Consider the following 56,827-nt stretch of genomic DNA (forward strand, 5'->3'; position numbering starts at 1 on the left):
TTTTTTTTTATTTTTCGCCCATACCCCCCGACCGCCCCCTTCAGTTTTTCCCACTTCCCCGCGTTTGGTGCGGCCCGCCCCACCCCCCCCCCCCCCACCACCGCCTTGTCCGCATACGTTCTTCCCGCTGCGAGCCGTCGGGTCAACGGCGGCTCCCCACACGGGAGATCGGGGGTGCGTTCATGCGCATCGGACTGCTGACGGAGGGTGGCTATCCGTTCGCGAGCGGCGACGCCAGGCTCTGGTGCGACCGGCTCGTGCGCGGGCTCGGGCAGCACGAGTTCGACCTCTACGCGCTCAGCCGCAGCGAGCGCCAGGAGGATGAGGGCTGGGTCCCGCTTCCCCCGCAGGTCAGCCGGGTACGTACGGCGCCTCTCTGGACGGCGGAGGTCGACGGCGTCACGCTCGGGCGGCGCGCGCGGCGCCGGTTCGAGGAGTGCTACGGCGAGTTGGCGGCCGTCCTGTGTGCCTCCGGGACCTCCCTGGGGACCTCGGCCACCGAGGCGGACCGTTTCGGCAACGCGCTGTACGGGCTCGCCGAACTCGCCCGCGAGGAGGGCGGACTGGTGGGGGCGCTCCGTTCGGAGGGTGCCGTACGCGCACTGGAGCGCGCCTGCCGTGCGCCTGGGGCCCTGCGAACGGCGCGCGAGGCGCGCGTACCGGACCTCCTCACCGTCGTCGCGCATCTGGAACGCGCACTGCGCCCCCTCTCGCTCGACTGGTACCAGGACGACGGGCTCGGCGCCGTCGACCTGTGCCACGCGACGTCGGGCGGTCCGGCGGCCCTTCCGGGACTGCTCGCCCACCACTTCTGGGGCGTGCCCCTGCTGCTCACCGAGTACGGGGTCCGGCTGCGCACGCACTACCTCGCCGCCACCGACGCCCCGCCCGCCGTACGGTCGCTGCTCGCCGCCTTCCACGGCAGGCTCGCCGCCGAGCTCTACGGCCGGGCCGCGCTCGTCACGCCCGGCAACACCCACGCCCGCCGCTGGCAGGAGCACTGCGGCGCCGACCGCGCGAAGCTGCGCACGGTGTACCCGGGCATGGACGCCTCGCCCTTCGCCGAGGTGGGCGAGGCGCCACAGAGCGCCGATCCCGACACGCTCGTCTGGGTCGGCCGCGTCGAACCGGCCAAGGACCTGGTCTCACTGCTGCACGCCTTCGCCGAGGTCCGCAAGGAGGCGCCGAAGACCCGGCTGCGGATCGTCGGCGCGCCGGCCTGCCCGGAGGGCGAGGCCTACCTGGGGCACTGCCGGGCGCTGGCCGCCCAGCTCTTCCCCGACGAGGCCGACGGGCTGCACACCGCCGGCGACAACCCCGTCTCCTTCGACGAGATCGGGGGACCGGACCTGCCGAGCCTCGCGGACGCGTACGCCGCGGGCGCGGTGACCGTGCTCTCCAGCGTCGTCGAGGGCTTCCCGATCAGCCTCGTCGAGGCCATGTTCTGCGCGCGGGCGACCGTGTCCACGGACGTCGGCGCGGTCGTGGAGGTCATCGGCGGCACGGGGCTCGTCGTACCGCCGCGCAACCCCCGGGCGCTCGCGGAGGCATGCGTCGCCCTGCTGCGCGACCCCGAGCGCCGCGAGCGCCTGGGCGCGGCAGCACGCGCGCGTGCGTTGGAACTGTTCACCGTGGAGCAGAACATCGCGGCGTTCCACGACATCTACCTGGAGATCGTCGCGCGCACCCCGGTACGCCGGGTCGTCCTCGACGACGCCGGGGAGCCGCGGCCCTTCGCCGCCCCCGCGGAGGCCCACGTCCCCGGCCGCTGGACCGGCGCCGCGACCCGCGTCGTTGCTCGCGGCGGGCCGGCCTGGGCGGCAGGCGCTCCCGTGCGGGCCACCACGCCCGCGCCTTCGGCGCCGGCCGTGGAGGGGGCGCGATGAGCGGGCTGGGAGAGCTGGACCGGCCCGGGGCGCCGGAAGGCGCGGGCGCCTGGGACGACAAGTCCCGCCGGTGGGCCGCGGGATCGGAGGAGGGGGCCGACCCCGGCGAGGGCGACGGGGAGACGGCCGTCGCGGACCGGCGCGGAACCGGCGTGAACGACCGCCCTGCCGCCGAGGTGCCCGCCTCCCGTCGGCCCGCAGCGCCCCGCCGCACCGCCGCCGACCCCGTGAAGGGGCTGATGCACCGTCACCGGGAGCTGTGCGAACGGGCCGTGGACCCCCTGGAGATCGCGGCGGGCCTCGAGGCACACGGCGTCACCGACCGCACCGCGACGCGTTTCCGGCACCGGGACGTCTTCTCGCTGGCGGAGGAGATGTTCGCCCGGGCCACCCGGGACGAGGAGCCGCCCGCTGGCCCGACCGCCCTCGACGTCCCCCCGGCGGGGACCGGCTGGATCCTGCTCACCCTGCTGCCCGGAGTCCTGGGCACGGCGACCGTGACCGCCCTGCGCCTGACCCACGGCCAGGCCCGCCCGGCGGTGGCCGTGGCCGGCGTGCTCGCCGTCGCCCTCGGCCTGCGCGCGGCCCTCGCCCGCGGCCCGCTCGCCACCACCGACCGCACGCCCCAGGGCGCCGGCGCGCACGCCGCCGGCGCCTGGACGTGCTGGCTGCTCGCCTACGCCCTCCTCGGCGACGGCCTCCTGGGCGCGGCCGTGACGGGCGGCCCCGACGGCCTCCCCACCGGCGGCGCCGACGGCCCCTGGCCGCTCGCGACGGCATCCGTCCTCGCCCTCGCCTGGTCCTGCGCCCCCGCCGCGTGGAGCGCCCGCCTCTTCGCCGTGCGGGCCCGCCGCAGACTCGCCGCCAGCCGCGGCCTGGAGGAGTTCGCCGCCTCCGTACGGCCGTTGCTGCTCGGGACCTTCGCCCTGCACCTGTGCGCCCTGTGGGCCCTGCTCGCCGTGTGCGGCGCTGCCCTCGACGAACCCGCGGCCTACGGCCAGGGGCTCACCCTCGGCGCGCTGCTGCTCCTCGCCCGCCTGCTCAGCGTCGCCGGCTTCCCGCACGCCCCCGCACTCGCCCTCACCGCCGCGGCCACGGCCGAGGCTGCCGCCCTGACCACGGTGTTCGTGGGCCGCCTCCCCGGCTGCGGCGTCCTCGCCACCCCCGTGGAGACCCTGGTCGACGCCTGGGGCGTCGGCAGCGTCCCCGCCCTCACCTGCGCCGCTGCCGCCCTGGCCCTGCTGCTCCGCGCGACCCGCACCCTCACCCGGGCCTCGGCCCACGCGCCCCGTGGCGAGCCGTGGTGACGGCCCCCGCCGCAGGCGCCCGGCCCCGGCACCGCGCGTCATCGCACCACCCCCTCTGAAGGAGAAGCCCAGATGATCACCTCCCGACCCGACGCCTCGGCCCCGGGAGCCGCCCGATGAGAGTCCTGCTGATCGGAGCCAACGGCTACCTCGGCCGCTTCGTCGCCGACCGTCTGCTCGCCGACCCGGCCGTCCAGCTCACCGCTCTCGGCCGCGGCGACGACGCCGACGTCCGCTTCGACCTCGCCGCAGGCAGCCCGGGTGCGCTCACCCGTTTCCTCGACGCGGTCCACCCGGGTGTCGTCATCAACTGCGCCGGTGCCACCCGCGGCGGCGCCCGCGAACTCACCCGGCACAACACCGTCGCCGTCGCCACCGTCTGCGAGGCCCTGCGCCGTAGCGGCTGCGGGGCGCGTCTGGTGCAGATCGGCTGCGGCGCCGAGTACGGCCCCAGCCAGCCCGGTTCCTCCACCGCGGAGGACGCCGTCCCGCGCCCCGGCGGCCCGTACGGCGTGAGCAAACTCGCCGCCACCGAACTCGTCCTCGGCTCCGGCCTGGACGCGGTGGTGCTGCGGGTCTTCTCACCGGCCGGCCCCGGCACACCCGCCGGGTCCCCGCTCGGCCGGCTCGCGGAAGCCATGCGCCGCGCCATGCAGTCCGGCGACGGTGAGCTCAAGCTCGGCGGTCTCGGCGCGCAACGCGACTTCGTCGACGTACGGGACGTGGCCCGGGCCGTGCACGCCGCCTCGCTGTCCGCCGCGCAGGGCGTCATCAACATCGGCTCCGGGCGCGCGGTCCGGCTGCGCGACGCCGCCGCCACCCTCGCCCGGGTGGCCGGGTACGGCGGCGCGCTACACGAACTCGACGGGCCGCCCGGAGCGCTGCGCGCCACGATCGGTCACCCGCGGGCCGACTCCGACCACGCGGCCCCGGTCGCGTACCCGTACCCGGACGGCTGCGGGAGCTGGCAGCAGGCCGATGTGCGCACCGCGCGCGACCGGCTCGGCTGGCGGCCCCGGATCAACCTCGAAGAGTCCCTCGCCGACATCTGGATGGAGGCGGCATGCCGTATCTGACCAGCAGCACAGCGAGCACCACCGGCACCGGGGTCCGAACCGGCCTGGCCGTCCCCGGCTACGCGCACCCGCTCCTCGCACCCACCGAGTGGGGCGAACTCACGCGTCCCGGGACTCCCCTGCACTGGGTCGTCCTCGACGTCGCCGACGGCCCCGGCAGCCGCCCGGACCCGCACTGCCTGGAGGCGGCCGGCCGGCTGCGCAACGTCGGCGTGCGCGTCCTGGGCCGCCTCGACGCGGCCCACGGGGCCCGTCCCTTCGACGCGACGGTCTCCGACGCGCGCAGCTACCTCGACTGGTACCGGGTCGACGGCTTCCTCCTGGACCGCTGCCCCGGCGACCCGGCCTCGCTCCCCGCCGTCCACCGCACCGTCACCGCGCTCCGGGCGATCCGGGACGACGCCCACATCGTCCTCGGCCACGGCACCCACCCGCACCCCGGCTACGCCGGGATCGCCGACCAACTCGTCACCTTCTCCGGCTCCTGGAGCGACTACCGCTGGTCGCAGGTGGCCGAGTGGACCGCCGACCACCCGCCGGAGCTGTTCTGCCACTTCGTCCACGGAGTGCCCGGACCGCATCTCGAGGAGGCGCTGCGCATCGCCCGCTGGCAGGGCGCGGCGACCATCTGGTTCACCGACCGCGTGGACCCCGGCGGCCACGGCGACCCCTGGGAGGGCATGCCCGGCTACTGGGACGAGATCGTCTCGCGGGTCGGGACGGGTGTCTCGGAATGAAGAAGGCCGTGGCAGTGTTACAGGGAGAACAACTGTAGTGATTGACCGATCAACGGAGTCCCCGTGTCGCTGCCACCCCTGGTCGAGCCAGCCTCTGAGCTCACCGTAGACGAGGTCCGCAGGTACTCCCGCCACCTGATCATCCCCGACGTCGGGATGGACGGGCAGAAGCGGCTGAAGAACGCCAAGGTGCTCTGTGTGGGCGCCGGCGGCCTGGGCTCGCCGGCGCTGATGTACCTGGCCGCGGCGGGCGTCGGCACGCTCGGCATCGTGGAGTTCGACGAGGTCGACGAGTCGAACCTGCAGCGCCAGATCATCCACAGCCAGGCCGACATCGGCCGCTCCAAGGCAGAGTCCGCGCGGGACTCCGTCCTCGGGATCAACCCCTACGTGAACGTGGTCCTGCACGAGGAGCGGCTCGAGGCCGACAACGTGATGGACATCTTCAGCCAGTACGACCTGATCGTCGACGGCACGGACAACTTCGCGACCCGCTACCTGGTCAACGACGCGTGCGTGCTGCTCAACAAGCCGTACGTGTGGGGTTCGATCTACCGTTTCGACGGCCAGGCCTCCGTCTTCTGGTCCGAGCACGGCCCCTGCTACCGCTGCCTGTACCCGGAGCCCCCGCCGCCGGGCATGGTCCCCTCCTGCGCCGAGGGCGGCGTGCTGGGCGTGCTGTGCGCGTCCATCGGCTCCATCCAGGTCACCGAGGCCATCAAGGTCCTCACCGGCACCGGCGAGCCCCTCGTCGGCCGGCTGATGATCTACGACGCCCTGGAGATGCAGTACCGCCAGGTCAAGGTCCGCAAGGACCCGAACTGCGCGGTCTGCGGCGAGAACCCGACCGTCACCGAGCTCATCGACTACGAGGCCTTCTGCGGCGTCGTCTCCGAGGAGGCCCAGGAGGCGGCGGCCGGCTCGACGATCACTCCCAAGCAGCTCAAGGAGTGGATCGACGACGGCGAGAACATCGAGATCATCGACGTCCGCGAGATCAACGAGTACGAGATCGTCAGCATCCCGGGCGCCAGGCTGATCCCGAAGAACGAGTTCCTCATGGGCACCGCCCTGGAGACCCTCCCGCAGGACAAGAAGATCGTCCTGCACTGCAAGACGGGTGTCCGCAGTGCGGAAGTCCTCGCGGTCCTGAAGTCCGCGGGCTTCGCGGACGCCGTGCACGTCGGCGGCGGTGTGATCGGCTGGGTCAACCAGATCGAGCCCCACAAGCCGGTCTACTGACCACCCGCTTCTCGGAGAGGGGCCCCCGCACCCAGCGTGCCGGGCCCCTCTCCGCTGCCCGCGCTACGAGGCGCAGACCTTGCCGTCCTTCGGCACCGTCCCGTCCAGCAGGTAGGCGTTCACCGTCGAGTCGACACAGTCGCTGCCGTTTCCGTACGCCCCGTGTCCCTCGCCCTTCCAGGTGAGCTCCACACCGACACCCCCGCCGAGCCCGTCGGCCATCTTCCGGGCGCCCTCGTACGGTGTCGCCGGGTCGCCGGTGTTGCCGACGACCAGGATCGGCGCCGCGCCGGGCGCGCTCACCTCCGGATGGTCGTACTGGCCCGCCACCGGCCAGTCGTGGCACCAGCCGGCCGTGTCCCACCCGAGGAAGTCCCCGAACACGGGCGAGATCCTCTCGAACGTCGGCAGCAGCCTCTTCGTCTGCGCGGCGGTCGGCCGCTGCCTGTCGTCCAGGCACGATATGACCCGTTGCGAGTGGGTCGTCGTGCCGTAGTGGCCCGAGGCGTCGCGTTCGTTGTAGCCGTCGGCGAGTTGCAGCAGTTCCGAGCCGTCGCCCCGCTGGGCGGCGTCCAGGGCGCTGGTCAGGGTGGGCCAGCCGGACTTGCTGTACAGCGGCAGGACGATGCCGGTGAGGGCGAGCGACTGGGTCAGCTTGCGTCCGGACGAGGTGGGCAGCGGGTGCGCGTCGAGTCGCTTCACCAGGTTCGCGATCTTCCGCGTGCCCTGCCGCGGGTCCTGGCCGGTCGACTTCAGGTAGTCGTCCAGTGCCCGCTGGAAGCCCCTGGTCTGGTTCTCCGCCTGGCCCACCGAGTCGGCCGTCGGGTCGACGACCGCGTCCAGAATGAGCCGCCCGACGTTCTTCGGGAACAGGTGGGCGTAGACGCCGCCCAGTTCGGTGCCGTAGGAGATGCCGAAGTAGTGCATCTTCGCGTCGCCCAGCACCTGGCGCATCAGGTCCATGTCGCGTGCGGTGTCGGTCGTGGACACGTGCGACAGGAGCTTCCCGGCGGCTTTCCGGCAGCCCTTGCCGAAGGCGGCCGCGTCCTGGAAGTAGGCCTGCTCCTCGGCCGGGGTGTCGGGTGTGGCGTCGATGTCCTCGGCGGCCTGGATCGCCTTGTCGCTGCGGCAGCGCACGCCCTCGCTGACGGCCACCCCACGGGGGTCCCAGCTCACCAGGTCGTAGCGCTCGCGCAGCTTGGACACCGTGGCCGCGTACTGCGGCATCGTCGAGACACCCGAGCCGCCCGGGCCGCCGAAGTTGAACAGGAGCGAGCCGATGCGCTCGCCCCCGTCGGCCTTGGCGCGGATCAGGGCGAGGCCGATCATCTCGCCCTGCGGCTTCGACCAGTCCAGTGGTGCCCTGAGCGTCGCGCACCGCCAGTCGTTGCCCGGGGCGGGTGCGTCGGCGGTGGCCTTGCAGCGCCCCCAGGAGAGCTTCTGCGCCGTCAGGGAGGCGGGCAGTGCGGCGGTCGTCGTACCGGGCGCTCCGGTCGACGGTGAGGCGGACGCGCTCGTCCTCCCGCCTGCGCTGCCGTTCTTGTCGCCGGACGACGAGCCGCCGCCACAGCCGGCCACCAGCAGCGCGGCGGCGGCGCCGAACGCCGTCCACCGTACGAATCGTGCCATCTGCTTCCCCCCTCACAGGCCGCCCGCACCGTGCGGCGGACGGCTGTCAGGCCATGGTATGCGGATCGCGCAAAGCCCGCCGAAGCCTGTGGATAACCTTCTGACCTGCGGGTTCAAGCGTGATCCGGTGACCCGTCAGGAGCAGACGGTGCCGGCCGCCGGTACCTTCCCGTCCAGCAGATAGCCGTTCACCACGCTCTGCACACACTTGTTCTTGCTGTCGTACGCGCCGTGCCCCTGCCCCTTGTAGGTCAGCTCGACGCCGACACCCTTGCCCAGCGCGTCGACCATCCTGCGGGCGCCCTCGTAGGGCGTGGCCGGGTCGCCGGTGTTGCCCACGACCAGGATCGGCGCGGCCCCGGGCGCGCTCACGTCGGGGTGGTCGGCGGCGCCGGGCACCGCCCAGTCGGTGCAGCTGATCATGCCCCAGGCCAGGAAGTCCCCGAACAGGGGCGAGGCGGCCCGGAACTCGGGCAGCTTCCCCTCCACGTACGCCGGGGTGTAGCGGGCCTTCTCGTCTGCGCAGTTGATGGCGATGTTGGCCGCGGTGATGTTGCTGTACTCGCCGTTCTCGCTGCGTCCGTTCATCGAGTCGGACAGCAGCATCAGGACCCTGCCGTCGCCCTGGTACGCCTGCTGGAGGCCCTCGGTGAGGTACTGCCAGAAGTCCTTCGAGTACAGCGCCTGCGCGATGCCGTTGGTCGCCGCGGTCTGCGTCAGGCGGCGCGGGAGGATTCCGGGGATCGGCTTGCTGTCCAGGTTCCTCAGCAGGGTGGCGATGCGGTTCTCGACGTCCTGCGCGTTGTCGCCGATCGGGCAGGCCGTGGTCTTGGACACGCAGTCCGCGGCGAAGTTGTCGAGCGCGAGCTGGAAGCCCCGGGCCTGGCCGAGCGAGCTCTGCTCGGGGTTCTGCGTGGGGTCGACGACCGCGTCGAAGACGGCCCGGCCCAGGTTCTTCGGGAACAGGTGGGCGTAGACGCCGCCGAGTTCGGTGCCGTAGGAGATGCCGAAGTAGTACAGCTTCTTGTCGCCGAGGACCTGCCGCATCAGGTCCATGTCACGGGCCGCGTCGGTGGTGCGGACATGCGGGAGCACCTTCTTGGAGTTCTTCTCACAGGCCGCGTTGAACTTCTTGGTGTTGTCCAGATAGCCGGTGCGCTCGGTGGCGTTGTCGGGGGTGGCGTCCTGCTGGAAGTAGGCGTCGAGCTGCTGGTCGTTCTCGCACTGCACGGGGGCGCTGCTGCCGACCCCCCGCGGGTCGAAACTGACCAGGTCGTAGCGGGTGCGCAGGGTCGTGTAGTCGCCGCCGAAGGCGGGCAGGGTGCTGACGCCCGAGCCGCCGGGGCCGCCGAAGTTGAACACGAGCGAGCCGATGCGCCTGCCCCCGTCGGCCTTGGCTCGGATCAGCGCGATGCCGATCGTGTCGCCCTTGGGGTTGTTCCAGTCCAGGGGCGCCTTCATGGTGGCGCACTGCCAGGTGCCGCCGTTCGGCAGGGGCGAGGGTGCGTCGCCGCCGCCCTCCGCCGCGGACGGGGCCGGGCAGTCCTTCCAGTCCAGCTTCTGGGTGGACAGGTCCCCGTCCTTCGAGCCGCTTCCGGTGCAGCCCGCCAGCACGGAGAAGAGCAGCACGGCGGCGGCGGTCAGGGCTGCGGCCCGCACGCGAGGAGGCTTCGGCATGCTTCCATCGTGCGGCGGCTCGAGGCGGGGCGCTCGGGACACGGGCCGTACGAGGTACGCGCGCGCAGCGCCGTCGTACCGCGCCCGGTCGTACCTCCCTAGAGCGCGCCCTTGCGGGAGAGCTGGTTGAAGAACAGCCAGCCCGGCAGCACCGGGAGCCACAGCGTCAGCAGCCGGAACAGGAGTACGGCCGGGGCGGCGACCTCCTTGGGGAGGCCCACCGCGATCAGACCGACCGTCAGGGTCGCCTCGACCGCGCCGACGCCACCGGGGGTCGGGGCCGCGGAGCCGAGGGCGTTGCCGGCGAGGAAGACGACGGCGACGCTGGCGATGCTGAGCGAGGTCCCGTGCGGGCCGAAGGCGCGGATCGAGGCGTCCAGGCACATCACGAAGCAGGCGGTCAGCAGCAGCATGCCGCCGATGCCGGTGACCAGCTTCTGGGGCCGCTGCAGCACGTCCAGCATGCGGGGCACGACACCCGCGAACAGCGAGCGCACGCGCGTGACGACGAACTTCCGCAGGAAGGGCACCGAGGTGACCACCAGGACCAGCACCGCCACGGTCAGCAGGCCCGCGATGACCGTACGGGACGGCGACAGCGACGGGGTCTTCTCGGTGCCGGTCAGATACCCGAAGGACAGAAGCATCAGAATGTGACAGCCCAGCCCGAACAACTGCGAGGCGCCCACACTCGCGACCGCGAGTCCGGGCCGCACCCCCGCCCGCTGCAGGAAGCGCGTGTTGAGTGCGACACCGCCCACCGCGGGCGGCGCGACGATCTTGACGAACGAGCCGGCGACCTGAGCCGACACGGTCCGCAGGAACGGCACCCGTTCCGGCACGAAACCGAGCAGCGCCATGGCCGCCGCGACGTAGCTCCCCGCCGAGAACACCACGGCCGCCAGCACCCAGCCCCACTGGGCGTTCGCCACCAGGGGCCCGAACTCGATGTGGGTGAGCTGGGTCAGCAGGTAGTACGCGCCGATGGCACCGGCGATGAAACTGATCAGCGTGCGCGGCCGCACCCGCTCCAGCCGGGCGGGCTCGACCGGCGCCTGCGGCCTGATCAACAGCATCTGGTGGCGGATCTGGGTGAGCAGGTCCTCCTCGCGCGCTTCCTCGATGGCCTCGTCGATGGCCCGCTTCTCGGCACGCTGCTCGGCCCGCACGGTCTTCTTCCCGGGCTTGTCGGCCACCGGCTCGGACTCGACCTCCGCGGCCTCGTGCAGACGGGCCTGCTTGGCCTGCCGGGACGCCTCCAGGACCGCCTCCCGCTCGCGCTGGGCCCGCTCCCGGCCCAGCCTGCGCAGCGTCGCGCGGGAGGTGCGGCTGAGCGCGATGGGCTGCAGCATCGGCAGACAGTCGGCGACGGCGTCCGGGCCGAGCACGCCCACCGCCGACCTGACCGCGCGCTCGGCGCCCACCCGCAGGCCCAGCGTCACCAGGAGCTGCGAGACGTCCATCCGCAGCAGCAGATCGCCGGCCGCGATCTCGCCGACGCGCAGATCGGTGAGGATGACGGTGCCGGAACGATCCACCAGGATCGCGTCGCCCACCAGCCGGCGGTGCGCGATGCGCCGGGACTGCAGCGCCCGTACCTGGTGCCAGGTGTCGTGCAGCAGTTCGTCCGTGATCTCGTCGTCCGTCAGGGAGTCGAGGGTGCGTCCGCCGGTGTGCTCGTAGACCAGCATCACGGCGTCCGGGCCGAGCTCGGAGGTCGCGATCAGCTTCGGCGCGTTGGCGCCGGCCGCGATCGCCGCGTACGCGAGGAGCGCCTCCTGCTCCAGGGCCTGGCGCAGCGACTGGAGGCTGCTGCGGGTGGCGAAGCCGCGCAGCGTCAGGTTGCGCCACGCACGGTAGAAGAAACCCTGCGCCTGCTGCTCCCGGTCCACCACCGTCACGTCCAGCGGCGGGCCGTCCTCCAGCGTGACGAAGTAGCGCCGGCCCCGGTCGCCGGTCTCCGGGTTGTCCGGCATCTCCTCGCGGGCCGCAGTCACCGGACGGAACCCCACGTGCCGCAGCCCCGCCATCAGCGTCCGGGCGGTGGGACGGACGTTGGGCGAGCCGACCGCGTAGAGCGTCCCGTAGGCGATGGTCCAGCCGATCAGCACCGTCAGGATGATCGAGAACGGCGTCGTGTAGCCGGTGACAAGCATCGAGAACGCGTCGAGGAGCAGCACCATCCACAGCACCGCGCGCCAGCGCGGACGCCGCGACATGCCGACCGCGGTCATGTACGCGATGACCGGGGCGAGGTAGCCGTGCACCGGGTCGGTCAGGGCGTGGATGTCACCGGGAGAGGGCTGGGTGAGAGCCTCCTGGATGGAGCCGGGGGCGGCCTTGGCGACCCACAGGTCGGTGGCCAGGGTCACGCCGTGCGCCAGGACCGCCGCGAGCACGCCGTCGGCGATGCGCAGCCCGTCGCGCTTGATCAGGCGTTCGATCGCGAAGGCGACCGGCACGAGCAGGATCGCGATGCTGGAGGCCAGACCGGCGATCTTGATGAGCAGGTCGGGCGCCTGGCCGGTGCCCTTGTTGATGTCCTGCTCGAGCCCCGAGGTGGTGCCGTGCGCGAACCCGGCGATCGCGAGCAGCAGGATGATCCCCAGGACGCCCACCAACAGGCGCATCAGATCGGACGGGCGGTGCACACGCGCGGGAAGGAGCGGTTCGTCACCCTCCAGTTCGTCGATGTGCACCTCTTCGACGAACTGGGCGTCGTCGCCGCCGGGGTCCTTACCGGCCGTGCTCCCGGCGTCCGCGTCGGTGGCCGGGCGCGGCGAAGCCCCGGACGCGCTCTGCGCGTCCTCCGGGTGAACACCCTGCTGCTTCATCGTCTCTTCTTGATCTCGTATCACCGGTCACCGCTCGCATGATGGTGGCATGTCCCACCGACACGCGGGGGCATCAGGGTGCGGACGCGGGGGCGCACAGTCTGCCGGAACTGCCGCGCGGGGGCGAGGGATACCCACAGTGGCGAGGGCGTCACACTGTCGGTGGGGTGGGGCAGGATGGGCCGGATGAGCGAGGAGAGCCTGCCCCCCGAGGACGGTCACGACGCGCTGCCGGAGTACGCCGAGCGCGTCCTGGAGGTCGCCGACCTGATCCCGCCCGGGCGTGTCATGACGTACGGGGACGTGGCCGAGTGGCTGGAGGAGGGCGGGCCACGCCAGGTCGGCCGGGTCATGGCGCTGTACGGGGGAGCCGTCGCATGGTGGCGGGTGGTCCGCTCGGACGGCGTCCTGCTCCCGGGGCACGAACTGCGGGCGCTCGGCCACTACCGCTCGGAGGGAACGCCCCTGAAGGAGGCGAACAGGGCCGCCCAGGGCCACCTGCCGCGCCTCGACATGAAGCGCGCGCGATGGGACGGCGGCGGACGCGCGGAGGGTCACACCTGACAGCTTCCGCCATCCGGCGAACTCGTGTGTGACCCGTGATCCGTACGGGGGAAACGGGGCACATCCGCGACATGACGTACGTTCGTGGATCGAGGGGCGCAGGTGTCGCGAGTGCCGGGAGGGAAAAAGAGGAAGCACCGCTTCCGAGACTTTCCCCGGCGTAGCGTCGGCTGCGCGTGCCTCCCTCATCCCCAGATCACCGCACAGCACCCGCGGTGGTCCGACCACCAGCACACCCACCAGGACCGGCGAACCACGTGAGCTCCTCTTCCTCCACCAGGCGTCCGTCGCACCCCCAGGGGCGACGGGGGAACCGTGGCGCTTACCGACTGGTGCGTACCCCGCCCGGCCGACCGGACCCCCCTCGTCTGGACGCAGCACAGCGCTCCGTGGTTGACCACGAGAGCGGCCCGCTGCTCGTCCTCGCAGGTCCGGGCACCGGCAAGACCACCACCCTGGTGGAGTCGGTGGCGGCGCGCACCGCCCGGGGAGGGGACCCCGCGCGCGTCCTGGTGCTGACGTTCAGCCGCAAGGCCGCCGTCGAACTGCGTGACCGCATGGCCCTGCGCATGGGGGCGGCCCGTGCGCCCCAGGCGACGACCGTCCACTCGTTCTGCTACGCCCTGGTCCGCGCCCACCAGGACAGTGACCTCTTCGTGGAGCCGCTGCGGCTGCTGTCCGGACCCGAGCAGGACGTGACGGTCCGCGAACTGCTCGCCGGCCAGCCCGACCTGGAGCGGCTCGGTCTCGCGCACGTGCGCTGGCCCGACGAACTGCGCGCGTGCCTGACCACCCGCGGTTTCGCCGACGAGGTGCGGGCCGTCCTCGCCCGCAGCCGCGAACTCGGCCTGGACCCCGGCGCCCTGGACGCCTTCGCCCGCCGTATCGGCCGCCCCGACTGGCGCGCGGCGGCCGCCTTCCTCGCCGAGTACCTCGACGTGCTCGACCTCCAGGGCGTGCTCGACTACGCGGAACTGGTGCACCGCGCGGTCCTGCTCGCCCGCCGCCCCGAGGTCGCCGAGCGGCTGGCCGCCCAGTACGACGCCGTGCTCGTGGACGAGTACCAGGACACGGACGCGGCCCAGGTACGGCTGCTGCACGCCCTCGCGGGCGGCGGCCGCACCCTGGTCGCCTTCGGCGACCCCGACCAGTCGATCTACGCCTTCCGGGGTGCCGACGTGAACGGCATCCTGGAGTTCCCGGCGGACTTCCCGCGGGCGGACGGCCGCCCGGCGCCCGTGGAGGTCCTGCGCACCTCCCGCCGTTCCGGCGCCGGGCTGCTCGCCGCGACCCGGCTGCTCACCCAGCGCATGCCCCTGACCAGGCTTCCCGCGGAGAAGGTGCGCGCGCACCGCGCGCTGACGCCGGTGCGCGACGGCGGCCGCGTCGAGGTGTACACGTACCCGACGCCCGGCACGGAACTGGACAACATCGCCGACATCCTCCGCCGCGCCCACCTGGAGGACGGCGTGCCATGGGGCGAGATGGCCGTCCTGGTGCGCGCGGGCTCCCGCACCATCCCCACGCTGCGCCGGGCCCTGACGGCCGCGGGCGTCCCCCTGGACGTCGACGGTGACGATCTCCCGCTCCGGCACGAGCCGGCGGTGGCGCCCCTGCTGACGGCACTGCGGGCGGTGGCCACGGCGGAGGCGGCCGTGCGGCCGGACGGCCCTGACGGCGAGGAGACCCCGTCGGGGGAGGAGGCACCCTGCTGGCTCGAGACCGAAACCGCCCTCACCCTCCTCGCCTCACCGCTCGCCGGCATGGACGCCGCCGATCTCCGGCGCCTGGGCCGTGCCCTGCGCGACGACGAGCGGGCGGCCGGCAACCCGCTGCCGCCGCCGTCGGACGAACTGCTCGCGCGGGCCCTGGCCGAGCCGGAACGCCTCGCCGTGCACGACCCCGCGTACGCGCGCGGCGCCCAGCGGCTCGGCGCGCTGCTGCGCAAGGCCCGGGAACGCCTCGCGGGCGGCGGCACGGCCGAGGAGGCGCTGTGGGACCTGTGGGAGGGCACGCCGTGGCCGGCCCGCCTGGAGCGGTCCGCGCGGCGCGGCGGCGCGGCCGGCCGCAACGCCGACCGTGACCTGGACGCCGTCTGCGCGCTGTTCGCGACCGCCGCGCGCGCGGAGGAGCGCACCGGAGGCCGGGGCGCCCTCAACTTCCTGGAGGAGGTCGAGGCCGAGGACATCGCCGCCGACACGCGCGCGGGGCGTGCCGTACGCCCCGAGGCCGTGCGCCTGATGACCGCGCACCGCTCCAAGGGGCTGGAGTGGCGTCTGGTGGTCGTCGCCGGGGTCCAGGAGGGGCTGTGGCCCGACCTGCGCCGCCGCGGCTCGCTCCTGGAGGCGGACCGCATCGGGCGCGACGGACTCGCCGAACCGCTCACCCCGGGCGCCCTGCTCGCGGAGGAGCGCCGCCTGTTCTACGTGGCAGCCACGCGCGCGCGTGAACGCCTCGTCGTCACCGCGGTGAAGGCACCCGCCGACGACGGCGACCAGCCCTCCCGCTTCCTGACCGAACTCGGCGTCGAGCCCAGGGACGTCACCGGCCGCCCCCGCCGCCCGCTGTCCGTCGCCGCCCTCGTCGCCGAACTGCGCGCCACGACGGTCGACCCACGCGTCTCCGACACCCTCCGGCAGGCCGCCGCCCACCGCCTGGCCCGCCTGGCCGCACTCGCCGACGAGGACGGCCGCCCCCTGGTCCCGGCGGCCCACCCCTACCGCTGGTGGGGCATGTACGAGCCCACCGAGAGCAAGGTGCCGCTGCGCAACCGCCACCAACCCGTGGTCCTCTCCGGCAGCGCCCTGGACCAACTCGCCAACACCTGCGCCCTGCAGTGGTTCTTGGGTCGCGAGGTGAAGGCCGACGCCCCGGCGACGGCCGCCCAGGGTTTCGGCAACGTGGTGCACGTCCTCGCCGACGAGGTCGCCTCCGGTCACACCCCCGCCGACCTCGCCGTCCTCATGGAGCGCCTCGACTCCGTCTGGAACGCCCTCGCCTTCGACGCGCCCTGGAAGTCGGCGCAGGAGAAGGAGAACGCGCGCGTCGCGCTCGAACGCTTCCTGAAGTGGCATGTCATGGACCGCGCCGGCCGCACCCCCGTGGCCAGCGAGCACGACTTCGACGTCACTCTCGAAGCCGGCGAGTACCAGGTGCGCATCCGCGGCCAGATGGACCGCGTGGAGGCGGACGGCGAAGGCCGCGCCTACGTGGTCGACTTCAAGACCGGTAAGCAGCCCCTCAGCAGGGCCGAGGTGGAGCGTCACCCCCAGCTCGCCGTCTACCAGCTCGCCGTCCGCGAGGGCGCCGTCGACGAGGCCTTCGACGGGGTGCGCCCCGAGCCCGCGGGTGCCGAACTGGTCCAGCTGCGGCAGGGCGCCGCCCAGCGCGACGGGGGTGAGACGCTGCCCAAGGTGCAGGCCCAGGAGGCCATCGCGGGCGCGGCGGGCGCCGAGGGCGCCGGGGGCGAGTGGGTCGGCGACCTGCTGGCCACGGCCGCCGGCAAGGTGCTCGACGAACGGTTCACGCCGAGCACCGGGCAACACTGTTCACACTGCGCGTTCCGGGCGTCCTGCAGTGCTCGGCCGGAGGGACGCCACATCGTCGAGTGACCCGGGTGATCCACGACACCACGCGAGCCGACCTGCGTTTTCTCCCTGCGCGGACGCCGATGCGACCTCCACTGTCAGTGGCCGCCGCTAGCCTCTCTGACGTGCCGCCCCGTATCACCGACCCCGACCAGCTCAAGGAGCTTCTCGGGATCCCGTTCACCCCGGAGCAGACGGCCTGCATCGTCGCGCCGCCCGCACCGCAGGTGATCGTTGCCGGAGCCGGGTCGGGCAAGACGACGGTGATGGCGGCCCGCGTGGTGTGGCTGGTCGGCACCGGCCAGGTCGCCCCCGAGCAGGTCCTCGGCCTCACCTTCACCAACAAGGCGGCCGGCGAACTCGCCGAGCGGGTCCGCAAGGCGCTGGTCAAGGCGGGCGTCACCGACCCCGACGTCATCGACCCGGACCATCCGCCGGGCGAGCCCGTGATCTCGACGTACCACGCCTTCGCGGGCCGCCTGCTGACCGACCACGGGCTGCGCATCGGTCTGGAGCCGACGTCCCGGCTGCTCGCCGACGCCACCCGCTTCCAGCTCGCCGCGCGGGTGCTGCGCGAGGCCCCGGGCCCCTACCCGGCCCTCACCCGCTCCTTCGCGGACCTCGTCAGCGACCTTTTGGCCCTCGACGCCGAACTCGCCGAGCACCTGGTGGGCCCCGAGGAGCTGCGCGCGTACGACGGCGGGCTGCTGCGCACCCTGGAGGGCGCCAGCCTCACCAACGCGGACCTGCGCAAGGTCCCGGAGGCGGCCGCCGCCCGCCGTGAACTCGCCGACCTCGTCGTGCGCTACCGCGCCGCCAAACGCGAGCGCGACCTGCTCGACTTCGGCGACCAGATCGCCCTGTCCGCGCAGCTCGCGCGGATCCCCGAGGTCGGCCGCGTCCTGCGGGACGAGTTCAGGGTGGTCCTGCTCGACGAGTACCAGGACACCTCGGTGGCCCAACGCATCCTGCTGGCGGGCCTGTTCGGCGACGGCACCGGTCATCCCGTGACCGCCGTGGGCGATCCCTGCCAGGCGATCTACGGCTGGCGCGGCGCCTCGGTGGCCAACCTGGACGACTTCCCGGAGCACTTCGCGCACCCCGACGGCCGCCCCGCCGCCCGCCAGGCGCTGAGCGAGAACCGCCGCAGCGGCGGCCGCCTGCTCGATCTGGCCAACGGCCTCGCCGAGCCGCTGCGCGCCATGCACGCGGGCGTGGAGGCCCTCCGCCCCGCGCCGGGAGCCGAGCGCGACGGGATGGTGCGCTGCGCGCTGCTGGCCACCCACGCCGAGGAGATCGAGTGGCTCGCCGACTCCATCGCCCATCTGGTGAACACCGGCAAGGCGCCCGGCGAGATCGCCGTCCTGTGCCGTACGGCGACCGACTTCGCCGAGATCCAGGGCGCGCTCGTCGCCCGGGACGTCCCCGTCGAGGTCGTCGGCCTGTCCGGGCTGCTGCACCTGCCGGAGATCGCCGACCTGGTCGCCGTCTGCGAGGTACTTCAGGATCCGGGCGCCAACGCCTCCCTGGTGCGTCTGCTGACCGGCCCGCGCTGGCGCATCGGCCCGCGCGACCTCGCCCTGCTGGGCCGCCGCGCCCGGCTCCTGGTCTCCCACGCGCACGTGGACGCCGGCGAGGACCGCGACCGCAGACTGGCCGAGGCCGTGGAGGGCGTCGATCCGTCCGAGGTGATATCGCTCGCGGACGCCCTGGACACCTTCCTGGAGCTGCCGCTGGACGCCGGGCAGGAGGACGACGGGCTGCCGTTCTCGCCGGACGCGCGCGTGCGGTTCGCCCGTCTCGCCACCGAACTGCGCGAGCTGCGCCGGTCGTTGTCCGACCCGTTGATGGACGTGCTGCACCGCGTGCTGGCCGTGACCGGCCTTGAGGTCGAACTGTCGGCGTCCCCGCACGCCCTGGCCGCGCGTCGCCGCGAGACCCTCTCCAACTTCCTCGACGTCGCCGCCTCGTTCGCCGCCGGCGACGGCGAGGCCACCCTCCTCGCCTTCCTCGCCTTCCTGCGCACCGCAGCCCAGTACGAGAAGGGCCTCGACAACGCCCTGCCCGGCGGGGAGAACACCGTGAAGGTGCTCACCGCGCACAAGTCCAAGGGCCTGGAGTGGGACGTCGTCGCCGTCCCCGGTCTCGTCAAGGACACCTTCCCCAGCACCAAGGGCCGGGAGAAGTGGACCGCCCAGGGCAGGGTGCTGCCGCACGGGCTGCGCGGTGACGCCGACACCCTGCCCGACGTCGAGGTCTGGGACTCGCGCGGCCTGAAGGCCTTCCAGGAGGCCATGAAGGAGCATCAGCACACCGAGGAACTCCGCCTCGGCTACGTCACGTTCACCCGCCCCCGCTCCCTGCTCCTCGGCTCCGGCCACTGGTGGGGCCCCACCCAGAAGAAGCCCCGCGGCCCCTCCGGCTTCCTGCAGGCCCTGTACGACCACTGCGAGGCCGGACACGGCGAGATCGAGGCGTGGGCGGACGAACCGGCCGAGGACGCGGAGAACCCGGCCCTGCACGGCGCGGGCACCGACCAGGCCTGGCCGCTGCCCCTGGACGAGGCGTCCTTCACCCGGCGCCGGGCCGCCGCCTCGACGGTCCTCGCCCACCTGGAGGAACTCGCCTCCCACGAGGACGGCCGCCCCGTGGCCGTACACGACCCGGACGGCCACGAGGACCCCGACTGGCCCCCGCCGCCGGACGACGAAGCCCTCGAGGACGACGCCCTCTACGACGACGCCCCCTTCGATGAGGACGCCCTCCCGGACGAGGAACCCGGCGACTGGGACGACTGGTCCACGGACCGCCCGACCGTCCCGCACCAGGCAGCCGCTCCCGAGGGCGGCGACGAGGGCCGGCACCGCCACGCTCGCCCCACCGCGGGCCACCCGCGGCTCACGCCGGAAGAAGCCCGCACCATCGCCTCCTGGGACCGCGACCTGGACGCCCTCACGGGCGAGCTTCTGCGCGCGCGTGGAGCCGTCACCGAGGTCCCCCTGCCCGCCTCGCTCACCGCCTCCCAGGTGCTGCGACTGGCAGCCGACCCGGACGGCTTCGCACGGGAGCTCGCGCGCCCCATGCCACGCCCCCCGCAGCCGGCCGCGCGCCGGGGCACCCGCTTCCACGCCTGGGTGGAGGCACGCTTCGAGGAGCTCACCCTGCCCGTGCTCGAACCGGAGGAGCTGCCCGGCAGCGAGGCCGAGATCGCCGACGAACGCGATCTCGAAGCGCTCAAGGAGGCCTTCGAGCGCACCGACTACGCCCACCGCACGCCCCACCGGGTCGAGGCGCCCTTCCAGCTCGCCATCGCAGGGCGTGTGGTCCGGGGCCGCATCGACGCCGTCTACAGGGAGGGCGACGGGGACGGGACGACGTACGAGATCGTCGACTGGAAGACCAGCCGCACCCGCACCGCCGACCCGCTCCAGCTCGCCCTGTACCGGCTCGCCTGGGCCGAGCAGCAGGGCGTCCCCCTCGATTCCGTCAACGCGGCGTTCCTCTACGTCCGAACCGGTGAAATTGTACGACCGGGGAACCTGCCGGACCGGGCGGCACTGGAGCGGCTGCTGCTGGAAGGGCCTGCCGCAGCAGCAAACTGTGAGGAACCGCCCAACCAGGATGTCGGTGCGGGCCGATAGGCTCGTGACCATGAGCCAGCCCGTTGACAGTGCCGTCAGCGCCGTCCGTTCGTACATCGAGCGGCACCGTGCCGCCTTCCTCGACGACCTCGCGGAGTGGCTGCGCATCCCGTCCGTGTCGGCGCAGCCCGACCACGCGCCCGATGTACGCCGCAGCGCCGACTGGCTCGCCGCCAAGCTCCAGGAGACCGGCTTCCTCACCGCCGAGGTCTGGGAGACCCCGGGCGCCCCCGCGGTCTTCGCCGAGTGGCCCGCCGCCGACCCGGCAGCGACCACGGTCCTCGTCTACGGCCATCACGACGTCCAGCCCGCCGCCCGCGAGGACGGCTGGGACAGTGAGCCCTTCGAGCCCGTCGTCCGCGGCAACCGCCTCCATGCGCGCGGGGCCGCCGACGACAAGGGCCAGGTGTTCTTCCACACACTCGGCGTCCGCGCCCACCTCGCCGCGACCGGCCGCACCGCGCCCGCGGTCAACCTGAAGCTGCTGATCGAGGGCGAGGAGGAGTCCGGCTCCCCGCACTTCCGCGCCTTGGTCGAGCAGCACGCGGACCGGCTCGCCGCCGACGCGGTGATCGTCTCCGACACCGGCATGTGGTCCGAGGACACCCCCACGGTGTGCACCGGCATGCGCGGCCTCGCCGAGTGCGAGATCCACTTCTTCGGCCCCGACCAGGACATCCACTCCGGCTCCTTCGGCGGCGCCGTGCCCAACCCCGCCACCGCCGCCGCCCGCCTGGTCGGCGCCCTGCACGACGAGCACGCACGCGTGGCGATCCCCGGCTTCTACGACGGCGTCGTCGAACCCACCGACCGCGAGCGTGAGCTCCTCGCGCGGCTGCCGTTCGACGAGGAGCAGTGGCTGCGCACCGCCAAATCCCACGCCGCCCACGGCGAGGCCGGTCACACCACCCTGGAGCGCGTCTGGGCCCGCCCCACCGCCGAGGTCAACGGCATCGGCGGCGGCTACCAGGGCCCCGGCAGCAAGACGATCATCCCCTCCTCGGCCATGGTGAAGCTGTCCTTCCGGATGGTCGCGGGCCAGGAACCCGGCCACATCGAGAAGGTCGTCCGCGCGTGGGCGGCCGAGCAGGTGCCCGCCGGGATCCGTCACGAGATCACGTTCGGCGCGGCCACGCGCCCGTGTCTGACCCCGCTGGACCACCCGGCCCTGCAGTCCGTCGTGCGCGCGATGGGCCGCGCCTTCGGCAAGCCGGTCCTCTTCACCCGCGAGGGCGGCTCGGGACCGGCCGCCGACCTCCAGGAGGTCCTCGGGGCGCCAGTGCTCTTCCTGGGCATCTCCGTCCCGTCCGACGGCTGGCACGCGCCGAACGAGAAGGTCGAGATCGACCTCCTCCTCAAGGGCGTCGAGACCACCGCGTACCTGTGGGGCGACCTCGCGGAGACCTGGCGCCATGCGCCCTGAATCTCCTGCTCCGCCCGGAGCCGCACCGCACGCGGGGCACACTGGGGAAGACGCCCCGCACCGCCCGGCCCCGGTCGCCCACCACCGTACGTCCCGCCGAACCGCCCGCCGAAGCAACCCGTTCCACAGGGGGAGTTGGAAGCACCCGTGACCACCTGGACCGACCACACCGCCGATCGCCCCATCTCGCTGACCGCCCCGAGCGGCATCGACCGCGCCGCCCACCACCGGCTCGACGAGGCCTGGCTCGCGGCGGCCTGGAGCCACCCCACGACCCGCTGCTTCGTGGTCTCCGGCGGCCAGGTCCTCATCGACGAGACGGCGGACGGCCGTACCGAACTCGTCATGACCCCCTCGTTCGAGGCCCCCCTGACCGAGGCGCACCGCTACTTCCTGGGCACCGACGAGGACGGCGTCAGCTACTTCGCGCTCCAGAAGGACGCGTTGCCCGGGCGCATCGACCAGTCCGCGCGGGCCGCGGGACTGCGCGAGGCAGGTCTGCTGCTGTCGCCCCGGGACGTGGGTCTGATGGTGCACGCGGTCGGCCTGGAGAACTGGCAGCGAACACACCGTTTCTGCTCCCGCTGCGGAGAGCGGACCGTCATCGCCGCGGCCGGACACATCCGTCGCTGCCCCGCCTGCGGCGCCGAGCACTATCCGCGCACCGACCCCGCCGTGATCATGGCGGTCACCGACGCGGAGGACCGCATCCTGCTCGGCCGGCAGGTGCACTGGCCCGAGGGCCGCTTCTCGACGCTCGCCGGATTCGTCGAGCCGGGTGAGTCCATCGAGCAGGCGGTGCGGCGCGAGGTCTTCGAGGAGGCCGGCGTCAGCATCGGCCAGGTCGAGTACGTCGCCAGCCAGCCCTGGCCGTTCCCGTCCAGCCTCATGCTCGGCTTCATGGCCCGCGCCACCTCCACCGAGATCGACGTCGACGGCGACGAGATCCACGAGGCCCGCTGGTTCTCCCGTGACGACCTGGGCGCCGCCTTCGACTCCGGCGAGGTGCTGCCGCCGTACGGCATCTCCATCGCGGCCCGCCTCATCGAGCTCTGGTACGGCAAGCCCCTGCCGACGCGGAGCGTGTGACCACACCGGCACCCAGTCGTACGCCGTGAAACACGGAAGGCGGTCCCGAGTCGCCTCAGGGACCGCCTTCCGGACGCACGCGGACGTTACGCGCCGATCTTCTGCTTCACCTGCGCCAGCGACGGGTTCGTCAGGGTCGAACCGTCCTCGAACAGGACGGTCGGGACCGTCTGGTTTCCGCCATTCGCCTTCTCGACGAACGCTGCGGACTCCGGGTCCTGCTCGATGTTGATCTCGTTGTACGTGATGCCCTCGCGGTCCAGCTGGCTCTTCAGCCGACGGCAGTAGCCGCACCACGTCGTGCTGTACATCGTCACAGTGCCCGGCATGTGTCTCGCGCTCCTTGACTTCGGTGGATCGGATCCGTGCTCGCAGTGGGGCAACGTACTTGAAAGCGTCACCATTCCCGCACGGGGTGCCCCGCCCACGTGACGCCTGCCGCATTAGTACGACTGCGGGCACCTGCCTGTGGACAACCGCCGCACCCGTCTCCGCCGACCTGGCAGCATGGCGGTGTGACAGCAGCAACGCACTCCACGCTCTTCCCGCAGGGCTCCGGCGGTTCCCCGTACTCGGTTCCGCCGAGCGGTGCCGACGCGGTGCTCGAAGGGCTCGACCCCGAGCAGCGCGAGGTGGCCACCGCCCTGCGCGGCCCGGTGTGCGTGCTCGCGGGCGCCGGCACGGGCAAGACCAGGGCGATCACCCACCGCATCGCCTACGGGGTGCGCGCCGGGATCCTCCAGCCGTCCAGCGTGCTGGCCGTCACCTTCACCAACCGTGCCGCGGGGGAGATGCGCGGCCGGCTCCGGCAGCTGGGCGCCGCCGGTGTGCAGGCCCGCACCTTCCACTCGGCCGCCCTGCGCCAGCTGCAGTACTTCTGGCCGAAAGCGATCGGTGGGGCCCTGCCCCGGCTCGTGGACCGCAAGATCCAGCTCGTCGCCGACGCGGCCGCCGCCTGCCGCATCCGCCTCGACCGCGGTGAGTTGCGGGACGTCACCGCCGAGATCGAGTGGTCCAAGGTCACCCAGACCGTCCCGGGCGACTACGCGGCAGCCGCTGCCAAGGCCGGCCGTGAGGCGCCCCGCGACCCTGCCGAGGTCGCCCAGCTCTACTCCGTCTACGAGGAGCTCAAGCGGGACCGCTCCGTCATCGACTTCGAGGACGTCCTGCTGCTGACCGTCGCCATCCTCCAGGACCGCCACGACATCGCCGAGCAGGTCCGCGCCCAGTACCAGCACTTCGTCGTCGACGAGTACCAGGACGTCAGCCCCCTCCAGCAGCGGCTGCTGGAGCTGTGGCTCGGCGAGCGGGACAACCTGTGCGTGGTCGGTGACGCCAGCCAGACGATCTACTCGTTCACCGGGGCGACCCCGGACCACCTGCTCGACTTCCGCGCCCGCCACCCCGCGGCCACCGTCGTCAAGCTCGTCCGCGACTACCGCTCCACGCCCCAGGTCGTCCATCTCGCCAACGGACTCCTGGCGCAGGCCCGCGGCCGTGCCGCCGACCACCGCCTGGAGCTGGTCTCCCAGCGGACGGCGGGCCCCGAGCCGGTCTACACCGAGTACACCGACGAACCCGCCGAGGCCGAGGGCGCCGCCCGCCGCATCCGCGAACTCGTCGACGCGGGCGTCCCCGCCAGCGAGATCGCCGTCCTGTTCCGCACCAACTCGCAGTCCGAGACCTATGAGCAGGCTCTCGCCGACGCCGGAGTGCCCTACCAACTGCGCGGTGCAGAGCGGTTCTTCGACCGGCCCGAGGTGCGCCGGGCCATCGTCAACCTGCGCGCCGCGGCCCGCTTCGGCGGCAACGACGCGGCGCTGGACGGCGCCGTCGACCTGCCCTCCCAGGTGCGGGCGGTGCTGTCGGGAGAGGGCTGGACGCCGCAGCCGCCCGCCGGCTCCGGCGCGGTCAGAGAGCGCTGGGAGTCCCTGGCCGCACTGGTCAACCTCGCCCAGGACTTCATCGCCGCCCGGCCCGACACCACCCTCGCGGACCTCGTCGCCGAACTGGACGAGCGGGCCGGCGCCCAGCACGCCCCGACCGTGCAGGGCGTCACCCTGGCCTCCCTGCACTCCGCCAAGGGCCTCGAGTGGGACGTCGTCTTCCTGGTCGGCGTCGCCGAGGGCATGATGCCCATCACCTACGCGAGGACGGACGAGCAGATCGAGGAGGAGCGCCGCCTCCTCTACGTCGGCGTCACCCGGGCCCGGGAACGCCTGCATGTCTCCTGGGCCCTGTCCCGCTCGCCGGGCAGCCGACCGAACCGGCGCCCCAGCCGCTTCCTGGACGGACTGCGCCCCGGCTCCACCTCGACGGCCGCCCGGACGTCCGGGGGCGGGCCGGGCGGAGTGGAGCGCGGTCACACCAGCAGGGCGGACGCGGCCCCACGGCGTACCCAGCGCGTCCCCGCCCGCTGCCGGGTGTGCGGGCGCACGCTCACCGACGCGGGGGAGATGAAGCTGATGCGCTGCGAGGAGTGCCCCTCCGACATGGACGAGGGGCTCTACGAGCGGCTGCGGGAATGGCGTGCGGGGCAGGCGCGGCGCAGCGGGCAGCCGGCCTTCTGCGTCTTCACCGACAAGACGCTGATGGCGATCGCCGAGTCCGTCCCCGACGACGAGGGTGAACTCGCACGCATCCCCGGGGTCGGAGTGCGCAAGTTCAACCGCTATGGAGCCGATGTCCTGGCCATCTGCGCAGGCCGGGAGGCGGGGGACGACGCCGACGACGGCTGAGAAGAACTCGTCGAAAAAATAGTTTGCGCATGCCCCGGCAATCCCCATAGGTTCTTGTCCACGGGGACGGAGGCCTTCTCGGAGGTCCCGATTCCGTGGTCTACTTGCATATCCGTCGGGCTGGTTCATCCCAGTCCCCGAAGCGCCGAGAGGAGGCGAGTCCAGTGATCAGCATCTACAGCAGCTCCATCAGCACCGTGAAAATGACCGATCGCTCGGTCGTCGCTTCCCTGTGCATGCTCGGCGCCTCGAACCAGGGCACCGGTCTGTCCGGCATTCGTGCCGTCCGGCCGGCGTCTGCCGTGTCCCTCGCGGAACTTCCCGTCCGTGAGCGCAATGAGCGACCGACCAAGGCACTGGGAGCAGTAGCGGCACAGGCGCAGGCCTATGCCTTTACGGCGGCCGGTGCCGGAAACCGGAAGCAGACGAAGCAGCACCACCTGATGTGGGCCTTCCGTGGGCCAGAACCCTGGAGTGATCCAGCCTGATCGGCGATCAGGCCGGCGCCTTCAGGGCCGCGGAACCCCATCCGGGATCCGCGGCCCTTCTGTTTTCCCCGAACGGGGACGACGGAGCGAAGGGGCCTCGGGACAACAGCAGAACCCGGTACCAGCCGCCACCCGGTCCAACAGGGCCGGAAACGACCAGACGAGGAAGACGAATCGTGCAACTCGAAGCGCACGCCCCGTCCGTACCGCCTTCCGAAACGATCCCCCCGCCCGGCCCCACGAAGGACTCCGCCTTGATCCCGCTCACCGCGCTCACCGCGCTCGACGACGCCATCGAGAACCTCGGCGTACCCGTCCCCTGCCGCTCCTACGACCCGGAGGTCTTCTTCGCCGAGTCGCCGGCCGACGTGGAGTACGCCAAGTCCCTCTGCCGCACCTGCCCGCTGATCGAGGCCTGCCTCGCCGGCGCCAAGGAGCGGCGTGAGCCCTGGGGCGTCTGGGGTGGCGAGCTGTTCGTCCAGGGTGTCGTCGTCGCCCGGAAGCGGCCGCGTGGCCGCCCGCGCAAGAACCCGGTCACGGCATGAACATCACAGGAACGATCGACCGCCCCCTCACGCACGACCCCAAGAAGCAGGCCCCGATGAAGCCGTCCACCAACGAGCCCGCCGGCTCCGCGATCGAAGAAGTCACCACGACCGGTACGACCGGTTCGCGTCAGAACAGGACCCGAGAGATGCAACTCATCCCAGAAGCCCTGGCTCGTGCGCATATGCACGACCGGCTGCACGAGTCGGAGCGGGAACGCCGGGCAGTGCGCCTGGTGACCGCCCGCCGGATGCAGCGGCGGGCCGAGCGCGCCTCGTTGCGCGCCCGGCGCGCGCTCGCCATGGCGGTCATGCAGTAGCCGACCACACCTGAAGCGGTCTCCTCCCGGCCCCGGGAGGAAGCAGCTCCCCGCGGGGGCCGGTCCGTTCGAACGGACCGGCCCCCGCGGTGCGTTGTGCCCAGTGTCGGGGGACGGCCGGCCTCGGCCCGCCGGTGCTCACGCCTGGGCGGCCGACTCCTCCTCGTCCGGTGCGTCCTCCACCACGAACCCCGGCAGCCACTCCTCCAGTTCCTCCCGCAGCCGCACCGTGGCGCCCAGTTGGCACAGGACGCCGATCGTGCTCAGCGTGACCCGGTGTATCAGGAGGTAGGCCGGCGGGAGGTTGAGCTGTTTGCCGAGCTGGTAGGCGGGGGAGCGGGGGTCGGCGATACGGGCCGCCTGGCTGCGCATCCAGCCGCGGGTGAAGGTGAACTCGTCGACCCGGGCCGGTTCGATGATCGGCAGGAGGTAGTCGAGGACGGCGGCCGGGTCCAGCTCTATCGACTCCTTGATGAAGCCTTCCTCGCTCAGGAGTTCGTGGACGGCCTCCGCCTCGCCGTCGAGGGTCATCCGCAGGGAGTCGCCGATGGGGGTCGGCAGACCGCCCGGGAGACGGTCGACCGTGCCGAAGTCGAGAACGCCCAGCCGCCAGTCGTCCTCCCCGGCCGGACCGCCGGGCAGCAGCCGGAAGTTGCCCGGATGCGGGTCGGCGTGCAGCAGCCCGGTGCGGGCCGGGCCGGAGAAGAGGAAGCGGGCCAGGAGTTGGCCGGCGCGGTCGCGCTGCTCCTGGGTGCCGTCCGAGATGATCTCCGAGAGGGGTACTCCGTCGATCCACTCGGTGATCAGCACCTGCTCGCACTGGTGGACCACGTCCGGCACCACGACGTCGGGGTCGTCCGTGAACTCCTCGGCGTGTGCCCGCTGGGCCTGGGCCTCCAGGCCGTAGTCCAGCTCCTCCGAGACACGGTCCTTGAGCTCCGCGATCAGGGGCTTGATGTCCATGCCGGGGATCAGCGGGCCCAGGAGACGGGCGAAACGGCTGAGTTGGTTCAGGTCGGACAGCAGGGCCTCGCCCGCGCCCGGGTACTGCACCTTGACGGCCACCTCGCGGCCGTCGTGCCACACCCCCCGGTGCACCTGGCCGATCGAGGCCGCGGCGGCCGGTTTGTCCTCGAACTCCAGGAACAGTTCCTGCCAGTCCTTGCCCAGCCGCTCGGCGAGCACCGTGTGCACGGTGCGCGTGGGCATCGGGGGCGCCGCCTCCTGCAGCTTCGTCAGCGCCGCGCGGTAGGGGCCGGCGACCTCCTCGGGCAGGGCCGACTCGAAGACGGACAGGGCCTGGCCGAACTTCATCGCGCCGCCCTTGAGCTCGCCGAGCACCTTGAACAGCTGCTCCGCCGTGCGCTGCTGCAACTCGCGGCCGACGATCTCCGCCGACTCGCCGACGATCCGCTTGCCCAGTCCCCAGGTAGCCCGCCCGGCGAAGCCGAGCGGAAGCGCGGCGAGCTTGGCGGTCCGGGTGACCGCCTTGCGGGGAAGATCAGACATGCGCCCTCCAGGTCCCTGCCGGCCGCGCCGCGTCTGCCCTGCGGAGCAAGTCCTTCGGCGACCGCTGCTCTTCCATTGTCTCGTGCCCCTCGTCGTCCTCGGCGGCCCGTGCCCCCTTCTTACTTTTCTCCGCTGCTCCGCAGGGGCATGCGGGGTGCGCCCGGACCGGTCGGGCATGCCAGGTCAGACCCGGCAGGGAGACCTCCCATCGGGCGCCGGCGCTCGTCGGGACCGAGCCGTCCAGGAAGGCGAGCGCATGCGCCGCGGCCAGTCCGGCGACCGTCGTCGCCAGCGCCAGGTCGCACGGCGGTACATGGCGCGGCCTGCCCAGACCCGACTGCCACTGGGCGACGAGCCGGGGCCAGGCGGGGTCACGGTCGGTGCGCTCCTGGTGCAGACAGCCCGCGCAGCCCGTCTCGCCGGGCAGGACGAGCGGGCCGACCACTCCGGTCGCCTCCACGACACCGGCGTACAGATGGGGCGTACCCGAAGTGACGAGGGGTTCGGCGGTGGTCGGTGCCGGTGCGTGGACGGCGACGTCGTCCCTCGGGGCGAGGATCACCAGGGAGAACCCGGGGTCCTCGGCCGACGGCGGCTGCGCGCGGCTGCGACGCCCCGGGCGGCCGGGGGCGCTGCGGCGTACGGCCTGCCGGGCGGCCTCGTCCCGGCGGGCACCGACGGACTGGGCGGGCACCCCGCCGGGCGTGACGTCCCAGGGCTCCACCTGGCCGACGTCCCGCACGTCGACCTCGCCGATGCCCGCGCCCGCGAGCAGCGAGGCCAGGACCGTGCCCACCCGCCCCGCGCCCCGCACCTGCACGCGCAGGGAGCGCCGGGCGGCCAGCCGGCCGATCGCGTCGCCCGGTTCACGGGTCAGCAGGGACAGCGACGCGAGGTCGGGGCGCAACCGGTCGAGGGCGTCCTCACGGCGGCGCAGACTGTCGGCGGCCGGCCCGCCGCCCTGCGCGTCGTCCAGCAGCCCCGCCCGGGACAGTCTTGCCACGAGCGCGTCGACATGCCCGTCCGGCAGGCCCATGCGGCGCCCTTCCTCGCGCAGCAGCGGCAGCCCGCGGGTGCCGTTGAGCAGGTCGAGGAAGCTGCCCGTCGCCGGGTCCATCGGACCCAGCGTCATCGCATGCGCGGGTGCCATCCCGAACTGAACGGTGTGCAGATCGCGCCAGCCGCGCCGCAGCGCGGGCTTCACCATCGGAGCGGCCGGAACCGTCGTCTCCATCGCTTGCATGTCAGGCCCCCGTAGCCCTCGTGGAAGTTCCCCGTCGGCCGGGCGGGACAGTTCTGCGACCGGCCGATGGCCGGCTCGGCGGTCGGTCGCGGATCACCCGGCGGGCACCAGCATGCCCGGACGTCACGCGGGTCGCCGAAAGTTGTCCACAGGCAGTGGGTATTCGTCGTAGAAATCAAACGCTCGGTGGGGGATCGGCACGAACCCGTCCCGGAGTCGGGACTTCACGCATGTGCAGCGGGTAACGTCGGGGCGTGCCCGCCGACCCACTGCACCGCGCCACAGCGCCACAGCGCAGCACGACGAGCCAGCCGCCGAGCGGCTCGGGGGCGAGCGCGATCGAGGTCCGCAGGAGCGCCCGGCGCCGCCGGACGGTCTCCGCGTACCGCGAGGGCGATCGCACCGTCGTACTCATCCCTGCCCGGATGTCCGAGGCGGAGGAGCAGCGCTGGGTGACCGTCATGCTCGACAAACTGGCCGCCCAGGAGAGCAAACGGCTCCTCGGGGACGAGGAACTGACGGAGCGGGCCGAGCGGCTGTCCGCGCAGTACTTCGACGGCCGGGCGCGGCCCACGTCGGTGCGCTGGGTCACCAACCAGAACACGCGCTGGGGCTCGTGCACCCCCGCCGAGGGCAGCATCCGCCTGTCGCACCGGCTGCAGGGCATGCCCGAGTACGTCGTCGACTACGTCATCCTGCACGAACTGGCCCATCTGCTGGTGCCCGGCCACGGGCCCCGCTTCTGGCGGCTCCTGGAGAGCTACCCGCGCACCGAGCGGGCCCGGGGATACCTCGAAGGGGTGGTCGCCGTCGAGCGGTTGCCGCACCTGCCGGGAGCCCGGGGCGAATGAGGGCCCGCCCGGGCTTGTGTACCGGGTCTGTACCGACTTCACCCGGTGTCGGCGTCAGCCGTTAGCCTGGCGCGACGCACTCGCATTCGGGATGGGGGACGGTCGTTACGCATGGCCAGGGAATTCCAACGCGGCCACAAGGCCAGGATCAGTGACCTCACCGCGGGCACCGATCTGTACGTAGGCGTGCAGATCAGCAGCCCCGGACTGACCTTCGACATCAGCTGCTTCGGTCTGGACGCCGACGAACGGCTCTCGGACGACCGCTACTTCGTGTTCTTCAACCAGCCCAAGTCCCCCGAGGAGTCCATCCAGCTCCTGGGGCCGCAGGCCGGCGACACGGAGTCCTTCCGGGTCACCCTCGACCGCATCCCGGGGCGGATCCAGAAGCTGTCCTTCACGGCGACCATCGACGGCGCCGGACAGATGTCGCAGATCGCCCCCGGATACCTGCGCGTCGTCGCGGGCGGCGAGGAGGTGGCGCGCTACTCCTTCACCGGCTCGGAGTTCTCCACCGAACGGGCCGTCATGCTGGGCGACTTCTACCTGAAGGACGTGTGGCGTTTCGCGGCCGTAGGCCAGGGCTTCGACGGCGGCCTCGAGGCGCTGCTGAAGAACTTCGGCGGCGAGGTCCTGGAGGAGGAGGCGCCCGCGGCGCCCGCCGCCCAGCCGTCGCAGACCGGCGCCGCCCCCGGCTTCGCCCCGCCCGCCCGGACCTTGCCGCCCGCGTTCGGCGCCCCGGCCGCTCCGGCGCCCGCCCCGGTCCCGCAGCCCGCGCAGGGCTTCGCGCCGCCCCCGCCGCCCGCGCCCGCACCGGACGTGCACGCCGCGCCCACCCTCGTCGCCCCCATGGCCCCGCCCGGTGTCGCCCCCGTCCCGCCCCCCGCACCGGCGCCCGCACCCTACGGTCAGCCGCCCCAGCAGCAGCCGTACGGTCAACCCCCGAGCCAGACCGCCCCGTTGCCGCCCGGCTACGGCCAGCAGCCCCCCTACGGCCAGGCCCCCGGGCAGCAGGCGTACGGCGTTCCGCAGGGCGTTCCCCAGGGCGGCGCCGGGGTCGGGGCCGCGCTCCAGAAGTTCAAGGAGACGCCCACCGGGCAGCGTTGGACCCTGCAGAACAGCAAGCTGATCCGCGTCGACCTCGGCATCGGCGGCCAACCCGTGCTCGCGCGGCAGGGCAGCATGGTGCTCTACCAGGGCAAGGTCGACTTCGCCTACAAGGGCGCCGGCATCATGGGCCGGGTCGTGGGCAACGCGACCGGTCAGGAGATGCAGCTGATGCGCTGCACCGGCCAGGGTCAGGTGTTCCTCGCCGAGAGGTCCACCCATCTGCACCCCGTCGAGCTCCAGGGCGACGCGATCTGCGTCTCCGCCGAGAACGTCCTCGCCTTCGACGAGAGCCTCCAGTACGAGGTCCGTCGCATCGAGGGACACGGCATCCCCGGGGGCGCGCTGTTCACGATGCAGTTCCAGGGCACCGGCACGATCGTCGTCAAGACGCACGGCACGCCCGTGGTGCTGCCGGTCACGCCCACGACCTTCGCCGACGCCAACGCCGTGGTCGCCTGGTCGGCCGCGGCCCAGGTGATCGTCTCCAGCCAGGTCAGGATGCGCCGCAACGCCTACCCGGGCGACACCGGGGAGAGTGTCAACCTGCAGTTCCGGGCAGCGCCCGGCAACTTCGTCGTCGTCCAGCCGTACGAGGTCTGAGGGAGCCCGTCATGTACCAGCCGCTCGCGGGCCACGCCCCCGCCCCCGTCACCGCCCGCATGGAGAACCACGGCGACCACATGCTGAAGGTCGCCCTGCAGACCGGGAACGACATCCTCGCGCGCGTGGGGTCGATGGTCGCCTATGAGGGCTTCATTCAATACGAGCCCAACCCGCCGGCCGTGCGCCAGATCGCCCGCGACTGGATCACCGGCGAGGGCGCACCCCTGATGAAGTGCTCCGGCGACGGACTGCTCTACCTCGCCGACTACGGCGCGAACGTCGTCGTCATCAATCTCAGCGGCGACGGGATCTCCGTCAACGCCACCAACCTGCTTGCCTTCGATGCGTCGCTCACCTGGGGTGTCGAACGGGTCAAGGGCCTGGCGAAGTTCGCCGGGCAGGGCCTGTGGAACACCAGGATCTCCGGACAGGGCTGGGTCGCGCTGACCTCCCGGGGCAAACCGATCGTCGTCGACTGCGGCGGCGGCGAGGACGAGACGTACGTCGACCCGGACGCGCTCGTCGCCTGGTCCCCGAACCTCAAGGTGAAGGGCAAGCGCAGTTTCAAGGCGCAGTCGCTGATCGGCCGCGGCAGCGGCGAGGCCTTCCAGATGGCCTTCTCCGGTCAGGGCATCGTCGTCGTCCAGCCCAGTGAGGACAGCACCGACCGCCTCCGGTTCCGGGGCTGAGGGGGAGCCAGAAAGCCATGCAGAGTCCGCTTTTCGCCTTCAACGACTCGCAGTCCCAGGAGCGTTACAGCCTGCAGAACAAGCAACTGCTGCGGGTCACCCTTCAGGGCCACGACGACATCCTGGCCCGCAAGGGCACGATGGTCGCCTACCAGGGGCTCGTCGAGTTCGACGCCGAGTACCAGAGCAGCCGGCAGGCGTACGCGCGCGCGGCCACCGGCGAGGGCCTCAGCCTGATGCGCTGTCACGGACAGGGCACGGTCTACTTCGCCAACCTCGCCCAGCACATCCACGTGGTGGACGTCGAGCAGGACGGCCTCACCGTCGACAGCGGATACGTCCTCGCCATGGACTCCTCGCTGCACCACGAGGTCATCGCCGTCGACAGCCTGTACGGCATCTCCGGGTCCGGGAAGTACCAGCTCAACATCACCGGCCGGGGCAAGGTCGCCCTGATGACCTCGGGCGCGCCGCTGATGATGCAGGTGACGCCCGACAAGTACGTCAACTGCGACGCCGACGCGATCGTCGCCTGGTCGACCGGGCTGCGGGTGCAGATGCAGGCACAGACGCACTCCTCCGGGGTGTGGCGGCGCCGCGGCAACACCGGCGAGGGCTGGGAGCTCAGCTTCATGGGCAGCGGCTTCGCGCTGGTCCAGCCGAGCGAGCTGCTGCCCCCGCAGAACGCCCAGATCGGCCAGGGCCTCGCCGCGCAGTTCGGCATGGGGCAGCACGGGGCGCGGGCGCAGAACCAGGGCAACGTCTGGAGCTGATCGTCCGGGCAGCAGACCTAAGGGGCGCTCGCCGTGGTGGGCGCCCCTCAACCGTTCACAGCCTCGCGCGCGCCGCTTCGAGCAGCCGTACGACGGACTCGTCGGCGACGTCCGCGACCTCGTCGTAGGGGAACCAGCGGACGTCCAGCGACTCGTCGCTGATCGCGTGGTCCGCTCCCGGGGGTGCCAGGGCCGCGTACTGCACGTCGAAGTGCCAGTGGCACGGCGCCGGGATGGGATGGCGGTCGAGGCGGACCGGGCCGCCCGGCAGCAGGGTCAGTCCCGCCACGCCGGACTCCTCCGTGGCCTCGCGCAGGGCCGCCTGAGCCACGGAGGTGTCCACCGGCTCACAGTGGCCGCCCATCTGCAGCCACATCCGTAGCTTGCGGTGCAGCGTCAGCAGCACCCGCTCGCGTGCGGGGTCGATCACCAGGGCGCTCGCCGTGACGTGGCCCGCGTGGCAGGCCTTCCACACACCGTCGGGGTGGGCCGCCAAGTGGTCCAGATAGACCTGGCGCAGCTCTTCCTGGTCCTCGTACCCCTTCAGGACGAGGACCGCGTCGTCGTACAGGCTCACTCGGAGTCGTCGTCCTCGTCCTTCTTGAGGTTCGGCTTCTCGGCGGAACCGCCGGCCGCCTCGCCGAGCATCTTGTCCAGCTCCGAGAAGTCCAGCTGCTCGCGGTGGACGAAGCCGTCCGGGTCGTCCAGGTCGGAGGCCGTCGGCAGCATGTCCGGGTGGGACCACAGGGCGTCGCGGCCGTCCACTCCGCGCGCGTCCGTGAGGGAGGCCCACAGGCGGGAGGCGTCCCGCAGCCGGCGCGGGCGCAGCTCCAGGCCGATCAGCGTGGCGAAGGTCTGCTCGGCCGGGCCACCGGTCGCACGGCGGCGGCGCAGGGTCTCGCGCAGCGCGTCCGCGGACGCGAGGCGCGGCTTCGCGGCCGCGTGCACCACCGCGTCCACCCAGCCCTCGACGAGCGCCAGAGCCGTCTCCAGCCGGGCCAGGGCCGCCTTCTGCTCGGGCGTGTCCTCCGGCTGGAACATGCCCTGCTGGAGGGCGTCCTGCAGCTGGTCCGGGTTCTGCGGGTCGAACTGGCCGACCACGTCCTCCAGCTTCGCCGTGTCGACCTTGATCCCGCGCGCGTACCCGTCGACCGCGCCGAACAGGTGACCGCGCAGCCACGGCACATGGGCGAACAGGCGCTGGTGGGCGGCCTCGCGCAGGGCGAGGTAGAGCCGCACCTCCTCCTTGGGCACGCCCAGGTCCTTGCCGAACGCCTCGATGTTCACCGGCAGCAGCGCCGCCTTGCCGGCCGGGCCGAGCGGCAGGCCGACGTCGGTGGAGCCGACGACCTCGCCCGCGAGCACGCCCACGGCCTGCCCGATCTGCGTGCCGAACATGGCGCCGCCCATCGAACGCATCATGCCGATCAGCGGGCCCGCCATGGCCTGCATCTCCTCCGGCAGCACGTCGCCCATCGCCGCGCCGACGCGTTCGGCGACCGGGTCGACGAGCTCCTTCCACGCGGGCAGGGTCGCCTCGACCCACTCCGCGCGCGACCAGGCCACGGCGGAGCCGGCGCCCGAGGGCAGGGACGTCGCGTCGTCCAGCCACAGGTCGGCGAGCCGGACGGCCTCCTGGACGGCGTTGCGCTCGGCGGGGCCGACGCTCGTGTCCTTCGTGCCGTCCTGGGTGCCCTGGGAGACGGTCTGGCGGGCGATCTGCTTGGCCATGTCCCAGTTCACCGGACCGCCCTCGTAGGAGAGCATCTGGCCCAGCTGCTGGAAGGCGGCGCCCAGGTCGGTGGGGTTCAGCGAACCGAACATGGCAGCGAGCGGGTTGTCCGCACCGGGGCCGCCAAAGCCTCCGGCACCGGGCAGCCCGCCGAAACCGAACGGGTTGGCCGGGCCCTGACCACCACCGCTCTGCTGGTCCTTCTTCTTGCCCTCGTCGCCGTCTTCCGGCTCCTCCGGCGGAAGGCCGAATCCGAATGGGGTGTCGCTCACGGGATTCCTCGGCTGGTAAGGCCGCCGGTTTCGCTCCGACGGCACGGCTGCCCGATAACACCACCCAGCGTAGACACCCGGGGCGGTTCGGGCCTCGGTGCTTCGCCGACTCTTGGCCTGCGGCAGGATGGATGCCACCTGGTACGGACGTGTCACTCGCGTCCTTACTGAAGACAACCGCTGGAGACGCCCGGTGAGTTCCCCAGATCCGCAGGTTCGCGCAGCGCGAAACGAGTCAACCCATTCCGCCACGCGCGGGCCCGTCGTCGCGGTCACCGGCGCCGCGTCCGGTATCGGCGCGCTGCTCACCGAGCGGCTCGCCGCCTCGGAGGAGATCAAGCAGGTCGTCGCCATCGACGAGCGGCGCGGCGAGTGCGAGGCCGCCCAGTGGCACATCCTGGACGTGCGGGATCCGGTCATCGCGGACAAGCTGCGGGGCGCCGACGTCGTGGTGCATCTGGCGCTCGACCTCGACCTGGAGAGCGATCCCGCTGCCCGGACGGCCTACAACGTCCGGGGGACGCAGACCGTGCTCACCGCCGCGGCGGCGGCCGGCGTCCACCGGGTCGTGCTGTGCACGTCCGCGATGGTGTACGGCGCGCTGGAGGACAACGAGCTGCCGCTGTCCGAGGACGCTGAGCTGCGGGCGACCGCCGAGGCCACCGGTGTGGGCGACCTCCTGGAGATCGAGCGACTCGCCCGGCGCGCGCCCCGGGCGCATCCCGGGCTCAATGTCACCGTGGTGCGGCCGGCGGTGCTGGTCGGAGGCACGGACACCGCTCTGACCCGGTACTTCGAGTCCCCGCGCCTGCTGGTCGTCGCGGGGTCACGGCCCGCCTGGCAGTTCTGCCACGTCGAGGACCTGTGCAGTGCACTCGAGTACGCCGTCCTGGAGAAGGTCGACGGGGAGCTGGCCGTGGGCTGCGACGGGTGGCTGGAGCAGGAGGAGGTGGAGGAGCTCAGCGGGATCCGGCGGATGGAACTGCCCTCGGCGGTGGCGCTGGGCGCCGCGGCCCGGCTGCACCGCATCGGGCTGACACCGTCCCCGGCGGGTGACCTGGCGTACACGATGTACCCCTGGGTGGTCAGCGGGAGCCGGCTGCACGACGCCGGGTGGCGGCCGCAGTGGACCAACGAGGAGGTGCTGGCGGAGCTCCTGGAGGAGGTCTCCGGGCGGCACACGGTCGCCGGGCGCCGACTGGGGCGCAAGGACGCGACGGCGGCCGGGGCCGCGGGCGCGACGGTGGCGCTGCTGGGCGCGGCGGCCGTGGTGCGGCGGGCGCGGAAGGCCCGGCGGCGGATCTGAGGGAGCCGGAAAGGCTGCCGGTGTTGTAGGAGCGTCCAAGAGCGCACGCGTGTGTGCCGGGTGAAAGGCGCCTTCCTGGGTGTCAGCGGCGTGAGGCACGATGGACGTATGGCACCCACATACGACCATCCCGGTGAGCTGGCCGCGGAGGACCCCATCAAGCTGCTCGCGATCCGTGAGACGCCGCTCTCCGTGGACGAGGTCTTCCGGGCCGTCGGGGACGCCGCCGCCGGCGGGACGGCACTGTTCGTGGGGACCGTCCGCAACCACGACGGGGGTGCCGACGTCGACCGGCTGGGGTACTCCTGCCACCCCTCCGCCGAGGCCGAGATGCGGCGGATCGCCGAGAAGGTCGTCGCCGAGTATCCGGTCCGGGCGCTGGCCGCCGTCCACCGCGTCGGGGACCTGGTCGTCGGGGACCTCGCCGTCGTCGTCGCCGTCTCCTGCCCGCATCGGGGCGAGGCCTTCGACGCCTGCCGCAAGCTGATCGACGATCTCAAGCACGAGGTGCCGATCTGGAAGCACCAGACTTTCTCCGACGGCACAGAAGAATGGGTCGGCGCGTAGCGCCGTCGTTGGGGGGTGGCGGTCGGGCGACGGGAGGGCGGGTCGGCGTCTGCTGATCCCTCCGCGCAGCGCCGAACCCCCCTCGTCGGTCCTCCGGTTGCGTAACCGCACCCCTGCCGTGAGCGTTGTCAGTGCGGATGGTTAATCTGCTGATCAGTCAGTTCTTGCGGTCGCTCACCGGGGTTGGGAGGTCGGCATGGGAGCGCTCGTCTGGTTGTTGATCCCGCTGGTGGCCGGGATCATGGCCGCCCTGTGGGGCAGCTGGGCCAACCGCACCCGGAAGGCACGCGGCGACGGACCCGAGCTCGACGGGTACGCGCGGTTCCGCGAGGCCATGGAGAGGTCCCACTCCGGTACATGACAGAGGCGGGGCTGACGGTGCGCTGACAGGCTCGTCCCGTACTGTCTTGGCATGCCACGCCGCACCGCTACGATGCTCGCCTCGACCCTGATGCTGATCGCGCTCCTGTGCGCGGGAGTGTTCATCCCCGTGCCCTACTCGGAGATGTCTCCGGGGCCCACCGTGAACACGCTCGGGGACCACGACGGCGAGCCGGTGCTGCAGATCTCCGGGCGCAAGACCTACCCGGCCAGTGGGCATCTGAACATGACGACGGTGCGGGTCACCAGCGCCGACTACCGGATGAACATGGTGGAGGCCGTCTACGGATGGCTGGCGCACGACTACAAGGTCGTCCCGCACGACACGCTCTACCCGGACGGCAAGACCGAGCAGCAGTCGACCCAGGAGAACGCCGAGGAGTTCAGCCAGTCGCAGGAGAGCGCCAAGGTCGCCGCCCTGAAGGAGCTGCACATCCCGGTGAAGTCCTGGGTGATCGTCTCCACCGTGGTGAAGGACTCGCCCGCCCAGGGCAGGCTGCACGCCGGTGACGTGATCAAGGCCGTCGACGGTACGGCGGTCACACAGCCCAACGACGTCGCCAAGCTGGTGACCAAGCACCAGCCGGGCGAGAACGTCGTGTTCACGATCGTGCCGGCCAAGGCGCAGGCGGACGCCGAGAAGGCCGACAAGACGGCCACCCAGACCCAGGACGTCACGATCAAGACCGCCGCCTCGAACGACAGCGCTGCCAAGCGCGCCATCGTCGGGATCTCCGCGGGGACCGACCACACCTTCCCCTTCACCATCGACATCAAGCTGGCCGACGTCGGCGGCCCCAGCGCCGGCCTGATGTTCGCGCTCGGCATCTACGACAGGCTCACCCCGGGCGACCTCACCGGCGGCAAGTTCGTGGCCGGCACCGGCACCATCGACGACAACGGCACGGTCGGCCCGATCGGCGGCGTCGAGATGAAGACGGTCGGCGCACGCAGCAAGGGCGCCCAGTACTTCCTGACGCCGACCGAGAACTGCGCGGCCGCCGCCAAGGACACCCCCGGCGGGCTCACGCTGGTCAAGGTGCACACCATCGCGGACGCCCTGGCCGCGCTGAAGGACATCCGCAGCGGCGACACCGCCGCCCTGCCGAAGTGCACGACCAAGGGCTGACGTCCGACCCGCACGACGACGGGGGCGCCCGCACACCAGGGGCGCCCCCGTCGTCGTACCCGAGGAGGTCAGTCCGCGAAGGTCGCCGCGAGGGCCTCTGCGAGACCCGGCACCAGGTCGGACCCGGTGAGGACCTCCGTCGGGGCGTCCTTCTCGCGCAGCCTGAGGGCGGACTCGCGGGCGCCGTCGCGCAGCACCGCGACGGTCATGCGCACCTCCTGACGGCCCGGGTGCTCGGCCACCCAGCGGGCGAGCTTCTTCTCGTCCAGTCCCTCCGGGACGGACGCCTCGGCCGAGGGCGGCAGCATCAGCCGCTCCACGGTGAGCGCGCAGCCGGCCACCGCGTCGGGCCAGGCGATGGTGGCGAGGAACTCGTCCAGCGCCTTGCCGGCCGGGATCTCGTCCTGCTCGATCGGCGTGAGACCCGAGGACTCCTGCTCGTCCTCCAGGCCGAGCTGGGCCGCGAGAGCCGGTTCCTGGTCCCGCAGCCGAGCGGTGTCTACGAGGGCGAAGAGGCGGGCGGGCTGGTCCCAGCCGAGGCCGGAGGCGTACTCGTCGATCTCGAGTACGGCCCGGGTGAGCGGGCTCGCTGCCATGGGAGTGTTGGACATGGTCACAATCCTGCCTCGTTCATGGCCGGAATCGGGAACCGAGTAAACGGTGAGTAAGTTGCATAGGTGTGGGCCCGCGATCACGGGGGGCCACGGCAGGTCCACGAACACGCGGGCCTGACGTATCGACAGCGAACTTCGAGGTGCGCACCTTGGCTTTCCAGATGCCGGACCGCGGCGGAGGCCCCGCGGGGCCGCGGATCAGAGTGGGCCGCCCGTCCCGGCGTGTCCGGACCCTGCTGATGACGCTGGGCGTCCTTGCCGTGCTCGGTATGGCGTTCACCATGTTCGCGGGGTTCTGGACGGACTGGCTGTGGTACCGCTCGGTCAGGTACTCGTCCGTCTTCACCACCACGCTGTGGACGAAGATCGGGCTGTTCTTCGTCTTCGGGTTGCTCATGGCCGTCGCGGTCGGCGTCAACATCTGGCTCGCGCACCGGGTGCGGCCGCCGCTGAGCGCCATGTCCATGGAGCAGCAGAGCCTCGACCGCTACCGGATGGGCATCGCGCCCTACAAGCGCTGGCTGCTGCTCGGGATCACCGCCCTGGTGGGGCTGATCGCCGGTGCCTCGGCCGCCGGCCAGTGGCAGACCTGGCTGATGTGGGTCAACGGCGTGCCGTTCCAGCAGAAGGACCCCCAGTTCCACCTCGATGTCTCCTTCTACGCCTTCGACCTGCCCTGGTACCGCTTCCTGCTCGGCTTCGGCTTCGCCGCCGCGATCCTCTCCCTGATCGCCGCCGCGCTCACGCACTACCTGTACGGCGGCCTGCGGGTCACCTCCCCGGGCGCGCGGGCCACCGCCGCCGCCACCGGTCATCTCTCGGTGCTGCTCGGCATCTTCGTCGCGCTGAAGGCCGTCGCGTACTGGCTCGACCGCTACGGCCTCGCGGTCAAGTCCAGCGACTTCAAGGCGACGGGCAACTGGACCGGCCTCAGGTACGTCGACGCGAACGCCTACCTCCCGGCGAAGACCATCCTGTTCTGCATCGCCGTCATCTGCGCGCTGCTGTTCTTCGCCACCCTGTGGCGGCGCACCTGGCAGCTGCCCGTGATCGGCTTCGGCCTGATGGTGCTCTCGGCGATCCTGATCGGCGGCCTGTACCCGGCGATCGTGCAGAAGTTCCAGGTCCAGCCCAACGAGCAGGCCAAGGAAGCGCCGTACGTCCAGAAGAACCTCAAGGCGACCCGCGAGGCGTACGGCATCGACGACACGAAGGTGACCGAGTACTCGGGGACGAGCACCACCAAGGACCAGACCAAGCTGCGCGCCGACGTCGACTCCGCGGCGAGCATCCGCATCCTGGACCCGAACGTCGTCTCGCCCACCTTCCAGCAGTTGCAGCAGATCAGGAACTACTACGCGTTCCCGAACAATCTGGACGTCGACCGCTACAGCAAGAACGGCAAAGAGCAGGACACCGTCATCGGTCTGCGGGAGCTGAACCTCAACGGCATTCCGAAGAACAACTGGATCAACGACCACTTCCGCTACACCCACGGCTACGGCGTGGTCGCCGCCAAGGGCACCGAGGTCCAGGACGGCCAGCCCGTCTTCACCGAGTCCGACCTGCCGTCCACGGGTGACCTCGGCCAGTACCAGCAGCAGATCTACTACGGCGAGAAGACCACCACGTACTCGATCGTCGGCGGTCCCCAGAAGGAGATCGACTACTCCGACGACAGTGGCGAGAAGACCACCAGCTACCAGGGCGACAGCGGGGTCAATCTGGCCAACCCGATCAACCGGGCGGCCTACGCGGTGGCGTTCAACGAGCCGCAGATCCTGTACTCCGGTGCGATCGGCAAGGGTTCGCGGATCCTGTACAACCGCACTCCGAAGGAGCGCGTCGAGGCGGTGGCGCCCTGGCTGACCATCGACGGCGACGCGTACCCGGCGGTGGTGGACGGCCGTATCCAGTGGATCGTGGACGCGTACACGACGACCAACGGCTACCCGTACGCCTCCCGCACGACCCTCGGCGACACCACGGCCGACTCGCTGACCGCCACCAACAACAACCGCACGGTGGTGGCCCAGCAGAACCAGGTCAACTACATCCGCAACTCGGTGAAGGCGACCGTCGACGCGTACACCGGCGAGGTCAAGCTCTACCAGTGGGACACTCAGGACCCCGTCCTGAAGACCTGGATGAAGGCGTTCCCGGGCACGGTGGAGCCGAAGAAGGACATCACGCCCGAGCTGCAGGCCCACTTCCGTTATCCGCAGGACCTGTTCAAGGTCCAGCGGGAGCTGCTCACGCGCTACCACGTGACGGACGCGCAGACCTTCCTCACCGGCAGCGAGGTGTGGCAGGTGCCGGACGACCCGACCAACAAGTCGGGCAACGCGGTGCCGCCGTACTACCTGAGCATGAAGATGCCTGGCCAGTCCTCGCAGGCCTTCTCGCTGACCACGACCTTCACCCCCAACGGGCGCGACAACCTCAGCGCGTTCATGGCCGTGGACGCCGACGCCGGCACCAGTGACTACGGCAAGATCAGAATCCTGAAACTGCCGACCAGCACGACCGTCGACGGACCCAAACAGGTCCAGAGCAAGTTCAACTCCGAACAGGAGATCGCCGCGGCGATCAGACTCCTCAAGGGCGGCGACTCCGACATCGAGTACGGCAACCTGCTGACGGTGCCCCTCGACGGAGGACTGCTCTACGTGGAGCCGGTCTACGTACGCGGTGGTGGACTGAAGTACCCGCTCTTGCGGAAGGTGCTGGTCACCTACGGAGGCAACACCGCCTTCGAGAACACCCTGGACGAGGCCCTCAACAAGGTCTTCGGCGCGCAGAGTTCGACCTCGCCGCCGCCGGACACCGGGACGGCCAACCCGCCGACGTCGACCAACCCGTCGGTCCAACAGGCGCTGAACGACGCCCAGAAGGCGTTCGACGCGGGCCAGCAGGCCCTGAAGAACAACGACTGGACGGCGTACGGCACGGCGCAGAAGGACCTTCAGGACGCGCTGAAGCGGGCCGAGGACGCGCAGGCCAAGGCCGACAAGGCCGGGGCCGGCAAGAGCGGCGCGGGCAAGGGGGGCAGCAGTCCCGGCCCGAGCGGCAGCCCCAGTCCCAGCTCCGGTTAGGGCGGCGACTGATCAACTGCCCCTCCCGCGTCGTGATATGGTTGCCAGACAACGACGCGGGGTGGAGCAGCTCGGTAGCTCGCTGGGCTCATAACCCAGAGGTCGCAGGTTCAAATCCTGCTCCCGCTACTGTCATCGAAGGCCCGGATCCTCAAGGATCCGGGCCTTCGTGATGTGCGAACGCATGTGCCGGACAAAGGGGGCGCCGTGCCGCCGCGGGGAGTTGGGGTCGATGTGTTTGACTTGTCTCTCTGTGGGCATGTCGACAAAACGCTGAAGTGACCTCACTGGCTGCGGTATACCAGGTGTACCCGGGTTGCAGGTGGTGCGACGATGGACGTTATGGGGGACAAGGCAACTCTGTTCGAGACAGGGCGATTTGTGCAGCCATCCCAGGGGGACGCGGGGGAGGCTGCTGACGAGGCTGCCGAGGAACTGCGTCAGCGGCTCGCCGCCGAGGCCGGCGACGTCGAGGCGATGAGTGTGCTCGGGGCCCTGCTGCTGCGCCGTGGCGATCTCGACGGAGCCGAGCCCCATCTGCGTGCCGCCACCACCGCGGGCGACCGTGCCGCCGCCAACAACCTGGGAGTCCTTCTCCACCAGCGCGGATACGCCGAGGAGGCGGCCGGCTGGTGGCGGATCGCCGCCGTCGCCGGGTCCGCCGCGGCCGCGCACGCGCTGGGCCGGCATCACCGTGAGCGCGGGGACGAGCCGGCCGCCGAGTACTGGCTGCGGCAGTCCGCCGAGCAGGGACACGCGCTCGGCGCCTACGCGCTCGCCGATCTGCTGGAGCACCGCGGGGACGCCGGGGCCGACGACTGGATGCGGGCCGCGGCCGAGCGGGGGCACCGGGAGGCGGCGTACCGGCTGGCCCGTGCGCTGGACCGCAGAGCGGCCGCTGAGGGCGAGGACGGGGCCGACAACGGTGTCGCCCTGCTGGAGGAGGCCGAGCGCTTCTACCGGCAGGCCGCCGCGCGCGGGCACCGGCGGGCCGCGCTGCAGCTCGGGGCGATCCTGGAGAAGCGCGGGGAGCTCAAGGAGGCCGGACGCTGGTACCTGACCTCCGCCAAGGACGGCGAGGCGCGGGCGGCCTGCGCCCTGGGTTTCCTGCTGCGGGACGCGGGGGACACCGAGAGCGCCGCCGTGTGGTGGCTCAGGGCCGCGCAGGACGGGGACGGCAACGCCGCCAACGCCCTGGGCGCGTTGCACGCCGAGCGCGGGGAGACACAGACCGCCGAGCGCTGGTACCGGGCCGCCATGGACGCCGGGGACGACAACGGCGCCTACAACCTCGGGCTGCTCTGCGCCGAGCAGGGGCGCACCGCGCAGGCCGAGCAGTGGTACCGGCGCGCCGCGTACGCCGGGCACCGGGAGGCGGCGAACGCGCTGGCGGTTCTGCTGCTGCAGGGCGGGGACACCGCCGGTGCCGAACCGTGGTTCTCCAAGGCCGCCGAGGCCGGGAGCGTGGACGCCGCCTTCAACCTGGGGATCCTGTTCGCCGGCCGCGGCGAGGAGCGGATCGCGCTGCGGTGGTACGAGCGGGCCGCGGCGGCCGGGCACACCGAGGCGGCGCTGCAGGTCGGGATCGCGCGGCTGCGGGAGGGCGACGAGGCGGCCGCGGAGCGGCACCTGCGGTGCGCGGCGGGGGGCGGCAGCGCCGAGGCCGCGTACCGGCTGGCGACCGTGCTGGACGCCCGGCGGCCGCCGGAGCCCGCGCACGAGCTGGGGGAGCCGGTGCACGAGAAGTCCGAGTGCGAGGAGTGGTACGACCGGGCGGCGTCCCAGGGGCACCGGCGGGCGCAGGTGCGGGTCGGGATGATGGCGGCTGCTCGCGGGGACGTCGTCGAGGCGGCCCGGTGGTACCGCCGGGCGGCGGAGGCCGGCTCCCGCAACGGCGCCTTCAACCTGGGGCTGCTGCTGGCCCGGGAGGGCAGCGAGCCGGAGGCCGCCGTGTGGTGGACCCGGGCCGCCGACGCGGGGCACGGGCGTGCGGCGCTGCGGCTGGCCCTCGTCTACGCGCGGCGAGGGGAGCTGGCGGAGGGGCAGCGGTGGGCGGACCGGGCGGTCACGCTGGGGCCGGACGAGGTGTCCCAGCGGGCGGCACGGCTGCGGGACGCGCTGCGGGAGGAACTGTCGGCGTGACACCGCGCCGGCCGGACCCGCTGAGCGTGCTGGTCACCAGCGATTTGCTTCTGTCGGTGTGCCTCACGTAATGTTGCGTTCACCGACGCGGGGTGGAGCAGCTCGGTAGCTCGCTGGGCTCATAACCCAGAGGTCGCAGGTTCAAATCCTGTCCCCGCTACTGAAGGCCGAGGGCCGGAACCCAGAGATGGGTTCCGGCCCTCGGTCGTGTCAGGGGGCGTGGCCCACGGCCTCCTCGTAGAAGGCGCGGTCCACGACGCGGGACTCGGGGACCGGGGAGCCCTCCAGGGCGCCCTGCTTGACGTAGGCGGACTGCAGGCGGTCGGTCGTGCCCTTGCGGATCTCCCAGTCCATGCGCAGCGGCGGGGTGGACTTCAGGACGGACGCGTCGGTCTTCAGGAGTCCGGCCAGGTAGGCGACGAAGGACGCGTCCCGCTTGTAGTCCGACGCGAAGTACGTGTTCACCGTGCGGATGTAGGCCCGCAGCAGGGCGACACCCGCGTCCACGTCGTCCCGCAGCAGCGTACGGCCGTAGAGCATGCCGCCCAGGGGCTCGCCGGTCGGCTGGCCGCCCAGGAACGCATAGCCCGGCGCACCGTCGACCCTGCGCCAGACCGGGTCCAGCAGCCAGGCGGAGTCGACGCCGCCGTTCTTCAGGGCCGTCAGGACGTCCGCCGAGCCCAGCTGGCGGTACCGGATCCGGTCGAGGCCGCCGCCGTGCCCGGCCAGCGCCTTCTGCATCGGGTACGCGATCACCGATCCCTTGCCGATCATCGTGCCCAGTGAGCGGCCCGCCAGCCGCACCCCGGCCGCCGTCTCGCCCTTCTGCAGCCGCGCCCACAGGCCGCTCTTCGAGCTCGGGTCGGGCGAGAAGTTCCCCGCGACCCACCTGATGTCGAAGCCGCCCTTGACGCCGTTCATCACGGCCGCCTCCGGCGCCGCCCACAGCGCGTCGATGTCGCCCTTGGCGAGCAGTGGCAGCGCGTCCGGCGTGGGCAGGACCTTGAGCCTGACGTCGAGGCCCTCCGCCTTGAACTCGCCCTTGTCCAGGGCGACTTCCAAGGGAGCCACGTACTCCGCGCTCAGCGTGCCGGTCGCGATGGTCAGCTTCCGGGTCTTGGACAGGGGCTGTGCGGAGGGGGCGAGCGGCTCGCAGCGGGCCGTCACGCGCGTCGCCGACAGGTCGGCCGGGTCCGTCCACGACGACGTGCCGCAGCCCCCGACCGGCCGGATCGTACGGTGAGCCTCCGTCCTCGCCTGCGTGTCGTCCTTGTACGGCGCCGAGCAGGCCGCCGACCCCATCAGCGCGGCCGCGGCCAGGGCGACCGCGCAGGCACGTCTGATCACGACTGTCCCCTTCCCCTGTCCCTCGGTGCCCACGGCGTCAGCAACCGGCCCAACAGACGCACCAGTTCGGAGAACACCACGCCCATGACGGCCACGCACACGATGCCCACGAACATCACGTCGTTCTGGAACAGGGCCCGTGAGTCGAAGATCAGATGGCCCAGCCCGTCCGTCGCGGCGATCTGCTCCGAGGCGACGATCACCAGCACCGCCACACCCGCCGCTATCCGCGCGCCCACCAGCACCGACGGGAGGGAGGCGGGCAGCAGCACATGGCGGAACATCTGCCAGGGGGAGGCGCCGAAGACCCGGCCCGCGTCGCGGTGGCCGGAGGGGACGGCGATCACCGCGGCCATGGTGGAGATCCAGACGAAGAAGAAGACCGTCGTCGCCACGAGCGCCACCTGCGGGCCCTCGCCCAGGCCGAACATGTTCAGGAAGACCGGCAGCAGGGCGAGTTTCGGGACCACGTAGAGGGCGTCGAGGAGGGGTTCCAGGGCGGCTCTGACCAGCGAGAGCGAGCCCATCAGGAGGCCGAGGGCGTAGCCCGCCGCCGTGCCGACGGCGTAGCCGGCCAGGACGCGGCGGAGGGTCGCCCACACGTCCGGCCACAGTTCGCCGGCCGCCGCCCGGTCCCAGCCGTCGGCGAGGATCGTGGAGGGGGCCGGGTAGACGCGGGGGTCGATGTAGCCCTGGGTGGCGGCCAGTTGCCAGAGCAGGATCAGCAGGACCGGAACGGCGGCCGCCAGGGACAGTTCCAGGGCCCGCCTGCGGCGGTGGGTGCGCGCGGGGTGCAGTTCCTCCGGGCCCGGCCGGCGGACCAGGACCGCCTCGGGGCCGGTGTCGGGGGCGAGCGTCGTCATGCCGGTGCGGCCTCCTTCCGCAGCAGGTCCCACAGTTCGCTCTTCAGGGCGGTGAACTCCGGGGCGGTGCGCACCTCGCCGGTGCGCGGGCGGGGGAACGGCGGGCGGCGTTCGGCGATGACCCGGCCCGGGCGGGCGGACATCACCAGCACGCGGTCGCCGAGGACGAGCGCCTCCTCGAGGCTGTGGGTGATGAAGAGGGTCGTGGTCCTCAGGGCCTGTGTCAGTTCCAGCAGTTCGTCCTGGAGGATGGTGCGCAACTGGGCGTCCAGGGCGGCGAAAGGCTCGTCCATCAGCAGGAGTCCTGGCTCCACGGCCAGGGCGCGGGCGATCGCCACGCGCTGCCGCATGCCGCCGGACAGGGTCGCCGGGTAGGCGCCGGCGAAGTCGGCCAGGCCCATGCGGGCCAGCCAGTCGTCGGCGCGGGCGTCGGCCTCGCGGCGCGGGACGCGCTGGACGTCCAGGCCGAAGCGGACGTTGGCGCGGACGGTCTTCCAGTCGTAGATGCCGTAGTCCTGGAAGATCATGGCGGCCGGGCGGGCGCCCGCGTCGCGGATGCGCAGGACGCCGCCGCTCGGGCGCAGCAGGCCTGCGGCGATGCGCAGCAGGGTGGACTTGCCGCAGCCCGAGGGGCCGACGACGCAGACGAACTCGCCCTCGGCGACGGTGAGATCGAGCGGGCCGAGGGCGTGGACGGTGTGGGGGGTTCGGCCGAAGGCGCGGGTCAGTTCGACGGCTTCGAGTTTCGGATACGGCTCTCCCACGGGGTCTCCTCGCGGAGTGCGGAACGGACGTGTGGGCGTCGTACGGACGGGTGCGGTCGACCATATGACGGTCCGTCAGATCAGGGAAGCCTGTAGGCAGCACGAAGCCCCGGCACGCGATGGATGCCGGGGCCTCGGAAGGGTGTTACGCCGTGGCGCAGTTGGGGCAGACGCCGCGGTAGGTGACCTCGACGTCCGAGACCGTGAAGCCGAAGCGCTCGGAGTCGGGGAGGTCGGCGAGCGGGTTGCCGCTCGGGTGGACGTCCTTGATGGCGCCGCACCGGGCGCAGACCAGGTGGTGGTGCGGCCGGTGCGCGTTCGGGTCGTAGCGCTTGGCCCGCTTGTCCGTGGCGACCTCGAGGACCTCGCCGAGGGAGACCAGCTCGCCCAGCGTGTTGTAGACGGTCGCGCGGGAGATCTCGGGCAGCTTGGCGACGGCCCTGGCGTGGACCTCGTCGGCCGTCAGGTGGACGTGCTCGCCGTCGAGCACCTCGGCCACGACGCGCCGCTGCGCGGTCATCCGCCATCCGCGTCCGCGCAGCCGTTCCAGAAGGTCGCTCATACGGTCCAGCCTAACAGAAGGAGACCAGGTCGCGAACGGGTGTGACTTTAGACAGGGTCTAATGAAGGGTGGCCATCTGCGGCCGTGCGGGTGCCCAGCAGCGGATGATGTCGCGGACCGAGACGATGCCGACGGCCTCTCCGCCGTCGAGCACGATGAGGTGGCGGAAGCCGCCGTGGGCCATGGCGCGGGCCGCCTCCTCCAGGGTCCAGGACGGCGCGGCGAAGACGACGTCGGTGGTGGTGTGGGCGTGGGTGCGCTCCGTGTCGGGGTCCTGGCCGAGGCCGACCGCGTTCAGGATGTCCCGTTCGGTGAGGATGCCGATGCCGCCGGCGTCGGGGTCGAGGACCACGGCCGCGCCGACGCGGCGGGCGGACATCAGGGCGGCTGCCTGGCGGAGGGTGTGTGCGGGGCCGATGGTGAGGACCACCGTGCTCATGGCGTCGCGGACGAGCATGGGTTCGAGCCACCTCCTGAGGGAATCCGTCGCTGCCGGGCTCTCGTGCCCGATAGTTCAGGAATTCACAAGTTCACAAGTGGGGGGACTCTCAGAGTGGCAGGTAAAGCGCGAGTCAACAAGGGGGCGCGGGTGGCCGATTGAGGGCGCACGCGCTCATCTGTGTGTTTGCCTGTGCCTCAGTAGCGCTGATTGAGATACCCCAGCAACTCGTCGTGCAGCAGGCCGTTCGACGCGGCCGCGTTGCCGCTGTGCGGGCCCGGGCGGCCGTCGAGGCCGGTGAAGGCGCCGCCGGCCTCCGTCACGATGATCGCGTTGGCGGCCATGTCCCACAGGGACAGCTCGGGCTCAGCGCAGATGTCGACGGCGCCCTCGGCGACCAGCATGTACGGCCAGAAGTCGCCGTACGCGCGCGTGCGCCACACCTCGCGGGTCAGGTCGAGGAAGCCGCCGAGCCGGCCCTGGTCCTCCCAGCCGCTCAGCGAGGAGTACGCGAACGAGGCGTCCGTCAGCTTCGCGACGCGGGAGACGCGCAGCCGGGAGGACGAGGACAGGCTGCGGCCGGTGAAGGCGCCGTGTCCCTTGGCGGCCCACCAGCGGCGGCCCAGGGCGGGGGCCGACACGACGCCGACGACCGGCTCGAAACCGGTCTCACCGGCCTCCATCAGGGAGATCAGCGTGGCCCACACCGGGACGCCGCGCACGTAGTTCTTGGTGCCGTCGATGGGGTCGATCACCCAGCGCCTGGGGCCGGTGCCCTGGACGCCGAACTCCTCGCCGAGGATCGCGTCGCGCGGGCGGGCCCGCTGGAGCTGGCCGCGGATGAGTTCCTCCGCCGCCTTGTCCGCCTCGCTCACCGGCGTCATGTCCGGTTTCGTCTCGACCTTGAGGTCGAGGGCCTTGAAACGGTCCATGGTCGCCGCGTCGGCGGCGTCCGCGAGGACGTGGGCGAAACGGAGGTCGTCGAGGTAGTCCGGCATGGAAGGAACGCTATCCGGCGAGATCGGACCGGGGCCACCGGCCCCAGCTCACGGTTCGGCCGCACATTGACGGCGCCCCGGTGACCGAAGGGCGCCCTCGCGTGCGCTCGCGAACCCTTGACAGTGCTCTCACGCGCGTCAAATCTGGGCGCAGAGCCGCTCGCCCCAGGGAGGCGATGATGCCTGCAGCGCGGGAATCCCTTCTGGACGCCGCGTACACGGCGCTCGCGCGCCGACCGTGGTCCGCCGTACGGATGGTGGACGTCGCCGCGGCGGCCGGAGTGTCCCGGCAGACCCTCTACAACGAGTTCGGCAGCAAGGAGGGCCTTGCCCGGGCGCTGGTCAGAAGGGAGGCCGACGGCTATCTCGCCGGGGTCGACCGGGCCCTCGGCACGCACTCCGACGCCCGCGACCGGCTCACCGCCACCGCCGAGTGGACGGCGTCGGCGGCCCGGGAGAACGCGCTGGTACGGGCCATGCTCACCGGCTGCTGGAGCGAACGGCTCCCCGCGCCGACCCTGTCCGCCGTGCCGTCCTCCTCGGCCGTCCCGGCACAGCGCCGGGCCGACGGCCCGTTACCGTCCCCCGGCGACTTCGTGGCCCTGGTCCGCGACCGCGCCGTGACAGCACTGGCCGGCCCCGGCGCCCCCAGGTCGGAGACAGCCGACCTGACCCGCTCCTGTGAACTGGTGGTCCGCCTGGCCCTGTCCTGCATAGCGGCTCCCCCACCCGACGGCGGCATCCCCGAACTGATCCGCACGGCGCTGCCCCGCCAGACGGTCTGGTAGAGCGCCCCCAAGAGGAGCGCCCGGTGCCTAATGGGCCGAGCCCGACAGCTGTAGCCCTATCACGCCGATGATCACGAAGCTGATCGAGACGATCTTCAGGATCGACACCAGGTCGCCCAGGAAGATCATGCCGTAGATCGCCGTGCCCGCCGCGCCGATGCCCGTCCAGACGGCGTACGCGGGGCCGACGTCGAGTTTCTTCAGGGAGAGGGTGAGCAGACCGAAGCTGCCGAGGGCGAAGCAGCAGAACGCGATCGTCGGCCAGAGCCGGGTGAACCCGTGGGAGAGCTTGAGGCACACGGCGAAGCCGGTCTCGAGTATCCCGGCCACGATGACCAGCAGCCACGCCATGTGCTGTCCTCCCGTATGTCCAGCTCGGTGCGATTATGCACTTACCGAGCTGACGTACCGCCAAACAACGCGGTGCTCAGTCCCCGTCCGTGCGTTCGCGCGTCGCCAGCAGCCGGCGCAGGGAGTACAGACGCGCGGGATCGGCGTGGCCCTCGGCCACCCACGCGTCCAGCGCGCAGTCCGGCTCGTCGTGACTGCACGCGCGCGGGCAGCCCTCCGTACCCGGTTCGAGGTCCGGGAAGGCGTGGATGACCCGGGACGGATCGATGTGCGCGAGCCCGAAGGACCGGACGCCCGGGGTGTCGATCACCCAGCCGTCGTCCCCGGCGAGAGGAAGGGCCAGCGCCGAGGTGGTGGTGTGCCGGCCGCGCCCCGTCACGGCGTTGACATGACCGGTCAGGCGCCTGCGGTCCTCCGGGACCAGCGCGTTGACCAGCGTCGTCTTGCCCACGCCCGAGTGGCCCACGAACGCCGTGATCTTGCCGTCGAGTTCCGCGCGCACCCGGTCCGCCGCGTCCCCGCTCTCCAGCTCCGCACGGCTGGTGACCACGTACGGGATGTCCAGGTCGCCGTAGAGCTCGAGGAGCTTGTCGGGCGGGGCGAGGTCCGACTTGGTCAGGACCAGCAGGGGGTCCAGGCCGCCGTCGTACGCGGCGACCAGGCAGCGGTCGATGAGCCGGGGCCGCGGCTCCGGGTCGGCCAGGGCCGTGACGACGGCGAGTTGGTCGGCGTTGGCGACGACCACGCGCTCGTACGGGTCGTCGTCGTCGGCCGTCCGTCGCAGGACCGAGGTGCGCTCCTCGATCCGGACGATGCGCGCGAGGGTGTCCTTCTTGCCGGACAGGTCGCCGACGAGGGCCACCCGGTCACCCACGACGGCCGCCTTGCGGCCGAGTTCGCGGGCCTTCATCGCCATGACCGTCCGGTCGTCGACGAGGACGGTCAGCCGGCCGCGGTCGACGGTCAGGACCATGCCCTCGGCCGCGTCCTCGTGCGCGGGGCGGATGTTCGTACGCGGCCGGGTGCCCTTGCGGTTCGGGCGGGTGCGGATGTCGTCCTCGTCGGTGTGCTTGCCGTAGCGGCGCATGGCGGAAGTCCCTACGCCCCGAGCATCCCGGTCCACAGCTCGGGGAAGTCCGGCAGGGTCTTCGCCGTCGTCGCCACGTTCTCGATCCGCACGCCCTCGACCGCGAGGCCGATGATCGCGCCGGCCGTCGCCATGCGGTGGTCCTCGTAGGTGTGGAAGGTCCCACCGTGCAGCGGGCGGGGGCGGATGTGCAGACCGTCGGCCGTCTCCGTGACGTCGCCGCCGAGTTCGTTGATCTCCTTGGTCAGCGCGGCCAGCCGGTCCGTCTCGTGCAGGCGGAGATGGGCCACCCCGCGCAGGGTCGACGGGGAGTCCGCGAGGGCCGCGACGGCCGCGATGCCCGGCGTCAGCTCGCCGACCTCACCGAGGTCCACATCGATACCGTGGATGGCACCCGAACCGGTGAACTCGAGCCCGTAGTCGGTGAGTTCGCAGGAACCGCCCATTCCGGTGAAGATCTCGCGCAGCCGGTCGCCTGGCTGGGTGGTGCGGGCCGGCCAGTCGGGGATGACGACCCGGCCGCCCGTGACCAGCGCGGCGGCCAGGAACGGCTGGGCGTTGGACAGGTCCGGCTCGATCGTCAGGTCCCGGCCGAGCAGTGCGCCCGGCGTCACCCGCCACACGTTCGGCTCGCCGCCCGACTCCGGTGTGTCCACCTGGGCGCCGACCGCGCGCAGCATGTCGACGGTCATGCGGATGTGGGGGAGGGAGGGCAGGGAGTGGCCGACGTGGCGGACCTCGACACCCTGGTTGAAACGCGGGGCGGACAACAGCAGGGCGCTGACGAACTGGGACGAGGAGGAGGCGTCGATCTCCACCGGGCCGCCGTCGAGGGCGCCCCCGCCGTGCACGGTCAGCGGCAGCGTGCCCCTGCCGTCGTCGTCGATCCGGGCGCCGAGCACGCGCAGCGCGTCGATCACCCCGTGCAGGGGGCGCTCGTACGACCTCGGGTCGCCGTCGAAGCGGATCTCGCCGTCGGCGAGGGCGGCCACCGGAGGCAGGAAACGCATCACCGTGCCGGCGTTGCCGACGTCGACGGTGGCCGGGCCGTGCAGGCCCGTCGGCAGGACCCGCCAGGTCTCGCCGGTGCCGTCGGGGCCGACCCCCTCCTCGATGTCCACGCCCATCGCCCGCAGCGCGCCCAGCATGAGCAGGGTGTCCCGGGAGCGCAGGGGGCGGCGCAGCCACCCGGGTTCGCTCGCGAGGGCCGCGAGGACCAGGGCGCGGTTGGTGACCGATTTGGACCCCGGTACGTGGACCGTCGCGTCGACGGCTCCGCTCGCGTGGGGGGCGGGCCAGAGGGCGGTGTTCTCGGCGGGGTTAGGGGCCATGGGTTCACTTTATAAGGAGCTGATTGTGCAGGCCGTTGTACCCGTGCGGCGCCGTAGGGGGTCCGAAGGCCCTCTCACGCCTGCAGCAGCCACCTTCCCCCGCCGATGAGCGAGCACAGCGACACCGCGTGGAACAGGAACAGCCACAGACCCGCCGGTACATGGGTGAGCCGCGACAGCTGGTCCGCGTCGGAGTCGCCCGCGCCGCCGCGCATCCGCTTGGCCTGGAGCTCGAAGGCCGGCCGCACCCCGCCCACCAGCAGGAACCACACCACCGCGTACGCGAACGCCGCCTGCACCTGGGGGCCCGCGAGCCAGGACACCAGCAGGAACACACCTCCCGTCAGCACCACCGTGAGGGCACCGTACGCGTTGCGGATCATCACCAGCATGGCCACCAGCAGAGCCGTCGCCAGCCACAGCAGGAGCGTGATGTGGCCGGCCGCGAGCAGGGCCGCGCCGCCGAGACCGAGCAGGGGCGGCGCGGTGTAGCCGGCGGCCGCGGTGAGGATCATGCCGATGCCGTGCGGCTTGCCGCGGCTGACGGTGAGGCCGCTGGTGTCCGAGTGCAGCCGTATGCCGGTGAGGGTGCGGCCGGTGAGCAGGGCGACCAGGCCGTGGCCGCCCTCGTGGGCGATGGTGATGGCGTTGCGCGCGACGCGCCAGACGTTGTGGGGGACGGTGACGGCGAGCGCGGCGACCAGCGTCGCGATCACCACCCACAGGTCGGGGTCGGGTTGGGTGCCGAAGACACGGTCCCAGAGGGACGCGAGCGAGGATGCGGTGCTGTCCATGTTCGGCGGTGGCTCCCAGGGGGGTCGGCGGATCTGGCAGTGTGGCACGTATGTGCGGTAGGTATGCAGCGAGTCGTAGGCCAGAGGATCTCGCGCGGATCTTTGAGGTGGAGATGGGGGTCCCCCCAGGGCGAGCGGATTCGAGCCTCTGGGGGAGGGAGCCGGAGGAGACTCTGGCGCCCGACTACAACGTGGCCCCCACGAAGGAGGTCTACGCCGTCCTCGACCGCCCTCTTAAGGACGTGGCGGACCCGCGCCCGGTTCGGCAGCTCCGCAAGCTCAAGTGGGGCCTGGTGCCGAGCTGGTCGAAGACCCCCGAGGGCGGCGCCCGGATGATCAACGCCCGCGCCGAGACCCTCCACGAGAAGCCCTCGTACAAGCGGGCCTTCTCCTCCCGCCGCTGCATCATCCCCGCCGACGGCTACTACGAGTGGGTCACCGGCAAGGGGGAGCGGGAGTTGGAGGTCGAGGGGAAGAGGAAACGGCCGCGGAAGCAGCCGTACTTCGTGCTGCCGGCCGACGGCTCGGTGTTCGCGATGGCCGGGCTGTACGAGTTCTGGCGGGACAAGACCCTCCCCGACGACCACCCGCAGGCCTGGTGGGTGACCTGCTCGGTGATCACCACGGAGGCGGAGACGACCCCCCTGGCGGTCTCTCCCGCCGAGGGCCCGCACGCTCTCGCCGAGATCCACCCCCGGATGCCGCTGATGCTCACCCCGGACCGCTGGGACTCCTGGCTCGACCCCTCCCGCACCGATCTCGACGACCTGCGCTCCCTGCTGGCGCCCCCGCCGCCCGGCCTGATGCGGGCCTACCCGGTCTCCACCGCCGTCAGCAACGTCCGCAACAACGGACCGGAGCTGCTGAAGGAGCTGGAGGGCCCCGAAGAGGGCACACTGTTCTGACGTGACGACCGAGATCATTGCTACGGAGGCGGGCGACGCCCGCATCACCTGGCATCCGGCCCCCCAGGCACGGTTCGTGCTGGCCGTGAGCCATGGCGCCGGCGGCGGCATCGAGGCGCGCGATCTCCAGGCGCTCGCCCACGTCCTGCCGCAGCACGACGTGACCGTCGCCCTGGTGGAGCAACCCTGGCGGGTCGCCGGCAAGAAGATGGCGCCGGCGCCCAAGACCCTGGACGTCGGCTGGTACGGCATCTGGCCGGCGCTCACCAAGCTGGGCCTCCCGGTGATCTCCGGCGGCCGCAGCGCCGGCGCCCGGGTCGCCTGCCGTACGGCGACCGAGCTGGGCGCCCACGGCGTCCTCGCCCTGAGCTTCCCGCTGCACCCGCCGGGCCGGCCGGAGCGGTCCCGCGCCGGGGAACTGCTCGGATCGGGGGTGCCCACCCTCGTCGTACAGGGCGGGAACGACCCGTTCGGGAAGCCGGAGGAGTTCCCCGACGGGGACTTCCGGCTCGTCGAGGTGCCGTACGCCGATCACGGGTTCGCCACGCCGAAGCGGGCGGAGATCACCCAGGACCGGGCCGTGGCGATGGTCACGGACGCGGTCGTGGAGTGGACCGGGTCACTGGGGTGAAGGCCCGGGAATGTCGGGGACCGGACCTTGGTTGAGGCGGACAGAAGTGCTGAACCACCAGCACCGACGTCGTGGGAGAGGAAGTCCGCCGCATGGGTTCGACCACATGCCCGAGCCGCAGCAACCGTGCTGACCTGGACTGGACGGTGCTGTCTGCGGCCAAGACCACCCCTATTCGAGGGGCGGCGGGGACGGGTCGTCGTCTATCCTCCAATTCCGGTGGCACCGGTTTCGATGCTGCCCGGAATCTTGAGGAGGTGGGTCCGGTCACTGGGATCGACGCAGGGACCGACAACGGCCAGGCGGAGCTGCCCGAGGGCCAGGGCGTCAGCGCGGAGTCGACCGCGGAGCGCAGCGCGCGCTTCGAGCGGGACGCGCTCGAATTCCTCGACCAGATGTACTCGGCCGCCCTGCGCATGACGCGCAACCCGGCGGACGCGGAGGACCTGGTGCAGGAGACGTACGCGAAGGCGTACGCGTCCTTCCACCAGTTCCGTGAGGGCACCAACCTCAAGGCGTGGCTGTATCGGATCCTCACCAACACCTTCATCAACTCCTACCGCAAGAAGCAGCGCGAACCCCAGCGTTCCGCGGCCGAGGAGATCGAGGACTGGCAGCTCGCCCGCGCCGAGTCGCACATGTCGACCGGTCTGCGCTCCGCGGAGTCGCAGGCGCTCGACCACCTGCCCGACTCGGACGTGAAGGAAGCGCTCCAGGCGATCCCCGAGGAGTTCCGCATCGCCGTGTACCTCGCCGACGTAGAGGGCTTTGCGTACAAGGAGATCGCGGACATCATGGGGACACCCATCGGTACGGTGATGTCCCGGCTGCACCGGGGCCGCCGTCAACTGCGCGGCATGCTCGAGGACTACGCCCGTGAGCGCGGGCTGGTCCCGGCCGGCGCCGGAGAGTCGGACGAAGCGAAAGGCTCGGGCTCATGAGCTGCGGAGAGCCGCACGAGACGGACTGCAGTGAGGTCCTCGACCATCTCTACGAGTTCCTCGACAGTGAGATGCCGGACGTCGATCGCGCCAAGTTCAAGCAGCACTTCAAGGAGTGCTCGCCGTGCCTGGAGAAGTACGGTTTGGAGCAGGCCGTGAAGAAGCTCGTCAAGCGCTGCTGCGGACATGACGACGTGCCGAGCGACCTGCGCTCCAAGGTGATGGGG

The 56,827-nt window shown here is 72.0% G+C and carries 48 protein-coding genes and 2 tRNA genes (1 of these 50 running past the window's edge); 31 read left to right on the top strand and 19 right to left on the bottom strand.

Annotation, left to right across the window (positions count from 1 at the left end; genetic code table 11):
* Positions 1-182 precede the first annotated feature (182 nt).
* The 5 genes from ACIRVK_RS01130 (at position 183) to moeZ (ending at position 6,248) form a co-directional block, all read left to right on the top strand.
* Positions 183-1,886 (top strand): DUF3492 domain-containing protein, encoded by a 1,704-nt coding sequence (locus ACIRVK_RS01130; RefSeq protein ID WP_404242638.1) that lies wholly within the window; start codon positions 183-185, stop codon positions 1,884-1,886.
* Positions 1,883-3,193, top strand: a complete 1,311-nt coding sequence (locus ACIRVK_RS01135) for a hypothetical protein (protein WP_404242640.1) — start codon at positions 1,883-1,885, stop codon at positions 3,191-3,193. Before ACIRVK_RS01130 ends, ACIRVK_RS01135 begins: the two co-directional genes overlap by 4 nt.
* Positions 3,194-3,309: 116 nt before the next feature.
* Positions 3,310-4,269, top strand: a complete 960-nt coding sequence (locus ACIRVK_RS01140; protein ID WP_404242642.1) for an NAD-dependent epimerase/dehydratase family protein — start codon at positions 3,310-3,312, stop codon at positions 4,267-4,269.
* On the top strand, positions 4,257-5,006 hold the full coding sequence (locus ACIRVK_RS01145; RefSeq protein ID WP_404242644.1) for a spherulation-specific family 4 protein: 750 nt from the start codon (positions 4,257-4,259) through the stop codon (positions 5,004-5,006). The genes ACIRVK_RS01140 and ACIRVK_RS01145 overlap by 13 nt, the downstream gene beginning before the upstream one ends.
* A 63-nt stretch (positions 5,007-5,069) precedes the next feature.
* Positions 5,070-6,248 carry an adenylyltransferase/sulfurtransferase MoeZ gene (moeZ, locus tag ACIRVK_RS01150; RefSeq protein WP_404242646.1) on the top strand — a complete coding sequence of 393 codons (1,179 nt, stop codon included), beginning with the start codon at positions 5,070-5,072 and terminating at the stop codon, positions 6,246-6,248.
* Between the two features lie 63 nt (positions 6,249-6,311).
* Here moeZ and ACIRVK_RS01155 read toward each other — a convergent pair whose 3' ends face one another.
* The 3 genes from ACIRVK_RS01155 to ACIRVK_RS01165 form a co-directional block, all read right to left on the bottom strand.
* The gene (locus tag ACIRVK_RS01155; RefSeq protein WP_404242648.1) at positions 6,312-7,877 is read right to left on the bottom strand and encodes an alpha/beta hydrolase; all 1,566 of its coding nucleotides are present in this window, start codon (positions 7,875-7,877) and stop codon (positions 6,312-6,314) included.
* 135 nt (positions 7,878-8,012) lie between these two features.
* On the bottom strand, positions 8,013-9,554 hold the full coding sequence (locus tag ACIRVK_RS01160) for an alpha/beta hydrolase (protein WP_404242649.1): 1,542 nt from the start codon (positions 9,552-9,554) through the stop codon (positions 8,013-8,015).
* 98 nt (positions 9,555-9,652) lie between these two features.
* Positions 9,653-12,388 (bottom strand): lysylphosphatidylglycerol synthase domain-containing protein, encoded by a 2,736-nt coding sequence (locus ACIRVK_RS01165; protein WP_404242651.1) that lies wholly within the window; start codon positions 12,386-12,388, stop codon positions 9,653-9,655.
* Positions 12,389-12,574: 186 nt separating this feature from the next.
* Here ACIRVK_RS01165 and ACIRVK_RS01170 point away from each other — a divergent pair, with 186 nt between their 5' ends.
* From ACIRVK_RS01170 to nudC, 5 genes are all read left to right on the top strand, one after another.
* Complete coding sequence (locus tag ACIRVK_RS01170) at positions 12,575-12,952, top strand: MGMT family protein (protein ID WP_404242653.1); 378 nt, start codon at positions 12,575-12,577, stop codon at positions 12,950-12,952.
* 257 nt (positions 12,953-13,209) lie between these two features.
* On the top strand, positions 13,210-16,563 hold the full coding sequence (locus tag ACIRVK_RS01175; protein ID WP_404242655.1) for an ATP-dependent helicase: 3,354 nt from the start codon (positions 13,210-13,212) through the stop codon (positions 16,561-16,563).
* A 59-nt stretch (positions 16,564-16,622) separates the two neighbouring features.
* Entirely contained in the window at positions 16,623-20,180 is a 3,558-nt protein-coding gene (locus tag ACIRVK_RS01180; protein ID WP_404242657.1) for a UvrD-helicase domain-containing protein, read from the top strand.
* Between the two features lie 10 nt (positions 20,181-20,190).
* Complete coding sequence (locus ACIRVK_RS01185; protein WP_404242659.1) at positions 20,191-21,603, top strand: dipeptidase; 1,413 nt, start codon at positions 20,191-20,193, stop codon at positions 21,601-21,603.
* Between the two features lie 147 nt (positions 21,604-21,750).
* Positions 21,751-22,692, top strand: a complete 942-nt coding sequence (gene nudC, locus ACIRVK_RS01190; RefSeq protein WP_404242660.1) for an NAD(+) diphosphatase — start codon at positions 21,751-21,753, stop codon at positions 22,690-22,692.
* Positions 22,693-22,778: 86 nt separating this feature from the next.
* Here the strand turns inward: nudC and ACIRVK_RS01195 are convergent, their stop codons facing one another.
* Complete coding sequence (locus ACIRVK_RS01195; protein WP_404242662.1) at positions 22,779-23,021, bottom strand: mycoredoxin; 243 nt, start codon at positions 23,019-23,021, stop codon at positions 22,779-22,781.
* Between the two features lie 186 nt (positions 23,022-23,207).
* Between ACIRVK_RS01195 and ACIRVK_RS01200 the strand changes: the two genes are divergently transcribed.
* The 4 genes from ACIRVK_RS01200 (at position 23,208) to ACIRVK_RS01215 (ending at position 26,783) form a co-directional block, all read left to right on the top strand.
* Positions 23,208-25,430, top strand: a complete 2,223-nt coding sequence (locus tag ACIRVK_RS01200; protein ID WP_404242664.1) for an ATP-dependent DNA helicase UvrD2 — start codon at positions 23,208-23,210, stop codon at positions 25,428-25,430.
* Positions 25,431-25,594: 164 nt separating this feature from the next.
* Entirely contained in the window at positions 25,595-25,918 is a 324-nt protein-coding gene (locus ACIRVK_RS01205; protein WP_404242666.1) for a hypothetical protein, read from the top strand.
* 176 nt (positions 25,919-26,094) lie between these two features.
* Positions 26,095-26,463, top strand: coding sequence for a WhiB family transcriptional regulator (locus ACIRVK_RS01210; protein ID WP_404242668.1), 369 nt, complete (start codon positions 26,095-26,097; stop codon positions 26,461-26,463).
* Complete coding sequence (locus ACIRVK_RS01215; RefSeq protein ID WP_404242670.1) at positions 26,460-26,783, top strand: hypothetical protein; 324 nt, start codon at positions 26,460-26,462, stop codon at positions 26,781-26,783. The genes ACIRVK_RS01210 and ACIRVK_RS01215 overlap by 4 nt, the downstream gene beginning before the upstream one ends.
* 138 nt (positions 26,784-26,921) lie before the next feature.
* On the opposite strand, the gene ACIRVK_RS01220 is transcribed toward ACIRVK_RS01215, so the two are convergent.
* Together ACIRVK_RS01220 and ACIRVK_RS01225 are read right to left on the bottom strand one after the other, a co-directional pair.
* Positions 26,922-28,292 (bottom strand): ABC1 kinase family protein, encoded by a 1,371-nt coding sequence (locus ACIRVK_RS01220; protein WP_404242672.1) that lies wholly within the window; start codon positions 28,290-28,292, stop codon positions 26,922-26,924.
* Positions 28,285-29,526, bottom strand: coding sequence for a TOMM precursor leader peptide-binding protein (locus ACIRVK_RS01225; protein WP_404242674.1), 1,242 nt, complete (start codon positions 29,524-29,526; stop codon positions 28,285-28,287). The genes ACIRVK_RS01220 and ACIRVK_RS01225 overlap by 8 nt, the downstream gene beginning before the upstream one ends.
* 263 nt (positions 29,527-29,789) lie before the next feature.
* On the opposite strand from ACIRVK_RS01225, the gene ACIRVK_RS01230 reads away from it, so the two are divergent.
* The 4 genes from ACIRVK_RS01230 (at position 29,790) to ACIRVK_RS01245 (ending at position 33,561) form a co-directional block, all read left to right on the top strand.
* Complete coding sequence (locus ACIRVK_RS01230; RefSeq protein ID WP_404242676.1) at positions 29,790-30,386, top strand: M48 family metallopeptidase; 597 nt, start codon at positions 29,790-29,792, stop codon at positions 30,384-30,386.
* Between the two features lie 111 nt (positions 30,387-30,497).
* Positions 30,498-32,096: a TerD family protein gene (locus ACIRVK_RS01235; protein WP_404242678.1), complete on the top strand. Its 1,599-nt coding sequence runs from the start codon at positions 30,498-30,500 to the stop codon at positions 32,094-32,096.
* 11 nt (positions 32,097-32,107) lie between these two features.
* Positions 32,108-32,788 carry an AIM24 family protein gene (locus ACIRVK_RS01240; protein WP_404242680.1) on the top strand — a complete coding sequence of 227 codons (681 nt, stop codon included), beginning with the start codon at positions 32,108-32,110 and terminating at the stop codon, positions 32,786-32,788.
* A gap of 17 nt (positions 32,789-32,805) precedes the next feature.
* The gene (locus ACIRVK_RS01245; protein ID WP_404242681.1) at positions 32,806-33,561 is read left to right on the top strand and encodes an AIM24 family protein; all 756 of its coding nucleotides are present in this window, start codon (positions 32,806-32,808) and stop codon (positions 33,559-33,561) included.
* 55 nt (positions 33,562-33,616) lie between these two features.
* Here the strand turns inward: ACIRVK_RS01245 and ACIRVK_RS01250 are convergent, their stop codons facing one another.
* Both ACIRVK_RS01250 and ACIRVK_RS01255 read right to left on the bottom strand, forming a co-directional pair.
* Positions 33,617-34,138 (bottom strand): NUDIX hydrolase, encoded by a 522-nt coding sequence (locus tag ACIRVK_RS01250; protein ID WP_404242683.1) that lies wholly within the window; start codon positions 34,136-34,138, stop codon positions 33,617-33,619.
* Positions 34,135-35,565 (bottom strand): zinc-dependent metalloprotease, encoded by a 1,431-nt coding sequence (locus ACIRVK_RS01255; RefSeq protein ID WP_404242685.1) that lies wholly within the window; start codon positions 35,563-35,565, stop codon positions 34,135-34,137. The genes ACIRVK_RS01250 and ACIRVK_RS01255 overlap by 4 nt, the downstream gene beginning before the upstream one ends.
* 193 nt (positions 35,566-35,758) lie before the next feature.
* On the opposite strand from ACIRVK_RS01255, the gene ACIRVK_RS01260 reads away from it, so the two are divergent.
* From ACIRVK_RS01260 to ACIRVK_RS01275, 4 genes are all read left to right on the top strand, one after another.
* Positions 35,759-36,871, top strand: coding sequence for an SDR family oxidoreductase (locus tag ACIRVK_RS01260; protein WP_404242687.1), 1,113 nt, complete (start codon positions 35,759-35,761; stop codon positions 36,869-36,871).
* Positions 36,872-36,979: 108 nt separating this feature from the next.
* The gene (locus tag ACIRVK_RS01265) at positions 36,980-37,438 is read left to right on the top strand and encodes a molybdenum cofactor biosynthesis protein MoaE (protein WP_404242689.1); all 459 of its coding nucleotides are present in this window, start codon (positions 36,980-36,982) and stop codon (positions 37,436-37,438) included.
* A 196-nt stretch (positions 37,439-37,634) separates the two neighbouring features.
* Entirely contained in the window at positions 37,635-37,799 is a 165-nt protein-coding gene (locus ACIRVK_RS01270; protein ID WP_404242691.1) for a hypothetical protein, read from the top strand.
* Positions 37,800-37,850: 51 nt separating this feature from the next.
* Positions 37,851-38,948, top strand: a complete 1,098-nt coding sequence (locus ACIRVK_RS01275; RefSeq protein WP_404242693.1) for a PDZ domain-containing protein — start codon at positions 37,851-37,853, stop codon at positions 38,946-38,948.
* Between the two features lie 68 nt (positions 38,949-39,016).
* Here the strand turns inward: ACIRVK_RS01275 and ACIRVK_RS01280 are convergent, their stop codons facing one another.
* Positions 39,017-39,559, bottom strand: coding sequence for a PPA1309 family protein (locus ACIRVK_RS01280; protein ID WP_404242695.1), 543 nt, complete (start codon positions 39,557-39,559; stop codon positions 39,017-39,019).
* Positions 39,560-39,723: 164 nt separating this feature from the next.
* On the opposite strand from ACIRVK_RS01280, the gene ACIRVK_RS01285 reads away from it, so the two are divergent.
* The 4 genes from ACIRVK_RS01285 (at position 39,724) to ACIRVK_RS01300 (ending at position 44,959) form a co-directional block, all read left to right on the top strand.
* Positions 39,724-42,657 carry a UPF0182 family protein gene (locus ACIRVK_RS01285; protein WP_404243131.1) on the top strand — a complete coding sequence of 978 codons (2,934 nt, stop codon included), beginning with the start codon at positions 39,724-39,726 and terminating at the stop codon, positions 42,655-42,657.
* 55 nt (positions 42,658-42,712) lie between these two features.
* Positions 42,713-42,786 (top strand) — tRNA-Met (locus ACIRVK_RS01290).
* A 204-nt stretch (positions 42,787-42,990) separates the two neighbouring features.
* On the top strand, positions 42,991-44,799 hold the full coding sequence (locus tag ACIRVK_RS01295; RefSeq protein WP_404242697.1) for a sel1 repeat family protein: 1,809 nt from the start codon (positions 42,991-42,993) through the stop codon (positions 44,797-44,799).
* A gap of 86 nt (positions 44,800-44,885) precedes the next feature.
* Positions 44,886-44,959, top strand: a tRNA-Met gene (locus ACIRVK_RS01300).
* 50 nt (positions 44,960-45,009) lie between these two features.
* Here ACIRVK_RS01300 and ACIRVK_RS01305 read toward each other — a convergent pair.
* From ACIRVK_RS01305 to hisN, 6 genes are all read right to left on the bottom strand, one after another.
* Complete coding sequence (locus tag ACIRVK_RS01305) at positions 45,010-46,101, bottom strand: ABC transporter substrate-binding protein (RefSeq protein ID WP_404243133.1); 1,092 nt, start codon at positions 46,099-46,101, stop codon at positions 45,010-45,012.
* Between the two features lie 41 nt (positions 46,102-46,142).
* A complete protein-coding gene (locus ACIRVK_RS01310; RefSeq protein WP_404242699.1) occupies positions 46,143-47,009 on the bottom strand; it encodes an ABC transporter permease in 867 nt (288 codons plus the stop codon).
* The gene (locus ACIRVK_RS01315) at positions 47,006-47,773 is read right to left on the bottom strand and encodes an ABC transporter ATP-binding protein (protein WP_404242700.1); all 768 of its coding nucleotides are present in this window, start codon (positions 47,771-47,773) and stop codon (positions 47,006-47,008) included. The genes ACIRVK_RS01310 and ACIRVK_RS01315 overlap by 4 nt, the downstream gene beginning before the upstream one ends.
* Positions 47,774-47,918: 145 nt before the next feature.
* Positions 47,919-48,335, bottom strand: coding sequence for a Fur family transcriptional regulator (locus ACIRVK_RS01320; protein ID WP_404242702.1), 417 nt, complete (start codon positions 48,333-48,335; stop codon positions 47,919-47,921).
* 58 nt (positions 48,336-48,393) lie between these two features.
* Positions 48,394-48,792, bottom strand: coding sequence for a cyclic nucleotide-binding/CBS domain-containing protein (locus ACIRVK_RS01325; RefSeq protein WP_404242704.1), 399 nt, complete (start codon positions 48,790-48,792; stop codon positions 48,394-48,396).
* A gap of 179 nt (positions 48,793-48,971) precedes the next feature.
* On the bottom strand, positions 48,972-49,772 hold the full coding sequence (gene hisN, locus ACIRVK_RS01330; protein WP_404242706.1) for a histidinol-phosphatase: 801 nt from the start codon (positions 49,770-49,772) through the stop codon (positions 48,972-48,974).
* A 176-nt stretch (positions 49,773-49,948) separates the two neighbouring features.
* On the opposite strand from hisN, the gene ACIRVK_RS01335 reads away from it, so the two are divergent.
* Positions 49,949-50,560 (top strand): TetR/AcrR family transcriptional regulator, encoded by a 612-nt coding sequence (locus tag ACIRVK_RS01335; RefSeq protein ID WP_404242708.1) that lies wholly within the window; start codon positions 49,949-49,951, stop codon positions 50,558-50,560.
* A 27-nt stretch (positions 50,561-50,587) separates the two neighbouring features.
* Here the strand turns inward: ACIRVK_RS01335 and ACIRVK_RS01340 are convergent, their stop codons facing one another.
* The 4 genes from ACIRVK_RS01340 to ACIRVK_RS01355 form a co-directional block, all read right to left on the bottom strand.
* The gene (locus ACIRVK_RS01340; protein WP_404242710.1) at positions 50,588-50,911 is read right to left on the bottom strand and encodes a DMT family transporter; all 324 of its coding nucleotides are present in this window, start codon (positions 50,909-50,911) and stop codon (positions 50,588-50,590) included.
* 76 nt (positions 50,912-50,987) lie between these two features.
* Positions 50,988-51,998: a ribosome small subunit-dependent GTPase A gene (rsgA, locus tag ACIRVK_RS01345; protein ID WP_404242712.1), complete on the bottom strand. Its 1,011-nt coding sequence runs from the start codon at positions 51,996-51,998 to the stop codon at positions 50,988-50,990.
* 11 nt (positions 51,999-52,009) lie between these two features.
* Positions 52,010-53,329, bottom strand: a complete 1,320-nt coding sequence (gene aroA, locus ACIRVK_RS01350) for a 3-phosphoshikimate 1-carboxyvinyltransferase (RefSeq protein ID WP_404242714.1) — start codon at positions 53,327-53,329, stop codon at positions 52,010-52,012.
* A gap of 74 nt (positions 53,330-53,403) precedes the next feature.
* Positions 53,404-54,123, bottom strand: coding sequence for a M50 family metallopeptidase (locus ACIRVK_RS01355; RefSeq protein ID WP_404242716.1), 720 nt, complete (start codon positions 54,121-54,123; stop codon positions 53,404-53,406).
* Between the two features lie 50 nt (positions 54,124-54,173).
* Here ACIRVK_RS01355 and ACIRVK_RS01360 point away from each other — a divergent pair, with 50 nt between their 5' ends.
* From ACIRVK_RS01360 to rsrA, 4 genes are all read left to right on the top strand, one after another.
* Complete coding sequence (locus tag ACIRVK_RS01360; RefSeq protein ID WP_404242718.1) at positions 54,174-55,028, top strand: SOS response-associated peptidase; 855 nt, start codon at positions 54,174-54,176, stop codon at positions 55,026-55,028.
* A 1-nt stretch (position 55,029) separates the two neighbouring features.
* On the top strand, positions 55,030-55,659 hold the full coding sequence (locus tag ACIRVK_RS01365; RefSeq protein ID WP_404242720.1) for an alpha/beta family hydrolase: 630 nt from the start codon (positions 55,030-55,032) through the stop codon (positions 55,657-55,659).
* A 257-nt stretch (positions 55,660-55,916) separates the two neighbouring features.
* Entirely contained in the window at positions 55,917-56,600 is a 684-nt protein-coding gene (gene sigR, locus ACIRVK_RS01370; protein WP_398957463.1) for an RNA polymerase sigma factor SigR, read from the top strand.
* On the top strand, positions 56,597-56,827 hold the 5' portion of the coding sequence (gene rsrA / locus ACIRVK_RS01375; RefSeq protein WP_404242723.1) for a mycothiol system anti-sigma-R factor. Its footprint extends 81 nt past the window's final position; 231 of the gene's 312 nt are visible here — the first part of the coding sequence; its start codon is at positions 56,597-56,599; its stop codon lies beyond the right edge, outside the window. Before sigR ends, rsrA begins: the two co-directional genes overlap by 4 nt.

The sequence above is a fragment of the Streptomyces sp. NPDC101152 genome, assembly GCF_044768275.1.
Taxonomy (GTDB): Bacteria; Actinomycetota; Actinomycetes; order Streptomycetales; family Streptomycetaceae; genus Streptomyces.

What these genes read in the sequence shown, in the direction of transcription:
- ACIRVK_RS01130 (WP_404242638.1), top strand. Translation starts at nt 183, where the DNA reads ATGCGCATCGGACTGCTGACGGAGGGTGGCTATCCGTTCGCGAGCGGC.
- ACIRVK_RS01135 (WP_404242640.1), top strand. Translation starts at nt 1,883, where the DNA reads ATGAGCGGGCTGGGAGAGCTGGACCGGCCCGGGGCGCCGGAAGGCGCG.
- ACIRVK_RS01140 (WP_404242642.1), top strand. Translation starts at nt 3,310, where the DNA reads ATGAGAGTCCTGCTGATCGGAGCCAACGGCTACCTCGGCCGCTTCGTC.
- ACIRVK_RS01145 (WP_404242644.1), top strand. Translation starts at nt 4,257, where the DNA reads ATGCCGTATCTGACCAGCAGCACAGCGAGCACCACCGGCACCGGGGTC.
- ACIRVK_RS01155 (WP_404242648.1), bottom strand. Translation starts at nt 7,877, where the DNA reads ATGGCACGATTCGTACGGTGGACGGCGTTCGGCGCCGCCGCCGCGCTG.
- ACIRVK_RS01160 (WP_404242649.1), bottom strand. Translation starts at nt 9,554, where the DNA reads ATGCCGAAGCCTCCTCGCGTGCGGGCCGCAGCCCTGACCGCCGCCGCC.
- ACIRVK_RS01165 (WP_404242651.1), bottom strand. Translation starts at nt 12,388, where the DNA reads ATGAAGCAGCAGGGTGTTCACCCGGAGGACGCGCAGAGCGCGTCCGGG.
- ACIRVK_RS01170 (WP_404242653.1), top strand. Translation starts at nt 12,575, where the DNA reads ATGAGCGAGGAGAGCCTGCCCCCCGAGGACGGTCACGACGCGCTGCCG.
- ACIRVK_RS01180 (WP_404242657.1), top strand. Translation starts at nt 16,623, where the DNA reads ATGCGACCTCCACTGTCAGTGGCCGCCGCTAGCCTCTCTGACGTGCCG.
- ACIRVK_RS01185 (WP_404242659.1), top strand. Translation starts at nt 20,191, where the DNA reads ATGAGCCAGCCCGTTGACAGTGCCGTCAGCGCCGTCCGTTCGTACATC.
- ACIRVK_RS01195 (WP_404242662.1), bottom strand. Translation starts at nt 23,021, where the DNA reads ATGCCGGGCACTGTGACGATGTACAGCACGACGTGGTGCGGCTACTGC.
- ACIRVK_RS01215 (WP_404242670.1), top strand. Translation starts at nt 26,460, where the DNA reads ATGAACATCACAGGAACGATCGACCGCCCCCTCACGCACGACCCCAAG.
- ACIRVK_RS01220 (WP_404242672.1), bottom strand. Translation starts at nt 28,292, where the DNA reads ATGTCTGATCTTCCCCGCAAGGCGGTCACCCGGACCGCCAAGCTCGCC.
- ACIRVK_RS01225 (WP_404242674.1), bottom strand. Translation starts at nt 29,526, where the DNA reads ATGGAGACGACGGTTCCGGCCGCTCCGATGGTGAAGCCCGCGCTGCGG.
- ACIRVK_RS01235 (WP_404242678.1), top strand. Translation starts at nt 30,498, where the DNA reads ATGGCCAGGGAATTCCAACGCGGCCACAAGGCCAGGATCAGTGACCTC.
- ACIRVK_RS01240 (WP_404242680.1), top strand. Translation starts at nt 32,108, where the DNA reads ATGTACCAGCCGCTCGCGGGCCACGCCCCCGCCCCCGTCACCGCCCGC.
- ACIRVK_RS01245 (WP_404242681.1), top strand. Translation starts at nt 32,806, where the DNA reads ATGCAGAGTCCGCTTTTCGCCTTCAACGACTCGCAGTCCCAGGAGCGT.
- ACIRVK_RS01265 (WP_404242689.1), top strand. Translation starts at nt 36,980, where the DNA reads ATGGCACCCACATACGACCATCCCGGTGAGCTGGCCGCGGAGGACCCC.
- ACIRVK_RS01270 (WP_404242691.1), top strand. Translation starts at nt 37,635, where the DNA reads ATGGGAGCGCTCGTCTGGTTGTTGATCCCGCTGGTGGCCGGGATCATG.
- ACIRVK_RS01275 (WP_404242693.1), top strand. Translation starts at nt 37,851, where the DNA reads ATGCCACGCCGCACCGCTACGATGCTCGCCTCGACCCTGATGCTGATC.
- ACIRVK_RS01280 (WP_404242695.1), bottom strand. Translation starts at nt 39,559, where the DNA reads ATGTCCAACACTCCCATGGCAGCGAGCCCGCTCACCCGGGCCGTACTC.
- ACIRVK_RS01285 (WP_404243131.1), top strand. Translation starts at nt 39,724, where the DNA reads ATGCCGGACCGCGGCGGAGGCCCCGCGGGGCCGCGGATCAGAGTGGGC.
- ACIRVK_RS01295 (WP_404242697.1), top strand. Translation starts at nt 42,991, where the DNA reads ATGGACGTTATGGGGGACAAGGCAACTCTGTTCGAGACAGGGCGATTT.
- ACIRVK_RS01305 (WP_404243133.1), bottom strand. Translation starts at nt 46,101, where the DNA reads ATGGGGTCGGCGGCCTGCTCGGCGCCGTACAAGGACGACACGCAGGCG.
- ACIRVK_RS01310 (WP_404242699.1), bottom strand. Translation starts at nt 47,009, where the DNA reads ATGACGACGCTCGCCCCCGACACCGGCCCCGAGGCGGTCCTGGTCCGC.
- ACIRVK_RS01320 (WP_404242702.1), bottom strand. Translation starts at nt 48,335, where the DNA reads ATGAGCGACCTTCTGGAACGGCTGCGCGGACGCGGATGGCGGATGACC.
- ACIRVK_RS01325 (WP_404242704.1), bottom strand. Translation starts at nt 48,792, where the DNA reads ATGCTCGTCCGCGACGCCATGAGCACGGTGGTCCTCACCATCGGCCCC.
- hisN (WP_404242706.1), bottom strand. Translation starts at nt 49,772, where the DNA reads ATGCCGGACTACCTCGACGACCTCCGTTTCGCCCACGTCCTCGCGGAC.
- ACIRVK_RS01335 (WP_404242708.1), top strand. Translation starts at nt 49,949, where the DNA reads ATGATGCCTGCAGCGCGGGAATCCCTTCTGGACGCCGCGTACACGGCG.
- ACIRVK_RS01340 (WP_404242710.1), bottom strand. Translation starts at nt 50,911, where the DNA reads ATGGCGTGGCTGCTGGTCATCGTGGCCGGGATACTCGAGACCGGCTTC.
- rsgA (WP_404242712.1), bottom strand. Translation starts at nt 51,998, where the DNA reads ATGCGCCGCTACGGCAAGCACACCGACGAGGACGACATCCGCACCCGC.
- aroA (WP_404242714.1), bottom strand. Translation starts at nt 53,329, where the DNA reads ATGGCCCCTAACCCCGCCGAGAACACCGCCCTCTGGCCCGCCCCCCAC.
- ACIRVK_RS01355 (WP_404242716.1), bottom strand. Translation starts at nt 54,123, where the DNA reads ATGGACAGCACCGCATCCTCGCTCGCGTCCCTCTGGGACCGTGTCTTC.
- ACIRVK_RS01360 (WP_404242718.1), top strand. Translation starts at nt 54,174, where the DNA reads ATGTGCGGTAGGTATGCAGCGAGTCGTAGGCCAGAGGATCTCGCGCGG.